This is a genomic window from Reyranella massiliensis 521, from assembly GCF_000312425.1.
GTDB lineage: Bacteria > Pseudomonadota > Alphaproteobacteria > Reyranellales > Reyranellaceae > Reyranella > Reyranella massiliensis.
Genome location: NZ_HE997181.1, coordinates 3,605,395 through 3,660,805, shown reverse-complemented (window position 1 = coordinate 3,660,805; position 55,411 = coordinate 3,605,395). Strand labels below are relative to the sequence as shown.

At 63.8% G+C, this 55,411-nt stretch carries 60 protein-coding genes, 2 tRNA genes and 1 pseudogene (1 of these 63 cut by a window edge); 43 read left to right on the top strand and 20 right to left on the bottom strand.

The genetic code is table 11. The features are described 5' to 3' along the window. On the bottom strand, window positions 1–578 hold the 5' portion of the coding sequence (locus BN60_RS17880; protein ID WP_020697488.1) for a GntR family transcriptional regulator. It extends 91 nt beyond the left edge of the window; only the first 578 of its 669 coding nucleotides appear in the window; the start codon lies at window positions 576–578; the stop codon falls past the left edge of the window. Window positions 579–677: 99 nt separating this feature from the next. On the opposite strand from BN60_RS17880, the gene BN60_RS17875 reads away from it, so the two are divergent. From BN60_RS17875 to BN60_RS17865, 3 genes are read left to right on the top strand one after another with little or no spacing between them, the layout of a single operon-like run. After that, window positions 678–1,736: a TauD/TfdA family dioxygenase gene (locus tag BN60_RS17875; RefSeq protein ID WP_020697487.1), complete on the top strand. Its 1,059-nt coding sequence runs from the start codon at window positions 678–680 to the stop codon at window positions 1,734–1,736. Window positions 1,737–1,781: 45 nt separating this feature from the next. Beyond that, window positions 1,782–2,750: a Bug family tripartite tricarboxylate transporter substrate binding protein gene (locus BN60_RS17870; RefSeq protein ID WP_020697486.1), complete on the top strand. Its 969-nt coding sequence runs from the start codon at window positions 1,782–1,784 to the stop codon at window positions 2,748–2,750. A 1-nt stretch (window position 2,751) separates the two neighbouring features. Further along, window positions 2,752–3,720 (top strand): Bug family tripartite tricarboxylate transporter substrate binding protein, encoded by a 969-nt coding sequence (locus tag BN60_RS17865; protein ID WP_020697485.1) that lies wholly within the window; start codon window positions 2,752–2,754, stop codon window positions 3,718–3,720. A gap of 41 nt (window positions 3,721–3,761) precedes the next feature. Here the strand turns inward: BN60_RS17865 and BN60_RS17860 are convergent, their stop codons facing one another. The 3 genes from BN60_RS17860 to dctP all read right to left on the bottom strand — a co-directional run bounded on the left by BN60_RS17860 (window position 3,762) and on the right by dctP (window position 6,784). Next, the gene (locus BN60_RS17860) at window positions 3,762–5,084 is read right to left on the bottom strand and encodes a TRAP transporter large permease (protein ID WP_043286054.1); all 1,323 of its coding nucleotides are present in this window, start codon (window positions 5,082–5,084) and stop codon (window positions 3,762–3,764) included. Window positions 5,085–5,097: 13 nt separating this feature from the next. Continuing rightward, the gene (locus BN60_RS17855; protein WP_020697483.1) at window positions 5,098–5,640 is read right to left on the bottom strand and encodes a TRAP transporter small permease subunit; all 543 of its coding nucleotides are present in this window, start codon (window positions 5,638–5,640) and stop codon (window positions 5,098–5,100) included. A 103-nt stretch (window positions 5,641–5,743) separates the two neighbouring features. Continuing rightward, complete coding sequence (dctP, locus tag BN60_RS17850) at window positions 5,744–6,784, bottom strand: TRAP transporter substrate-binding protein DctP (protein WP_020697482.1); 1,041 nt, start codon at window positions 6,782–6,784, stop codon at window positions 5,744–5,746. Window positions 6,785–7,265: 481 nt separating this feature from the next. Here dctP and fghA point away from each other — a divergent pair, with 481 nt between their 5' ends. Beyond that, entirely contained in the window at window positions 7,266–8,114 is an 849-nt protein-coding gene (fghA, locus tag BN60_RS17845; protein ID WP_020697481.1) for an S-formylglutathione hydrolase, read from the top strand. Between the two features lie 15 nt (window positions 8,115–8,129). Here the strand turns inward: fghA and BN60_RS29115 are convergent, their stop codons facing one another. The 3 genes from BN60_RS29115 to BN60_RS17830 all read right to left on the bottom strand — a co-directional run bounded on the left by BN60_RS29115 (window position 8,130) and on the right by BN60_RS17830 (window position 9,809). Then, the gene (locus BN60_RS29115; protein WP_020697480.1) at window positions 8,130–8,840 is read right to left on the bottom strand and encodes a C40 family peptidase; all 711 of its coding nucleotides are present in this window, start codon (window positions 8,838–8,840) and stop codon (window positions 8,130–8,132) included. 137 nt (window positions 8,841–8,977) lie between these two features. Beyond that, window positions 8,978–9,053, bottom strand: a tRNA-Ile gene (locus BN60_RS17835). Window positions 9,054–9,101: 48 nt separating this feature from the next. Continuing rightward, window positions 9,102–9,809, bottom strand: a complete 708-nt coding sequence (locus BN60_RS17830) for a response regulator (RefSeq protein WP_020697479.1) — start codon at window positions 9,807–9,809, stop codon at window positions 9,102–9,104. 119 nt (window positions 9,810–9,928) lie between these two features. On the opposite strand from BN60_RS17830, the gene BN60_RS17825 reads away from it, so the two are divergent. Together BN60_RS17825 and BN60_RS17820 are read left to right on the top strand one after the other, a co-directional pair. Then, the gene (locus tag BN60_RS17825) at window positions 9,929–11,839 is read left to right on the top strand and encodes an ATP-binding protein (RefSeq protein WP_020697478.1); all 1,911 of its coding nucleotides are present in this window, start codon (window positions 9,929–9,931) and stop codon (window positions 11,837–11,839) included. After that, on the top strand, window positions 11,836–12,162 hold the full coding sequence (locus BN60_RS17820) for an Hpt domain-containing protein (protein ID WP_177324842.1): 327 nt from the start codon (window positions 11,836–11,838) through the stop codon (window positions 12,160–12,162). Before BN60_RS17825 ends, BN60_RS17820 begins: the two co-directional genes overlap by 4 nt. Here the strand turns inward: BN60_RS17820 and BN60_RS29110 are convergent. Next, window positions 12,159–13,094 (bottom strand): PaaI family thioesterase, encoded by a 936-nt coding sequence (locus tag BN60_RS29110; protein WP_020697476.1) that lies wholly within the window; start codon window positions 13,092–13,094, stop codon window positions 12,159–12,161. The genes BN60_RS17820 and BN60_RS29110 overlap by 4 nt on opposite strands. A 94-nt stretch (window positions 13,095–13,188) precedes the next feature. Here BN60_RS29110 and BN60_RS17805 point away from each other — a divergent pair, with 94 nt between their 5' ends. From BN60_RS17805 to BN60_RS17795, 3 genes are read left to right on the top strand one after another with little or no spacing between them, the layout of a single operon-like run. Continuing rightward, window positions 13,189–13,977, top strand: a complete 789-nt coding sequence (locus tag BN60_RS17805; protein ID WP_020697475.1) for an enoyl-CoA hydratase — start codon at window positions 13,189–13,191, stop codon at window positions 13,975–13,977. Window positions 13,978–14,017: 40 nt separating this feature from the next. After that, entirely contained in the window at window positions 14,018–15,835 is a 1,818-nt protein-coding gene (locus BN60_RS17800; protein WP_020697474.1) for an acyclic terpene utilization AtuA family protein, read from the top strand. Next, complete coding sequence (locus tag BN60_RS17795; protein ID WP_020697473.1) at window positions 15,832–16,365, top strand: GNAT family N-acetyltransferase; 534 nt, start codon at window positions 15,832–15,834, stop codon at window positions 16,363–16,365. The genes BN60_RS17800 and BN60_RS17795 overlap by 4 nt, the downstream gene beginning before the upstream one ends. On the opposite strand, the gene BN60_RS17790 is transcribed toward BN60_RS17795, so the two are convergent. Beyond that, a complete protein-coding gene (locus BN60_RS17790) occupies window positions 16,289–17,002 on the bottom strand; it encodes an HXXEE domain-containing protein (protein WP_020697472.1) in 714 nt (237 codons plus the stop codon). The two genes, BN60_RS17795 and BN60_RS17790, sit on opposite strands and share 77 nt — an antisense overlap. Window positions 17,003–17,053: 51 nt before the next feature. Here BN60_RS17790 and BN60_RS17785 point away from each other — a divergent pair, with 51 nt between their 5' ends. From BN60_RS17785 to BN60_RS17725, 12 genes are all read left to right on the top strand, one after another. Next, window positions 17,054–18,433, top strand: a complete 1,380-nt coding sequence (locus BN60_RS17785; RefSeq protein WP_020697471.1) for an MmgE/PrpD family protein — start codon at window positions 17,054–17,056, stop codon at window positions 18,431–18,433. Between the two features lie 81 nt (window positions 18,434–18,514). Continuing rightward, window positions 18,515–19,210, top strand: a complete 696-nt coding sequence (locus BN60_RS29105; RefSeq protein ID WP_020697470.1) for a CerR family C-terminal domain-containing protein — start codon at window positions 18,515–18,517, stop codon at window positions 19,208–19,210. Continuing rightward, window positions 19,207–20,745, top strand: a complete 1,539-nt coding sequence (locus BN60_RS17775; protein WP_086002686.1) for an efflux transporter outer membrane subunit — start codon at window positions 19,207–19,209, stop codon at window positions 20,743–20,745. Before BN60_RS29105 ends, BN60_RS17775 begins: the two co-directional genes overlap by 4 nt. Window positions 20,746–20,789: 44 nt before the next feature. After that, window positions 20,790–21,932, top strand: coding sequence for an efflux RND transporter periplasmic adaptor subunit (locus BN60_RS17770; protein WP_020697468.1), 1,143 nt, complete (start codon window positions 20,790–20,792; stop codon window positions 21,930–21,932). A gap of 12 nt (window positions 21,933–21,944) precedes the next feature. After that, window positions 21,945–25,043 carry an efflux RND transporter permease subunit gene (locus BN60_RS17765; RefSeq protein ID WP_020697467.1) on the top strand — a complete coding sequence of 1,033 codons (3,099 nt, stop codon included), beginning with the start codon at window positions 21,945–21,947 and terminating at the stop codon, window positions 25,041–25,043. Between the two features lie 286 nt (window positions 25,044–25,329). After that, window positions 25,330–25,884: a dCTP deaminase gene (gene dcd, locus BN60_RS17755; RefSeq protein ID WP_020697465.1), complete on the top strand. Its 555-nt coding sequence runs from the start codon at window positions 25,330–25,332 to the stop codon at window positions 25,882–25,884. A gap of 12 nt (window positions 25,885–25,896) precedes the next feature. Continuing rightward, entirely contained in the window at window positions 25,897–27,180 is a 1,284-nt protein-coding gene (murA, locus tag BN60_RS17750; protein ID WP_020697464.1) for a UDP-N-acetylglucosamine 1-carboxyvinyltransferase, read from the top strand. Between the two features lie 4 nt (window positions 27,181–27,184). Next, complete coding sequence (locus tag BN60_RS17745; protein WP_020697463.1) at window positions 27,185–27,610, top strand: DUF2948 family protein; 426 nt, start codon at window positions 27,185–27,187, stop codon at window positions 27,608–27,610. Between the two features lie 60 nt (window positions 27,611–27,670). Further along, complete coding sequence (gene hisG, locus BN60_RS17740) at window positions 27,671–28,351, top strand: ATP phosphoribosyltransferase (RefSeq protein ID WP_020697462.1); 681 nt, start codon at window positions 27,671–27,673, stop codon at window positions 28,349–28,351. Further along, window positions 28,341–29,657 (top strand): histidinol dehydrogenase, encoded by a 1,317-nt coding sequence (gene hisD, locus BN60_RS17735; RefSeq protein ID WP_020697461.1) that lies wholly within the window; start codon window positions 28,341–28,343, stop codon window positions 29,655–29,657. The genes hisG and hisD overlap by 11 nt, the downstream gene beginning before the upstream one ends. Before the next feature lie 8 nt (window positions 29,658–29,665). Continuing rightward, entirely contained in the window at window positions 29,666–30,139 is a 474-nt protein-coding gene (locus BN60_RS17730) for a UPF0262 family protein (protein ID WP_020697460.1), read from the top strand. A 13-nt stretch (window positions 30,140–30,152) separates the two neighbouring features. Beyond that, entirely contained in the window at window positions 30,153–30,596 is a 444-nt protein-coding gene (locus tag BN60_RS17725) for an arsenate-mycothiol transferase ArsC (protein ID WP_020697459.1), read from the top strand. Between the two features lie 9 nt (window positions 30,597–30,605). Here the strand turns inward: BN60_RS17725 and BN60_RS17720 are convergent, their stop codons facing one another. The 3 genes from BN60_RS17720 to BN60_RS17710 all read right to left on the bottom strand — a co-directional run bounded on the left by BN60_RS17720 (window position 30,606) and on the right by BN60_RS17710 (window position 32,457). Beyond that, the gene (locus tag BN60_RS17720; RefSeq protein WP_020697458.1) at window positions 30,606–30,935 is read right to left on the bottom strand and encodes a hypothetical protein; all 330 of its coding nucleotides are present in this window, start codon (window positions 30,933–30,935) and stop codon (window positions 30,606–30,608) included. 164 nt (window positions 30,936–31,099) lie between these two features. Then, the gene (locus BN60_RS17715) at window positions 31,100–31,669 is read right to left on the bottom strand and encodes a hypothetical protein (protein WP_020697457.1); all 570 of its coding nucleotides are present in this window, start codon (window positions 31,667–31,669) and stop codon (window positions 31,100–31,102) included. Window positions 31,670–31,686: 17 nt separating this feature from the next. Beyond that, complete coding sequence (locus BN60_RS17710; protein ID WP_020697456.1) at window positions 31,687–32,457, bottom strand: hypothetical protein; 771 nt, start codon at window positions 32,455–32,457, stop codon at window positions 31,687–31,689. 186 nt (window positions 32,458–32,643) lie between these two features. Here BN60_RS17710 and infA point away from each other — a divergent pair, with 186 nt between their 5' ends. The 5 genes from infA (at window position 32,644) to BN60_RS17685 (ending at window position 34,974) form a co-directional block, all read left to right on the top strand. Further along, complete coding sequence (gene infA, locus BN60_RS17705; RefSeq protein ID WP_020697455.1) at window positions 32,644–32,862, top strand: translation initiation factor IF-1; 219 nt, start codon at window positions 32,644–32,646, stop codon at window positions 32,860–32,862. 3 nt (window positions 32,863–32,865) lie between these two features. Next, a complete protein-coding gene (locus tag BN60_RS17700) occupies window positions 32,866–33,447 on the top strand; it encodes a Maf family protein (RefSeq protein WP_020697454.1) in 582 nt (193 codons plus the stop codon). Next, window positions 33,444–34,628: a ribonuclease E/G gene (locus BN60_RS17695; RefSeq protein ID WP_020697453.1), complete on the top strand. Its 1,185-nt coding sequence runs from the start codon at window positions 33,444–33,446 to the stop codon at window positions 34,626–34,628. Before BN60_RS17700 ends, BN60_RS17695 begins: the two co-directional genes overlap by 4 nt. Beyond that, the gene (locus tag BN60_RS17690) at window positions 34,621–34,863 is read left to right on the top strand and encodes a DNA gyrase inhibitor YacG (RefSeq protein ID WP_020697452.1); all 243 of its coding nucleotides are present in this window, start codon (window positions 34,621–34,623) and stop codon (window positions 34,861–34,863) included. The genes BN60_RS17695 and BN60_RS17690 overlap by 8 nt, the downstream gene beginning before the upstream one ends. A 35-nt stretch (window positions 34,864–34,898) precedes the next feature. Next, window positions 34,899–34,974 (top strand) — tRNA-Phe (locus BN60_RS17685). A gap of 123 nt (window positions 34,975–35,097) precedes the next feature. On the opposite strand, the gene BN60_RS17680 is transcribed toward BN60_RS17685, so the two are convergent. Then, complete coding sequence (locus BN60_RS17680) at window positions 35,098–36,195, bottom strand: tyrosine-type recombinase/integrase (RefSeq protein ID WP_083856168.1); 1,098 nt, start codon at window positions 36,193–36,195, stop codon at window positions 35,098–35,100. After that, window positions 36,152–36,448, bottom strand: a complete 297-nt coding sequence (locus BN60_RS30505) for a hypothetical protein (protein ID WP_020697450.1) — start codon at window positions 36,446–36,448, stop codon at window positions 36,152–36,154. Before BN60_RS30505 ends, BN60_RS17680 begins: the two co-directional genes overlap by 44 nt. Window positions 36,449–36,483: 35 nt before the next feature. Here BN60_RS30505 and BN60_RS17670 point away from each other — a divergent pair, with 35 nt between their 5' ends. Continuing rightward, window positions 36,484–36,783, top strand: a complete 300-nt coding sequence (locus tag BN60_RS17670) for a hypothetical protein (protein WP_148283466.1) — start codon at window positions 36,484–36,486, stop codon at window positions 36,781–36,783. Between the two features lie 96 nt (window positions 36,784–36,879). Further along, on the top strand, window positions 36,880–37,185 hold the full coding sequence (locus tag BN60_RS17665) for a hypothetical protein (protein ID WP_020697448.1): 306 nt from the start codon (window positions 36,880–36,882) through the stop codon (window positions 37,183–37,185). A gap of 285 nt (window positions 37,186–37,470) precedes the next feature. Here BN60_RS17665 and BN60_RS17660 read toward each other — a convergent pair whose 3' ends face one another. From BN60_RS17660 to BN60_RS17645, 4 genes are read right to left on the bottom strand one after another with little or no spacing between them, the layout of a single operon-like run. Beyond that, window positions 37,471–37,839, bottom strand: coding sequence for a hypothetical protein (locus tag BN60_RS17660; protein ID WP_020697447.1), 369 nt, complete (start codon window positions 37,837–37,839; stop codon window positions 37,471–37,473). 52 nt (window positions 37,840–37,891) lie between these two features. Continuing rightward, a complete protein-coding gene (locus tag BN60_RS17655) occupies window positions 37,892–38,539 on the bottom strand; it encodes a hypothetical protein (RefSeq protein ID WP_020697446.1) in 648 nt (215 codons plus the stop codon). Window positions 38,540–38,590: 51 nt separating this feature from the next. Then, window positions 38,591–39,199, bottom strand: a complete 609-nt coding sequence (locus tag BN60_RS17650) for a hypothetical protein (RefSeq protein ID WP_020697445.1) — start codon at window positions 39,197–39,199, stop codon at window positions 38,591–38,593. A gap of 5 nt (window positions 39,200–39,204) precedes the next feature. Further along, window positions 39,205–39,897 carry a hypothetical protein gene (locus tag BN60_RS17645; protein ID WP_020697444.1) on the bottom strand — a complete coding sequence of 231 codons (693 nt, stop codon included), beginning with the start codon at window positions 39,895–39,897 and terminating at the stop codon, window positions 39,205–39,207. A gap of 783 nt (window positions 39,898–40,680) precedes the next feature. Between BN60_RS17645 and BN60_RS17640 the strand changes: the two genes are divergently transcribed. Continuing rightward, window positions 40,681–41,073, top strand: coding sequence for a hypothetical protein (locus BN60_RS17640; protein WP_020697443.1), 393 nt, complete (start codon window positions 40,681–40,683; stop codon window positions 41,071–41,073). Between the two features lie 137 nt (window positions 41,074–41,210). Further along, a complete protein-coding gene (locus BN60_RS17635) occupies window positions 41,211–41,615 on the top strand; it encodes a hypothetical protein (RefSeq protein ID WP_020697442.1) in 405 nt (134 codons plus the stop codon). Between the two features lie 89 nt (window positions 41,616–41,704). On the opposite strand, the gene BN60_RS17630 is transcribed toward BN60_RS17635, so the two are convergent. Continuing rightward, window positions 41,705–42,367, bottom strand: coding sequence for a S24 family peptidase (locus BN60_RS17630; RefSeq protein ID WP_020697441.1), 663 nt, complete (start codon window positions 42,365–42,367; stop codon window positions 41,705–41,707). 29 nt (window positions 42,368–42,396) lie between these two features. Between BN60_RS17630 and BN60_RS17625 the strand changes: the two genes are divergently transcribed. Together BN60_RS17625 and BN60_RS30500 are read left to right on the top strand one after the other, a co-directional pair. Next, on the top strand, window positions 42,397–42,675 hold the full coding sequence (locus BN60_RS17625; RefSeq protein ID WP_215905916.1) for a transcriptional regulator: 279 nt from the start codon (window positions 42,397–42,399) through the stop codon (window positions 42,673–42,675). Between the two features lie 91 nt (window positions 42,676–42,766). After that, window positions 42,767–43,051 (top strand): hypothetical protein, encoded by a 285-nt coding sequence (locus tag BN60_RS30500; RefSeq protein WP_148283464.1) that lies wholly within the window; start codon window positions 42,767–42,769, stop codon window positions 43,049–43,051. A 239-nt stretch (window positions 43,052–43,290) separates the two neighbouring features. Here BN60_RS30500 and BN60_RS17620 read toward each other — a convergent pair whose 3' ends face one another. Further along, complete coding sequence (locus tag BN60_RS17620) at window positions 43,291–43,566, bottom strand: hypothetical protein (protein ID WP_020697439.1); 276 nt, start codon at window positions 43,564–43,566, stop codon at window positions 43,291–43,293. A gap of 307 nt (window positions 43,567–43,873) precedes the next feature. On the opposite strand from BN60_RS17620, the gene BN60_RS17615 reads away from it, so the two are divergent. The 11 genes and pseudogenes from BN60_RS17615 to BN60_RS17550 form a co-directional block, all read left to right on the top strand. Beyond that, window positions 43,874–44,245, top strand: a complete 372-nt coding sequence (locus tag BN60_RS17615; RefSeq protein ID WP_020697438.1) for a hypothetical protein — start codon at window positions 43,874–43,876, stop codon at window positions 44,243–44,245. Between the two features lie 593 nt (window positions 44,246–44,838). Then, window positions 44,839–45,027 (top strand): hypothetical protein, encoded by a 189-nt coding sequence (locus BN60_RS17605; RefSeq protein ID WP_020697436.1) that lies wholly within the window; start codon window positions 44,839–44,841, stop codon window positions 45,025–45,027. After that, a complete protein-coding gene (locus BN60_RS29100; protein WP_020697435.1) occupies window positions 45,020–45,832 on the top strand; it encodes a hypothetical protein in 813 nt (270 codons plus the stop codon). The genes BN60_RS17605 and BN60_RS29100 overlap by 8 nt, the downstream gene beginning before the upstream one ends. Then, a complete protein-coding gene (locus BN60_RS17595; RefSeq protein ID WP_020697434.1) occupies window positions 45,832–47,292 on the top strand; it encodes an RAD55 family ATPase in 1,461 nt (486 codons plus the stop codon). The genes BN60_RS29100 and BN60_RS17595 overlap by 1 nt, the downstream gene beginning before the upstream one ends. Window positions 47,293–47,881: 589 nt before the next feature. Next, window positions 47,882–49,669: a DNA methyltransferase gene (locus BN60_RS17590; protein WP_020697433.1), complete on the top strand. Its 1,788-nt coding sequence runs from the start codon at window positions 47,882–47,884 to the stop codon at window positions 49,667–49,669. A gap of 855 nt (window positions 49,670–50,524) precedes the next feature. Further along, the gene (locus tag BN60_RS17570; protein WP_020697429.1) at window positions 50,525–50,902 is read left to right on the top strand and encodes a helix-turn-helix domain-containing protein; all 378 of its coding nucleotides are present in this window, start codon (window positions 50,525–50,527) and stop codon (window positions 50,900–50,902) included. A 641-nt stretch (window positions 50,903–51,543) separates the two neighbouring features. Beyond that, a complete protein-coding gene (locus tag BN60_RS17565; protein ID WP_020697426.1) occupies window positions 51,544–51,759 on the top strand; it encodes a phospholipase D-like domain-containing protein in 216 nt (71 codons plus the stop codon). A 33-nt stretch (window positions 51,760–51,792) separates the two neighbouring features. Continuing rightward, the gene (locus tag BN60_RS31490) at window positions 51,793–52,584 is read left to right on the top strand and encodes a hypothetical protein (protein ID WP_245539885.1); all 792 of its coding nucleotides are present in this window, start codon (window positions 51,793–51,795) and stop codon (window positions 52,582–52,584) included. Continuing rightward, entirely contained in the window at window positions 52,503–53,183 is a 681-nt protein-coding gene (locus BN60_RS29890; RefSeq protein ID WP_245539872.1) for a phage portal protein, read from the top strand. Before BN60_RS31490 ends, BN60_RS29890 begins: the two co-directional genes overlap by 82 nt. Beyond that, entirely contained in the window at window positions 53,170–54,216 is a 1,047-nt protein-coding gene (locus tag BN60_RS29095) for a collagen-like protein (protein ID WP_051150151.1), read from the top strand. The genes BN60_RS29890 and BN60_RS29095 overlap by 14 nt, the downstream gene beginning before the upstream one ends. A 57-nt stretch (window positions 54,217–54,273) precedes the next feature. Beyond that, window positions 54,274–55,411, top strand: a pseudogene (locus tag BN60_RS17550) (hypothetical protein); the annotation flags it as partial.

Sequence of the window (55,411 nt, the reverse complement as noted above, 5' to 3'; positions counted from 1 at the left end):
GAAAGGATCGCCTTTACGAGCTTGCTCCAGTTGGCGCTGGACTGCCGGCGGCGTTCAGGCGTGGAGAGGCTGAGGCGCGTGTATCGCGCGGTCTGACGGCCGAACGACAGGATAAGATCGGCAAGCCGGCGGCTGCCGGCGTGTCGAACGCAGAATTCGCTGATGGCCAAACTCGCCCGTGCATAAGCGTCGCCATCCTTGAGGGCGCGTTGCAGTGCCTCGAGCAGTCGCTCCAGCTCCGCCGTCTTGTCAGTGGGCAATGCTCCTGCCAGCCGATGGCATGCCAGTCCCATCAGGTGGGCGCGAATCTCGAAGATATCCTGCACTTCCTCGACGGAGAGGGCGGTCACCTGGGCGCCACGTTGCGGCAGGATCGTCACCAGCCCTTCGCGCTCTACCGCACGCAAAGCCTCCCGCACGGACGCCCGGCTGACGCCGAACGCGGCCGCCAGATCGACTTCCCGCAGCTTCTGCCCCGGCTTGAATTCGTTCTCGACGATGGCTTGACCAATTCGCACCGCGATCTGGGCGGGCAGGGTCGCATAGATGTCGTAGGTCTTCTGAGGAGGGCTCGCCATGGATTGGACTGCTTTATCGGGATTTTTTGCTTGCTTCCACTAACTCCATGTGGAATGTCCGACGTTAATAATGTCGACATTATACAGGAGGAAGTGACCATGAAGGAGTTCCAACTTGAGGAGGTCATTTCCCGCGCTGCGTGGCTGGGACGCGATATCCAAACTGGCGACGAGTGGATCTACCGGCTGAGCGACCTCGAGATCGCCGAGATCGATGCCGCGCTTCGCCATCTGCAATCGACCGGACAGCAGATTCCCGACGTTGGCAAAGAGCATTTCCCGCTCAAGCGCTTCGCGCGCACGCTTCGACTGTTGCAGACGGAGATCGAGAACGGGCTGGGCATCATGCTGATCCGCGGCCTGCCGCGCGACCGCTACAGTGCGGAGGAGATGGGGCTCATCTACTGGGGCATCGGCGCACATCTGGGCCGAGCGGTCGCGCAGAATGCCCAGGGCGACGTGCTGGGCCATGTTCGCGACCTCGGCCGCGACCAGTACAAGGACATGCATGCGCGCGGCTATCAGACCGCCTCTCTGTTGCCCTTCCATAACGATTCCTGCGACATCGTCGGCCTGTGCTGCCTGGAGACGGCCAAGAACGGGGGCCTTTCCGCGGTGGCCAGTTCCGTCTCGGTCTATAACGCGCTGCTGCGCTCGCGGCCCGACCTCGTCAAGGTGCTGACCCAACCCTTCTATGCGGATCGCCGCGGCGAGGAGTCGGAGGGCCAGAAGCCCTATTACGTCACGCCCATCTTCATCTGGCACAAAGGCCGGATGTTCAACCGTTTCAACCGTACCTTCATCGACTCGGCGCAGCGCTTCAATGAGGTGCCGCGTCTCACGCCGTTGCAGATCGAGGCGCTCGATGCGGTCGCGGAGCTCTGCAAGGACCCGACCTTCCGCCTCGACATGAAGCTGGAGCGCGGCGACATGCAGTTCGTGAACAACTACTGCGTGCTCCATTCGCGGACGGCCTACGAGGATCACCAGGAGGAAGAGCGGAAGCGGCACCTCCTGCGCCTGTGGCTGCGCACGCCGGCCTTCGAGGATTTTCCGTCGGCACTGCGCGACCGCTACCAGGATATGGACAAGTGGCGCGCAAACCCACGTGCTCCTTCTTACAATTTCGTCACGATGAAAGAGGTGACGACACACTGACCTGTCGTTGCTGTTGAACAAGACCAAGAAAATCCCGGAGGAAACATGCAACTGACGAGGCGCGCGCTGATCGCGGGCCTGGCGCTGCTGTTGTCATGCGGCAGCGCCATGGCTCAATACCCTGACAAGCCTGTGCGGCTGGTCGTACCGTTCCCACCCGGCGGCCCGACCGACGTTTTCGCCCGTGTGCTGTCGGCCGGACTGGCCGAGCAGCTTGGGCAGCAGGTCCTGATCGACAACAAGGCCGGTGCCGGCGGAACGGTCGGCACTGATCTCGTGGCAAAGGCGAAGCCGGACGGTTACACGCTGCTGTTCGGCACGGCCGCGACCCACGGCATCAACATCTCCCTCTACAAGACCCTGCCTTACGATCCCTTGAAGGACTTCGAGCTGATCGCGCTCACCGGGCTCGTGCCGATGGTCCTTCTGGTGCCACCGGATCAGCCGCGCGTGCTGAAGGAGCTGATCGCGAAGTTGAAGTCGGAACCGGGCAAGGCAACCTACGCCTCCTCGGGCAACGGCACGACCAATCACCTCGCGGGTGAACTCTTCAAGAGCCGCGCCGGCATCGACGCGGTGCACGTACCCTACCGTGGTTCGGGGCCGGCGCTGCAGGACCTCATGGGGGGCCGCGTCACCTTCATGTTCGATTCCTTCGGCACGTCGCTCGAACAGATCAAGGCCGGCAAGCTTTATGCCGTGGCGATCATGGCGGACAAGCGCAGCCAGGCGCGGCCCGACGTGCCGACCACGGCCGAAGCGGGCCTCCGCGATTTCGTCGGCGGGACATGGAACGTGGTCGCCGCGCCCGCCGGGACGCCCAAGGAGATCGTCGATCGGCTGAACGTGGCGATCAACAAGGCTCTTGCCAGCGAGACCGTGGCGGATCGATTGCGGCAACTTGGCATCGAGGCGGTCACGGATTCCACGCCGGCGAGCACGCGCGCGTTCGTTTCCGCCGAGATCGTGAAATGGCGCGAAGTCATACGCGCAGCTGGAGCGAAGGTCGACTGATATGCGTCTTGTGAAGGCAGCGATTGCCGGAAGTATCGCCCTGTTCCTGTGCGCTGGAACTGCTCTTGCCCAGTATCCCGAGAAGCCGTTGCGCCTGGTGGTGCCTTTCCCGCCCGGTGGTCCGACCGATCTCATCGCGCGTGTCGTGGCGGTCGGCATGGCGGCCGATCTCGGCCAGCAGGTGATCATCGACAACAAGGGCGGGGCCGGCGGCAATGTCGGCACGGACCTCGTGGCCAAGGCGAAACCGGACGGCTACACGCTGCTGTTCGGAACGGCGGCAACGCACGGCATCAACATCTCCCTCTACACCAGCCTGCCCTATCACCCCGTGAAGGATTTCGAGGCGATCGCGCTGGTCGGGCTTGCGCCCATGGCGCTGCTGGTGCCGCAAGGGCAGTCGCGCACGCTCAAGGAACTGATCTCCAAGTTGAAGGCAGAGCCCGGCAAGGGGAGCTATCCCTCCTCGGGCAACGGCACCACCAATCATTTGGCCGGCGAGCTGTTCAAGACTCGCGCCGAAGTCGATGTGCTGCATGTTCCCTACCGTGGCACGGGACCGGCCCTGCAGGATCTGCTGGCGGGTCGCCACGCCTTCATGTTCGGCACGCTGGGGCCGGTCATGGAGAACATCAGAGCAGGGCAGCTTGTGCCTCTCGGGCTCATGGCTGAGAAGCGCAGCGGCGTGCTGCCGGAGATTCCCACCATGAAAGAAGCTGGACTTCCCGACTTTGTCGGTGGCACCTGGAATGTCGTGGCCGCACCGGCCGGCACGCCCCGCGAGATCGTCGAGCGGCTGAACAAAGCCATCTACAAGGCGCTCGCCGATCAGAACCTGGCCGAACGACTGCAAGCCCTCAATGTAGAGGCGAGCGAGCCGCTCACACCGGCAGCCACGAAGGCCTTCATCGAAGCCGAGATTGTAAAGTGGCGCGAGGTCGTCGCTCTGGCGGGGGCCAAGGTCGACTAGGTGCGTATGTCAGTCGCCTTGCCTCAGCCGAGCCAGGATTCCTATGTCGAAACCCCGAAGAACAGGTTCGGGAAGTAGAGCGCGATGTCGGGTATCAGGATGATGATGAGCACGCCGACGAACGTGACGAGCACGTAGGGAATGACCGACCAGTAGATGTCGCTCATCGTGACGTCGGGTGGCGCCACCGCCTTGAGGTAGAAGAGGTTGAAGCCGAAGGGCGGCGTCATGTAGCCGATCTCCATCATGATGATGAAGATGACGCCGAACCAGATCGGGTCCCAGCCGAACGACTGTACGACAGGCAGGAACACCGGCAGCGTGATCAGCATGATGCCGACCGGATCCAGCACCATGCCGAGCAGCAGCAGCACAAGCAGCATGAAGGCGAGCGATCCCCACTTGCCGCCCGGGATGAGCGACATCAGGTGGTTCATGAGCTCGTTTGCGCCGAGCGTCGTGTAGGCCGTCGAGAAGGCGTGCGCGGCGAACAGGATCCACATGATGAGGGCCGTGAGTCGCAGCGTCTGCATCGCGGCGTCGGTCAGCACGGGGATCGACAGCTTGCGGTGGATCGCCGACGCGATCAGGGCGCCGAAGACGCCGATGGCGGCGGCCTCGGTGGGCGTCGCGAAGCCGCCGAAGATTGCGCCCAGTACCAGGAAGACGATCATCAGCGGCAGGAACACCGCCTTCAGCGTGCGGAGTTTCAGGGCCCAGTCGCCGCGCTCCTCGGGCGGGATTGTCGGCGCCAGAGAGGGCTGCAGCCACGCCCGCACGCCGATATAGATCGACACCAGGACGAACAGCAGGATGCCCGGCCCAATGCCGGACGCGAACAGGCGGCCGACCGACACTTCGGTCAGCAGCGCATAGAGGACCATAAGGATCGAAGGCGGAATGAGGATGCCCCAGCCACCGCCGCAATTGATGGCCCCCACGGCAAGGCGCTTGTCGTAGCCGCGCTCCAACATGCGCGGCAGCGCAATCGTTCCCATGGTCACGACCGCGGCGCCGCTGATGCCGCTCATGGCGGCGAAGATCGCGCAGATCGCAACCGTGCCGATCGCCAGGCCGCCGCGCATCCCACCGAACCAGACATGCATCATGCGGTAGAGGTCCTGTGCGACCCCGGATTTCTCCAGGAGCATGGCCATATAGACGTACATCGGGATGGCGATCAGCGTGAAGCTCATCATCGAGTCCCAGAACTTGGACGCGACGATGTAGAAGCCCACCGATCCCATCGTGAAGTACAGGAAGATCACGGAGATGCCGCCGAGCGTGAAGACCAGCGGCGTGCCGATGAACAGGAAGACCAGCAGAGAGCCGAAGAAGAGGAGCGTTACGAGTTCGACAGACAAGGTGGTCATCCGTTCAGTGGGAAGGTTCGTCGGTGGCTTGCTTGCCGAAGATGGCGGGATCGTTCTCGAGACCCATTACGGTGCGGATGTCCGAGGCGATCCTGACGAGGCCCTGGAGGAGGAGCAGGACTCCGGCGATCGGGATCGCGACCTTCGCCGGCCAGATCCAGGGGTTCCAGATGCTATTGGAAGTCTCGAGGCTCTCCGCCGACTCCCAAGCCATGTCGGCGCTCTGCCAGATCAGGACGCCGAGGAAGAGGAAGAAGAGGATCGAGGTCGCGAGGTCGACCTTCGCCTTGGTGGCACGCCGGAACCGGCCGTAGAGGATGTCGACGTTGACGTGCGCGCGCTCGACGAGGAGATAGCCGCCGCAGATCACCGCGTAGACGCCGAAGATCAACTGCGCAAACTCGGCCGTCCAGATCGCGGCACTCCCCACGATATAACGCATGATGACGTCCGCCATCAGCAGGAGGAACATCGGCGCGATCAGCCAAGCGGCCACGCGCGCAATCGCGATGTTGAGGCGGGTGATCGCCCCGGCGATCCTGGTCATTCGTCACCTTTGGCTGGCAGTTCGGGCGCGACGGCGCGGAAGTGCCGTCGTGCTGACAGACCGTTGATGTGCAGGGCAAGAAGCCCCGCAACCGGCAGGCCGCTCAGACGTACCCGAGATCGGTCATCAGCTTGGTGAGTGCCTGGGCACCCTTTGCCGAAATGTCGCCCTTGGCCGCTTCCTTCTTCAGGATCGCCGCCGATGCATCGGCGAATTTTTTCAGAACATCGTCGGGAAAGCGCAGGACCTCGACGTTCATTTTCGCCTTGCCGGTATTGAGGGCGATCGCCTCTTGCTGCAGGTACTCGACCGACCGCAGGAAGTAGCGCTCTTCGAGAAGCGACATGAACTGCAGCTTCAGGTCGGGCGGGAGCTTGTCGAGCGCGGCCGTGTTCACGATCCACGCGTCGTTTGTGATGCCGAGCGCCGGCTTCATGTGGAAGCGCGCGACCTCCCAGAACTTCATCGACAGGGCGCCGATCGCCGCCCCCCAGTGTGCGCCGTCGACCACGCCGGTCGAGATGGCCTGGTAGATTTCCGGCCCTGCGATCTGCTGTGGCGAGGCGCCTGCTGCGGCGAGATATTCGAGCATGGTTCCGGCCGACCGGATCTTGAGCGAGCCCAGGTCGGCCGCCGACTCGATCTTCTTCCGCAGCACCACTTCTGTCGGGTATGCCTTCTCACCCTTGATCAGTACGCCCTTGGGCCGCAGCTCGTCGTTCACCATCTTCTCGATTCCGAGGTTCTTGGTGAGCTGCATCATCTCCCAGGTTTCGCGCAGCGTGCCGGGTACGCCGTAGAAGATACCCATCGCCTGCGCTTCGCCCAGAATGTAGGCCGGCGAGATCGTCCCCATGGGAACAACGCCACGACGCACGACATTATAGATCTCACGGTCCTTGGCGATCTCGCCGGCGCCGAACAGTTCGAGTTTGAAGCGGCCGTCTGTACGGGTCTCGAGTTGCTTCGCGAGGACGCCGAGACTGTCGTTGAAGGAGCCAGATGCCTTGGGCCAGTGCGATTGCACCTTCCAGGTCACCTTCTGCTGCGCGAGCGCGCTTCCCATGATCGCAGGGGCTGCGATGGTGGTCGCAGAGCCGACGATGATCGAGCGGCGAAGTACAACTTTCCGAGAATCGGTCACGCTTCATTCCTCCATTGTTGTCTTTTCTTTGATTGAATCGTGATGACCTAGCGGGCCAATCATGGCGACAACATGACGATGTTGCCTGTGCGATTCGCGTCGGCGTTCGTCATTCTTCACATCTAAAGTTGAGAAGCCGTTCCGCAATGCCCGCATTGGAGGCGGCATTCGAAGGCGCGTGTACTTCACAAGCGCTGGAGATCGCGAGGCTCCGGATTCAATCGGGGCCGTCGTTGGTAACGTCAGCGATGCAGGGGCTCAACGCACGCCAGGACGCGATGGGCATCGCTCTTCGTCAATCGGCTCGCCTGCGGACCATGGGCCAACGACGACGCAGTCATCGGGCGAGTCGCTTTGGCTTTCATGTTCTTTCTAATGGCCGGCAACTGGGATATCCCGAATGCGGAGGAGCTGCCTCGCGTGCACTGACAAGTCTCGGCGCGCGAGAAACGCTCACGCGGTTTTGCCAACGGGAATGCAAATGGCCAATGTGACGACGCGAAGCGAGCAGGCATGTTTCGGTGGGACGATCGGGTTCTACAGCCACGCCTCGACGGAGATCGGCGGCGAGATGAAGTTCTCGGTCTTCGTGCCGCCGAATGCCCCGGCGCGTCCGCGTCCGGCGCTCTATTTCCTGGCAGGCCTCACCTGCACGGAAGAGACGTTCATGATCAAGGCGAACGCTTTGCGTCATGCCGCCGAACTCGGGCTCGTGCTCGTGACGCCGGACACCAGCCCGCGCGGCCTTGGCCTGCCGGGCGAGGACGACGATTGGGATTTCGGTACGGGGGCCGGCTTCTATCTCGACGCGGAAGCAGAGCCGTGGCGGCGGAACTATCGCATGTATTCCTATGTGACGCGGGAGCTTCCGGCGCTCGTCGAAGCCAGCTTCCCGGTCGATGCGGCGCGGCGCGGCGTTTTCGGCCATTCGATGGGCGGACATGGGGCGCTGGTGATCGCGCTCAGGAATCCGCAGGCCTATCTGTCGGCTTCGGCGTTCGCGCCGATCTGCAACCCCGTCGACGTACCGTGGGGCGAGAAGGCGTTCGGCAACTATCTCGGCGCGGATCGTTCGCGCTGGGCGGAGTGGGATGCCAGTGAGCTGCTGAAGCGGGGGAGCCGCTTTCCGAGTTCTCTTCTCGTCGATCAGGGGCTGGAGGACCAGTTTCTCGCGACGCAGCTTCGGCCCGATTCCCTCGAAGCGGCTGCGGCAAGCTCAGGCCAGGAGCTGGTCCTGCGGCGACACGAACGCTACGACCACTCGTACTGGTTCATCCAGAGCTTCATCGAGGACCATCTCAAATGGCACGCAGACAGACTCTGCGTGTGAGCGACTACACCGCCGCTACTGCGGCGACAGCCTCACCGCCGTCATGTAGCGCGTCCGGTAGTAGTCGGCGTCCAGGTTCGTCACCATGACGGGCGAGCCGCTATGGGTGGCGTGAACGAACTGGTTGTTGCCGGCATAGATTCCGATGTGGGTGAAGGTGCCGCGGTGGCCGAAGAGGACGAGGTCTCCCCGCTTGAGGTCGCCGCGTGCGACGGGCGTGCCCTGGCGCACCATGTCGTGCGGCATGCGCGGGATCCTGTGTCCGAAGACCGCGCCATAGAGGTAGTAGACAAAGCCGCTGCAGTCGAAGCCTGTCTTCGGCGAGGTGCCGCCATAGCGATAGGGCGTGCCCAGGTAGTTCATGGCGCGCGAAACCAGGCGGTCGCCCCACTCATGTCCGACGCCGGGCGCCGGGACTGAGGCAGCGGGAGGGACGGCATACGACGCCTTGGTCGCGGCGGGCGCTGCCTGGCCGAATCCGGAGAACGCAGCATTTTCCTGCTGCCATTTGGCATTGAGCTGGTCGGCCATTTGGTCGGTCGGATCGGCCTTGGCGACTGGCTTCATTTTGGACTTCGCAGGCGCCTTGACCTGGGCGCTTGCGGGAGACAGGACGCCGATCGCCCCGAACAGGGCCAGAGTGGCCAGAACCGTGACTGAGTAGACTGTCGTCTTGAGGATTGCTTGTACGTTTGAGGAGGTGCCGCGCCCGTTTCTCAAAGCCATGAACTCAATTCCCCTTCAAACCAGTGACAGGTGGCCGGTAGCCTGACCCCATACTGGCGGAGGGTGACGTTCCCGTCCAACAAATGTTGCAAATTTGCCACAATGGTCGCCGTCGGGAGGCCGGGGCAGCGGGTCGGTGGTAGGCCCGGCAGGATTCGAACCTGCGACATAACCGTTATGAGCGGCTCGTTCTAACCGCTGAACTACGGGCCCCCAGCGCCCCGGCGGGGCCGGGGCGGCCCTTTTAGCCCATTCCGGGGCTTATTCCATAGGCGGGACGAACATGTAGCCGGTGCCGCGCACGGTGCGGATGACTGTCGGCTTGTTCGGGGCCGGTTCGATCTTGCGGCGGATCCGGGTGATGCGCAGGTCGATCGCCCGGTCGAAGGGGTCGCGGCTGCGGTGGCTCGTGGTCTCGAGCAGCCAGTCGCGCGACAGTGGCCGGTTGGGGTTTTCGGCGAAGGTCTTCAGGATGTCGAACTCGCCGGAGGTCAGCGGGACGTCCTGGTTGGCCTCGTCGAAGAGGGCGCGTCGCGTCAGGTCGAGCGTGTGGCGGCCCATGCGAACCCGTTCGAGCCGTGCCGGTGTTGCCTTGTTGGCCGAGCGGCGCAACACGCTCTTGCATCGTGCAAGAAGTTCACGCGGCTCGTACGGCTTGGCGACATAGTCGTCGGCGCCGCTCTCCAGCCCCTGGACCTTGTCGCCCGAATCTCCCGACGCCGTCAGCATGATGATGCCGACCCGCGTGTTGCTTTCGCGCAGCCAGCGGGCCAGCGAAAAGCCGTCCTCCTGACCGGGCAGCTGCACGTCGAGCAGCACGAGGTCGGGCATGGCCCGCGAGATCTGGCGGCGCATCTGCGCGCCATTCTCCACGGCGATCACCTTGAGATCATGGTTCGTCAGATAGGTCTCGGCGGCCTTACGCTGAAATGCGTCGTCCTCGACCAGCAAAACCGACGGCTGCTGCATAATTGAATCCAAAATATACACTCACGAATGACGTCAAAATACCACGATTATTCAAGGAATTATAGCCGATTATTAATATTTTTGATAAGCTTGGAACCGCATCCCAGCCGCCGGAGCCCATGGCCTCATTCTTCTTTGCCCCGCGCCCGGCGGTCGAAACCGCCGCGTCGCCGGCGGGGGACGCCGATCTGGCCCATCAGGAAGCCTTCGTCCGGGCCGAGCTGATCCGGCGCCTATTCGATGGCTCGGCGCAGTCACGCTATTTTTCGCTCGTCCTGTGGCCGGTGATTGCGGCGATCTACTGGCGGGAGGCCGATCTCTGGCAGTTGGCTGGACCGTTTGCCGCCCATCTTGCCGTGACGGCCGCCTTCGACGTGTTGCGCCACAGGTTCAACCAGGTCCGGGCAAACGACGACGAAGTCGCGCGATGGGGGTGGTGGTTCGCGGGCCTTTCGTTCCTGGCTGGCGCCTGCTGGGGCTGGGCGGGGTTCCTGCTCGCCGTGCAGCCCTACGAATTGCCGCGCATGCTGCTGGGGCTGGTCCTGCTGGCCACCATCACGACGGCGGTGCCTATCCGGTCGGCCCATCCGCCGACCTACTACGCCTTTGCGGTCGCCACGACGGCGCCGCTGCTGCTCGTGCTGCTGATCTCGGCCGATCCGTTCTACCAGCTCGTCGGCATCGCCGGCGGCGCCTATGTCGGCCACCTGATGGCCTATGTCCGCGATGTGCACCGCTGGCAGTACGACAACATCGCGCTCGCCTACCAGAAGGAGGAACTCGCCCGCCGCCTGCAGGTCGCCTACGACGAGGCACGCACCGCGCGCGATGCCGCCCTCGTTGCGCAACGCGAGGCGGAGGAGGCCAACCAGGCGAAGTCGACCTTCCTCGCCATGGTCAGCCACGAGGTCCGCACGCCCATGAACGGCGTGCTGGGAATGATCGACGTGCTGGAACGCACGCAGCTCTCGGCGGAGCAGCTTGGAGCGCTGAGTACGGTGCGCTACTCGGCGTCCTCGCTGCTCAGGATCATCGACGACATTCTCGACTTCTCGAAGATCGAGGCAGGCCGTCTCGATCTCGAACGGCTCGAGCTTTCCACGGGCGAGCTGATCGAAGGGGCTGTCGAAACGCTGGCGCCGCAAGCCGCTGCCAAAGGACTGGTGCTCTCGGCTTCTGTTTCGGCCGGCGTGCCCGAGCGCGTGGTCGGCGATCCGGTTCGCCTGCGGCAGATCCTGTTCAATCTGCTGGGCAACGCCATCAAGTTCACCGAAAAGGGTTCCGTACGGCTCGTGCTGGAGCCGGGGCCGGCCAGCGACGATCCGGACGCGGTGACGCTCTGCATGCGCGTCTCCGATACGGGCATCGGGTTGACGCCTGACCAGCAGAGCCGCTTGTTCCAGCCCTTCGTGCAGGCCGACAGTTCGACGACGCGGCGCTTCGGCGGCACCGGCCTCGGCCTGTCCATCGTGCGGCGCCTGGCCGAAGCGATGCAGGGGACCGTCGACTTGCAAAGCCAGGCCGGTGTCGGCTCGACCTTTACGGTGACGGTACGCCTGGAAGCGGCGTCGGCTGCAGCTTCGGCCATTCCGTTGCCCTCGCAAGCACTGCCGCCGCCCACGGCTGGCCGATTCGATGGTCGCGTCCTGGTGGTCGACGACAATGCCGTCAACCGCAAGATCCTCGCCCGGCAGCTCGACCTGGCGGGAGCCGTGACCGATGTCGCGGCCAGTGGCGAAGAGGCGTTGCGGCTCTGGCGCTGGGGCAGCTACGCGCTCGTGCTGGCCGACCTGCAGATGCCGTCCATGGATGGCTTCGATCTGGCGCGGCGCATCCGCGCTGTCGAGGCCGGCGAAGGGCGAGGCCGCACGCCCATCCTCGCGATGACGGCGAGCACGCTCGAAGACGAGGAGCGGCGCAGCCGCGCAGCCGGCATGGACGGCTTCATTACCAAGCCCATGAGTATCGACCAGCTGCGCGCCACGCTCGACCTATGGCTTGCGCCCGCGGCGGCGGACCGAGCGGCATGACCGAAGCCTACGACCGCGCGAGGCTGGCCGAGCTGTTCGGCGACGATCCCGGCGTGCTGGCCGAGGTCGAGCGCGACTTCCTCGATACCGCGCGCGGCGCCGAACGCGAGATGCGGGGTACCGACGATCTCGGCGCGATCGCCAGGGCGGCCCACCGGCTGAAGGGGGCTTCCGGCATGATCGGGGCAGCGGGGCTTGGCCGGATTGCCGAGGCCGTCGAGTGCGCAGCCAAAGCCTGCGATCTGCCCGGCGTGCGCCGGCTGCACGACCGGATCAGTTTGGAAGTGCAGCGGGTCGCAGACCAGGTACGCGCGCTAAGCTAGCTGCGCGGACGCAGCAGCATTGTCGCCGAGTAGGAAAGCAGCGCCCGGCCGTTCTGTTCGAGCAGGCCGCGCAGGAAGGCGATCGACTTGCCGCGGCGCGGGATTTCCACGCGCGTGGTGATCGGTGTCGTCGGATCGCCCGCCGACAGGAATTCGGCGGCGAAGGAAACCGTCGACGGCGCCATGCCGGTGATCAGCGAAGCGGCGCGGGTGATGGCGGTGTCGGCGAAGCTCATCATGTAGCCACCGTGCAATGCGCCGCCGGAGTTGCACATGTGCAGGCTGGTCGGCTGGACCAGCGAAACGTCATCCCCGTCCTGCCGCACATAGACCGGACCGATGCCGCGCGAATAGGCGCTGGCCTTGTCGAACAGCTCGAAGCCCGCGGGCATGACCTGCTCGACCGACTTGGCCTCGATGTGGCGCGGTGCGTTCTCATCCTTGCGTGCCATCGCCTTGGCGCGCGCCACGTGGCGGCACACGCCCGACCACAGGGCCACGGTCCGGCCTTCCTGCGTGATGCGGCCGCGGGCGAAGGCAAGGCGTCCCGTCACCTGCAGGGGCTCGCCGCGCGCCTCCAGTGGTGGGCCGATCTTGGCGGCGTCGACGAACTCGCAGGCGATGCTCACCGTCAGCGCGAAGGAGCTGTTGGTGCCACCGTCAGCAGCGCGGCCGGCAACGAGGCAGAGCGCATAGTCGGCAAGGGTGAGAAGCACGCCGCCATGGACGCCGCCGGCGTAGTTCGCATGCGCGGCATGGGTCGGCAGTACGCAATGCACGGCATCGGCCGCACGTGCATCGGCGCCGATGTGAAAGAAGAACGGGCCGACGCGATCCTCGAACGGGTCGGGCGGCACGAAGACCGAGTAGCGGGAGAGGTCGAGGCCCCAGCTGGCGAGATCGGGGACGGTGTAAGTGGCGGTGTCGGGCACGGGCTGGGACCTAGGCTGTTGGCTCTTGTGGTGAGTTCTTGCGGGGCTCTAATAGGAGAATCAACCCCATCTGGAAAGCCACGGAGCGAAACTCATGTCGTCAGTCGCGCACAAGGTCGAGATCAGACGGGAGAAGTGCGAGACGGGCTTCGTGGCTCATGTCGTGTTCGACAATTCGCGGCGCCTGAATGTCGTCAATCCGGCGGGGCTGCGGGACCTCATCGCGGCCTTCCACACGCTCTCGCAGGAAGCCGAGCTGCGCGCCGTCGTCTTTTCCGGCGCAGGCGGCAAGGCCTTCATCGGCGGCGCCGACATCAACCATATGGCCGGCATGAAGACCTCGGAAGACGGCCGCGCCTTCATCACCCTGATCCACAAACTCTGCCAGGCGATCCGCGACTGCCCGGTGCCGGTGATCTGCAAGCTCGAAGGCTACACTTTGGGCGGCGGTCTCGAAGTGGCGGCGGCCTGCGACATCCGCATTTCGACGGACACGGCGCATTTTGGCATGCCCGAGGTCAAGGTCGGCATTCCGTCGGTGGTCGAGGCTGCGCTCCTGCCGCGCCTGATCGGCTGGGGTCGCACCTCGTGGCTGCTGCTCACCGGCGAGAACATCGACGCCGCCAAGGCCGAAGCCTGGGGCCTGGTCGAGATCGTGGTGCCGGCGGCGAAGATCGACGCGGCCATCGAGCATTGCGTGCACTCGATTGCACAGGAGGCGACGCCGCTCGCGGTGCGGGCGCAGAAGCGTCTGATGCGGCGCTGGGAACGGCTGCCGCTCGACGAGGCGGTGCAGGCCGGTATCGATGCCTTTGCCCAGTCGGTCGCCGAGGGCGAGCATATCGAGCGCATGGGCGCGTTCATCAATCGCAAGAAGAAGTAACGACAGCAGTCGATCGGCAACCGGAGGAATGAGGGCGAACATGGCGCAGAAGAAAACCGTTCGTGTCGGCTGTCATTCCGGCTTCTGGGGCGATACGGAAACGGCTGCGGTGCAGCTCGTACGGCACGGCAATGTCGATTATCTGGTCAGCGACTATCTCGCCGAAGTCACCATGTCGATCATGGCGGCCCAGAAGCTGCGCAATCCGCAGGCGGGCTATGCCACCGATTTCGTGACGGCCGTGATGGCGCCGCTGGCGCGCGAGATTGCCGAGAAGAAAATCAGGGTCGTGACCAATGCCGGCGGCGTGAACCCGCAGGCCTGTCGCGATGCCGTGCTGAAAGCCTGCGAGGCGGCGGGCGTGAAGCTCAAGGTCGCCATCGTGACCGGCGACGATATCCTGCCGAGGATCGAGGAGTTCCGCGCGGCCGGCGTGCGCGAGATGGACACCGGCGCGGAGCTGCCGGCGAAGATCGTCAGCATGAACGCCTATCTCGGTGGCTTCCCGATCGCCCGCGCGCTCGACGAGGGCGCCGACGTCGTGATCACCGGCCGTTGCGTCGATTCGGCGGTGACCTTGGGAGCCCTGATCCATGCCTTCGGCTGGGGCATGGACGATCACGACCGGCTGGCGGCCGGCACGCTGTGCGGCCACATCATCGAATGTGGTGCGCAGTGCAACGGCGGCAACTTCACCGATTGGCGGCTGGTGCCGGACTACGACAACATGGGCTTCCCGGTGGCCGAGGTCGAGGCCGACGGCACCTTCGTGTTGGGCAAGCCCGAGAACACGGGCGGCCTGATCTCGACGGCGACGGTCGCCGAACAGATGCTCTACGAGATCGGCGATCCGCGCGCCTACATCGTGCCCGACGTGGTATGCGACTTCACGGGTGCGACATACGAACAGGTCGGCAAGGATCGTGTGCGCGTCGCCGGCGCCAGGGGCCGGCCGGCGACCGATACTTACAAAGTTTCGACGACCTGGCCGGACGGCTTCAAGTTCAGCTCGATCTTCATGCTGGGCGGGCGCGAGGCCGCGGCCAAAGGGCGGCACAGCGCCGAGTCGATCATCAAGAAGACGCGCCGCCTGTTCGCCGAGAAGAACATGGCCGACTACCGCGATGTCAGCATCGAGGTGATCGGCAGCGAAGCGACCTACGGGCCGCATTCGCGCACCGCCGATGCGCGCGAGGTCGTGGTGAAGATCGCCGCCAAGCACGACCAGAAGGAAGCGCTGTCGCTGCTCGGCCGCGAGATCGCGCCGATGTCGACCGGCGGTGTCGTCGGCATGGCGGGCAGCTTCGGTGCGGGCCGCGTCTCGCCGTCGCCGGTGATCCGCATGTTCTCCTGCCTGGTGCCGAAGTCGATGGTGCCGGTGACGGTCGAGGTCGATGGCCGTGCCATCCCGATGCAGGAGGGAGCCCGCAGCGGTGGCTTCGCCGCCGCCTCTCTTCCGGCCGAGCGTCCGCCGGCGCCGGCGTTGCCAGCGGGCGATACGGCGACGGTCCCACTGATCGCGCTGGCCTATGGCCGTTCGGGCGACAAGGGCGACAACGCCAATATCGGCATCTTCGCTCGCAAGCCCGAATACGAACCCATCCTCGACTCCGAGGTAACGGAGGAGGCGGTGGCGAAGTACTTCGCCCATCGCATCAACGGCGAGGTGACGCGCTGGCGGCTGCCCGGCATCAAGGGCTTCAACTTCCTGCTGCGCCAGGCGCTGGGCGGCGGCGGCATGGCCTCGCTGAAGGCCGATCCATTGGCCAAGGCCTTCGCGCAGATGCTGCTCGACATGCCGGTGCGTGTGCCGGCCGATGTCGCGCGCGAGGTTGGAGCGGCGCAGAAGGCCGCGTGACGGATTTCGAGCTCACGACCTCCCGCCTCATCCTGCGCGATTTCACATTGGCAGATGAGGTGGCGTTCATCGCCTATCGCGCCGATCCGGCGGAAGGGCGGGAGCTGGTCGAGCGTTTCGCGGCATGGCGTCGAGCCGAGCCCAGGCTCAATTTCCAGGTCGCCATCTGCCGGCGCGATGCGGCCTCGACTTTGATCGGCTGTTGCGGCCTGCGTCGCGAAGGCTTTGCGGCCGGCGTCGCGGAATTCGGCCTCGAACTCGCGCCCGCGTGGCAAGGCCGCTATCGCTACGCCATCGAGGTCACCGAAGCGATGCTCGGCCATGGATTCAAGACGTTCGGCCTTCAGGAGATCGTGAGCAACACGACCGAGGCCAACGAGCGCGTCCATCGTCTCGCCCGCTGGTATGACGCCACCCTCGCCTCGTGGGGCGAAGGCAAGGTTCTCTGGCGCTTCAGCCGTGCATCATGGCGCGAGGCGATGCGCGCTGGCCGACCAGGAAGACGATCGCTCCAGCGAACATCGGGTTGATCACCTGGATCGTGTCCAGGACGACGATGCCGATCAGCCCGGCGATATAGGCCTTCACCGACAGCAGCAGAATGGCGTGCAGGATCACACCCGCCAGGACGGTGGCGAACACGGTCGACCAACCAAGCCGGTAGCGCACAAGCGCCACCCGGAATGCCCAGAGCGACAGCGGCAGGAACACGACGATCGCGGTCAGAACTCCGGGATTATAGGCGCCGTTGATCAGGCACGGCACGGCGTGGCCGAAGAAATTGACGAACGGAATAGAGAAGTAGCTGAGCGCCAGCGCAGGCCAACGTCGCCCCAGCAGTGCTGCCGCCGGCCCTGCCAGCCATACCGCAGCGACATTCACCGATGTGATGTAGGAGAGCGGCACCGGACAGGTCTCGGCATCCGGAAAGCCCAGCGTCGCGCACGTGAAGCCACGGAACGCATAGTGGGCGCCCTCGGCGTCGATGCCGTGTTCCTCGAACTGGTGGAGCAGATAAGCGAGGGTGCCGGCCCAGGTGAGCCAGACCAGATCCTGCCAGCGTGAAACGCTTCGGTCGCTGCGCAGGATGTCGGTGGTGAGGAGAAGTGCGAGCAGCAGAGCGGCGCCCAAACCCATGTAGGGCCAGACATGGTCGAAGGCGAACATCGCGGGAGCCCAACGTTGCGGCCGCGGGCGCGTCGATGGGAGAATGCCGGCATGCCCGATACAAGAACCGCTGCCGCAGCCCTCGACCCCACCGCTCTCGAACGCTTCGGCATCTACGCCGCGTCGGTATCGAAGGCCGACCTTTCCGCCGACGTCATTCATGCCGCGAAGCGCTGCGTGATCGACTGGTACGCTACGACCTTGCCGGGCGCGATCGAAGCGCCGGCGACGATGCTGGAGAAGGCATTGGCCGACGAACTCGATCGCGGCGCGGCGACGTTGATGCTGGGCCGCAGGGCGGCGGTGCGCACGGCTGCCCTGATCAACGGCACGGCCTCGCATACCGTCGAGTTCGACGACATCTACGCACCTGCGATCTATCACCCGGGTAGCCCGACGATCGCCGCGGCGCTCGCTGTCGGGCAGGCGCGCGGCGCATCGGGCGATGCCTTCCTGCGGGCGGTGATCGCAGGCTACGAAGTCTCGACCCGCATCGGCGCCGCCATGGGCCGCGCGCATTACAAATACTGGCACAACACCGGCACGATCGGGCCGTTCGGCGCCGCGGCGGCAGTGGGTCTCCTTGTCGGACTCGATGGACGCCAGCACGGCCATGCGCTCGCGACCGTTGCGACTTTCGCTGCGGGCCTGCAGCAGGCTTTCCGCGGCGATTCGCTGTCGAAGCCACTGCATGCTGGACATGCTGCCGATGCGGGAGTGTTGGCCGCGCTCTCGGCCGAGCATGGATTGCTGGGGGCACCGGCAATTCTCGACGCGGCGGGCGGCATGGGCGAGGCCATGAGCAATGTGCCGGACTGGGCGGCCGCAGTTGCGGATCTTGGCCGCAGTTACAACGTCAAGCGTATCACCGTGAAGAACCACGGCTGCTGCGGCCATGCGTTTGCGGCCATCGACGGCGCGCTGGCGTTGCAGGCACAGCATAAGTTTGCTGCGGTCGACATCGTCTCGATCGACGTCGGCGGCTACTCGGCGACCGTCGATGTAACGGGCAACTATCTTCACGGCACGCCGGCTGCGGCGAAGTTCAGCCTGCCGTTTCTTGTCGCGAGTGCGCTGGTGCATGGCAGCATTCGGCTGGACGCCTACACACCGCAGCGTCTCGGCGATGCGACGGTCGATGGCCTGATGAAACGGATCAAGGTGGCGCTCGATCCCGAAGTCGACGCGCTGTTCCCGCGCCAGCGGGCGGCCCGCCTCAAGGTCCAGCTCGTCGATGGACGTGTGCTCGACCATTTCCAGCCGCATCGAGTCGGTGATCCCGACCTGCCCTTGTCGGACGAACAGCTCGACACCAAGTTCAACGAGCTGGCGATCCCGGTGATCGGCGAGGCGAGCGCGGCGAGGCTGCTGGCTCGCTTGTGGTCCCTAGAGGGGGAGGCCGGCCTCGCTTTTACACAAACTCTGCGTTGACCTTGCAGAAACTATATCGATTGACATAGTCGATCGATAGATATTTTATTCGCGCCCTCCGCTTCCGCACAGCAAGGGCACATGTCTCTCGTCACGACTCGCCAGCGTCCCAAGACCCAGACGAGGGGCGAAGACACGCGTCGGCGCATCCTTGCGGCGGCGCTCGATATCTTCGCGGCGGAAGGTTACGAGGGCGCCAGCACGCGCCACCTCGCCGAGCGGGCCGGCGTGAACCTGCCGGCCATTCAGTATTATTTCGGTAGCAAGGAAGGCCTCTACCGCGCGGTCATCGGCGACATCGTCGACCAGACCGAGGCTCACATGGCGCCACTGGCCCCGAAGGTGAGTGCGGCCATCGCGGACCAGAACACTCAGCCGGCAGAACTTCTCGAACTCCTTTGCGAAATGCTGGAATCGTTCGTGGTCCTCGTGACCTCCGGGCCTCAGATCGAAAGCAAACGCCTCCTGTTTGCGCGAGCCGAGGTCGAGCGCACGGCGGGCCTCGATGCCCTTCACGAAAGCGGCATGCGGCACATGTTCCAGCCTTGCCTTGGCCTGGTCGGCCGCCTGTTCGGCAAGCCGACGGACGATCCCGAGATGGTGTTCCGGACCCTGGCGTTGATCGGCCAGCTGCTCATGTTCTGTCATGACAGCACGGCCCGGATGCTCAAGACGCCCGAACTGGACGAAGCGAGCGTACGCACCATTCAGCGACTCCTTCGCGAGCACACGCAGGCCATCTTCCGTACGAATCTGTCAGGAGTAAAAAGCGTATGACCGGTTGGCGACACCCGATGGCCATGGCGGCGGCTGCCGCGTTGTTGACCGGCTGCACGTCGGGCCCCGACTTTTCGCGGCCGGACAAACCGGCGGCCGAAAGCTACACGCCGGAGTCGCTGGCACCGCGGACTTCGTCGGCGCCTACCGATGGCGGATCGGCGCAGAGTTTCGTGCAGAGCATGGACATTCCCGGCCAGTGGTGGGCTCTGTACCACTCGACCGAACTCAACGCTCTGATCGAAGAGGCGCTGCGCGCCAACCCCGATCTCGATGCCGCCCAGGCGGCGTTGCGGCAGGCGCGGGAGAATTTCTTTGCGGCGCAAGGCGGCCTGTTCCCGAGCCTGAGCGGCAATGCGGGCGGCCAGCAGCAGCAGGCCACGGGCTTTCAGCAAGGACTGGGCTCCGGCACCCAGATCTACGGCGTGACGACGGCCTCGCTGAACGTCTCCTACTCGGTCGACGTCTTCGGCGGCGTTCGGCGGCAGGTCGAGTCGCAGGAGGCGCTGGCCGAGGTCGCGCGCTATCAGCTCGAAGCGACCTACCTCACCCTGACCTCGAATGTCGTCACCGCTGCGATCAACATCGCGTCCTTGAACGCCCAGATTGGTGCGACCCAGGATATCATCCGCATCCAGAGCGACTCGCTGGGCGTCGTGCGCCGGCAGTTCGATCTCGGCGGCGCCTCGCGTGCCGACGTGCTGGCTCAGGAAGCGGCGCTCGCCCAGACCCAGGCCACGCTGCCGCCGCTGCAGAAGCAGATCGCCATCCAACGCAATCAGTTGATGACGCTGCTCGGCCGCACGCCGAACCAGTATCGCGGCGAGACTTTCGACCTCGCCAAGCTGAAGCTGCCAACCGAGCTGCCGGTGAGCCTGCCGTCGCAGCTCGTCGATCAGCGGCCCGACGTCCGCGTCGCCGAAGCGCAGCTTCATTCGGCGAGCGCCAATATCGGCGTCGCGACCGCCAACCAGCTCCCGCAGTTCAACATCACGGCGCTGCTGGGCATGGCTTCGGGCGGGCTTTCCACAGCCTTCATGCCCGGCACCGGCGTCTGGTCGCTCGCGGGCAGCGTCGCGCAGACCTTGTTCGACGGTGGTACCCTGGAGCACCGCAAGCGGGCGGCAGTCGCGGCCTACGACAGGGCGGCCGCACAGTATCGCAGCGTCGTTCTGCTGGCCTTCCAGGACGTGGCCAACGCGCTGCGCGCCCTGCAGACCGACGCCGACGCTCTGAAGGCGCAGGCGGCGGCCGAGAACACGGCAGCGGCCAGCCTGCAGCTCGCGCAGCAGCAGTTCGAGTTGGGCGCCGTCAACTATCTCATCCTGCTCAACGCCCAGACGACTTACCAGAACGCCCGCATCAACCGCCTGCGTGCCCAGGCGGCGCGCTACAGCGACACGGCGGCCCTGTTCCAGGCGCTGGGTGGTGGCTGGTGGAACCGCAGCGACGTCGATCCCAAGTCGATGGGCAAGCCCGATCGATTCAACTTGCCGCCGGTGCAGGACATCAAGCTCCCGCGGGCCGGTCACTGAGTATTCAGCGGCCCGTTTGGTCGGGCCGCAACGGAGTAAAAGCGATGATCAAGCGTATGCTCATCATGTTGATTCTGGTCGGCGTCGTGCTGGGCGGAGTCTTCGGCTTCAAGTTCTTCGTCGACGGCAAGGTCGCGGCGTTCATGGCGGGCATGGGTAACATGCCGCAGACCGTGTCGACGACCAAAGTCACCTCGACGGACTGGCAGACAGAGTTGCAGGCCGTCGGCAGCCTGCGCGCGTCCAACGGCGCGGAACTGTCGCTGCAGCTTGCCGGGACCGTCGAGGAAATCGACTTCCAGTCCGGCGATACTGTCGAGAAGGGCAAGGTCCTGCTGCGCCTGCGCAGCGACGACGATGTCGCCAAGCTCAAGGCGCTGGAGGCGCAGGCCGAACTCGCGCAGATCACCTACGATCGCGACCTGCGGCAGTTCAAGGCGCAGGCCGTCAGCCAGCAAGTGGTCGACACCGACGCCGCCAACCTCAAGAACGCCCAGGCATTGGCAGGCCAGCAGCGCGCTATTGTCGATCAGAAGACATTGAAAGCGCCGTTCGCTGGTCAGCTCGGCATCCGTCAGATCGATCTCGGCCAGTATCTCTCGCCCGGGACCCCGGTCGTTACGCTCCAGGCCCTGTCGCCGATCTATATCGACTTCCTGCTGCCGCAGCAGCAGGTGGCGCAGGTCAAGGTTGGCCAGAAGGTGACGGCCCGGATCGATGCTTTTCCCAACCGGACATACGAAGGTGAGATCTTCGCGATCAATCCCAAGATCGAGATCGGCACGCGCAACGTGATCGTGCGGGCCACCGTCGAAAATGAAGATCACAGCCTGTTGCCCGGCATGTTCGCCAAGGTCGACATCGCGATCGGAGCGCCCCGCAAGGAGATGACGCTGCCGCAGACGGCGATCGTCTACAATGCCTACGGCAATCTGGTCTATGTCGTCGACGAGAGCGGCAAGGGCCCACCGGGCGCGGACGGCAAGCCGATGCTCACCGTCCAGCAGGTCTTCGTCGAGACCGGCGCCACGCGCGGCGATCAGGTCGCGATCCTCAAGGGCGTCAAGGACGGCGACACGATCGTCAGCAGCGGCCAGATGAAGTTGCGCAACGGCGCACCCATCGTCGTCAACAATGCCGTTGTTCCAAAGGACGACGTCAAGACCCCGCGCTCGATCGAGCCGTAAGAGGCGACCATCATGAAGAGCTTTACCGATATCTTCATCCGTCGGCCGGTGCTGGCGACGGTGGTCAGCCTGCTGATCCTCGTGCTCGGCATCAGGTCGCTCGGCTCGATGCAGGTGCTGCAGTACCCGCAGACGCAGAACGCCGTCGTCACCGTGACGACGACCTACTATGGCGCTGCGCCGGATATCATGGCGGGGTTCATCACCACGCCGCTCGAGCAGGCGATCGCCCAGGCCAACGGCATCGACTACATGACGTCGACCAGCGTCAGCGGCCTGTCGACCATCACCATCAACCTGCGCCTGAACTACGACGGCAACCGGGCGATGACCGAGATCAGCGCCAAGATCAACTCGGTGATCAACCAGCTGCCACCCGGCACGCTGCAGCCTGTGCTGACGCTGAAGGTCGGCCAGACCATCGACGCGATGTATCTCGGCTTCAAGAGTGACGTGCTGGCGGCCAATCAGATCACCGACTACCTGGTGCGCGTCGTGCAGCCGCGTCTGCAGGCCGTCGAGGGTGTGCAGACGGCCGAGATCCTGGGCGCCAAGAACTTCGCGTTGCGCGCCTGGCTCGATCCACAGAAGCTTGCAGCGTACAACCTGACCGCGGTCGATGTCGCCAACGCGCTGAACAACAACGACTACATCGCCGGCGTCGGCGCGACCAAGGGCCAGATGGTCCAGATCACGTTGAACGCCTCGACCAACCTGATCGACTTGAAGGGATTCAAGGATCTGGTGCTGAAGCAGCAGGGCGGCGCCATCGTGCGGCTCTCCGACGTCGCCAATGTCGTACTGGGCTCCGACGACTACGAATCGTCGGTGAGCTTCGACGGTCAGAAGGCGGTCTATATCGGCATCCAGGTGGCACCCTCGGCCAACCTGCTCAATGTGGCGAAGGGCGTTCGCACCATCTTCCCCGATCTCGTGTCGCAGTTCCCGCAGGGGCTGGTCGGCCAGATCGTCTACGATTCGACGGAGTTCGTGACCAGCTCGATCAACGAGGTCGTCCATACCCTCGTCGAAGCGCTGCTCATCGTGACCTTCGTGGTCTTTATCTTCCTGGGGTCGCCACGGTCGGTTTTCATCCCGACGGTCGCGATTCCCCTGTCGCTGGTCGGCACCTTCGCGATGATGCTGGCCTTCGGCTTCTCCATCAATCTCCTCACCCTTCTCGCCCTGGTGTTGGCGATCGGCCTAGTGGTCGACGACGCCATCATCGTGGTCGAGAACGTCAACCGTCATCTCGAAGCGGGGATGAAGCCGATCCCGGCTTCGATCCTGGCGGCGCGCGAACTCGGCGGGCCGATCATCGCCATGACCGTGGTGCTGGTGGCCGTCTATGTGCCGATCGGTTTCCAGGGCGGCCTGACCGGCGCGCTGTTCACCGAGTTCGCCTTCACGCTCGTCGGTGCGGTAACCGTGTCGGCCATCGTGGCGCTGACGCTTTCGCCGATGATGTGCTCGCGCATGCTGAAGCCGCATGTGCCGGGCGATCGCGGTTGGGAGGCGCGGCTGATCGCCAGGATCGACCGCACCTTCGACTGGTTCCATCGCCGCTACGTGAAGTGGCTGCACGGTAGTCTGAACTACGTGCCGGTGACGGCGACCTTCGCCTTCATCATGCTGGGCAGCATCTACTTCCTCTATTCGGCGACCAAGAGCGAACTCGCCCCGCAGGAGGACATGGGCATCGTGCTCACGATCTCCACGGCATCGCCGACAGCGACGATCGACCAGCGCCTGATGTACTCGCGGCAGGTCTACGACATCTTCAAGAGCCACCCCGAGACGCAGAGCGTCTTTCAGATCGACGTTCCCGGCCAGTCGATCGCCGGCATGGCCCTGAAGCCCTGGGATCAGCGGACCACGACGTCCAACCAACTGCAGCCGATCATCCAGCAGCAGACGGCGGCCATTGCAGGATCGCAGGTCGTGGCCTTCCAGCTGCCGCCGCTGCCGGGCAGCACCGGCCTGCCGGTGCAGTTCGTGATCAAGTCCACGGGCTCCTTCACCGCCTTGAACGAAGTTGCCCAGGCCTTCCTGACGGAAGCGCAGAAGAGCGGCCGCTTCATGTTCCTGAACACCGATCTCAAGATCGACCAGCCGCTGGCCACCGTGGTGATCGATCGCGACAAGACCTCGCAGCTCGGCCTCAAGATGAACGACGTCGGTGGCGCGCTAGGCTCGATGCTGGGCGGTGGCTACGTCAACTACTTCGCGCTGGACGGCCGCTCCTACAAGGTCATCCCGCAGGTGGAACGCCTGTCGCGCACTCAGGTCGAGCAAGTGCTCGACTATCATATCACTGCGGCCGACGGCACTTCGGTGCCGCTATCGACCGTGGCCAAGATCGAGACCAAGGCGATTCCCGAATCGTATAACCACTTCCAGCAGCTCAACAGCGCCACCATCCAGGGCGTGGTCTTCCCGGGTGTGTCGCAGTCCGAAGCCATGGACTATCTCAAGGACCTGGCGGCGCGCACCCTGCCGCAAGGCTACACTGTCGACTATGGCGGGCTGTCGCGGCAGTACATCCAGGAGTCGGGCGGTTTCGTCGTCACCTTCGCCTTCGCCCTGATCATCATCTACCTGTCGCTGGCGGCGCTGTTCGAGAGCTTCCGCGACCCGATGATCATCCTGATCTCGGTGCCGATGTCGATCGCCGGTGCGCTGTTCTTCCTGATGGTCCTCAGCACCATGAACGTGCCGGGCGCGACGTTGAACATCTACACGCAGGTCGGCCTCGTCACCCTGATGGGCTTGATCAGCAAGCACGGCATCCTGATCGTCGAGGTCGCCAACGAGCAGCAGCAGGCCGGCAAGTCCAAGCGCGAGGCCGTCGAAATCGCCGCCGGCATCCGTCTGCGGCCGATCCTGATGACCACCGCGGCGATGGTGCTGGGCGTCATCCCGCTGGTCATGGCGGCAGGTGCCGGTGCCGTGTCGCGCTTCTCGATGGGCCTGGTGATCTCGACAGGCATTGCCATCGGCACGCTTTTCACCCTGTTCGTGGTGCCGGCCGTCTATGTCCTACTGGCTGCAGACCACCACAAGAAGCCGGAGGAAGAAGACGGGCTGGCCGCGGTACCGTCGGGGGACTGAATCGGGATTCGTTCCTGGAGTAGGGGGCGTCGTGATGGTGTATCCTGCCAGCCATGACGCCCCCCGCCAAACCCGCCCCGCAGAAGGGCGGCCCGCAAACCGATGACCGTGCCGAGCGGCTTGCAGCCGCCCTGCGCGAGAACCTGAAGCGGCGCAAGGCGCAGGCCCGGTCCCAGAGGGCCCGGGAGGATGCGCCGGCGGACGGGGTTCGACCGGGCGATACCGCCCAGACCGGCGGCAAGACCACTGGTTGAGCCGCCCCCTCCCTCGTTTAGAAGCGCCCCCCATGAGCATTTTGTCCGATCGCTGGATCCGCCGCATGGCGCTGGAAAAGGGTATGATCGAGCCCTTCGTCGACGCCCAGAAGCGCGAAGGCGTAATCTCCTACGGCCTTTCCTCCTACGGCTACGACGCCCGGGTCGGCACCGACTTCAAGATCTTCACCAATGTCGACTCGGCGGTGGTGGATCCCAAGAACTTCGCGGCCAACTCCTTCGTCGACCGCAATACCGATGTCTGCATTATCCCGCCCAACTCCTTCGCGCTGGCGCGCACGGTGGAGTATTTTCGCATCCCCCGTGATGTGCTGGTGATCTGCGTCGGCAAGTCGACCTATGCGCGTTGCGGCATCATCGTGAATGTCACCCCGCTCGAGCCGGAGTGGGAGGGCCACGTGACCCTTGAATTCTCCAACACCACGCCGCTGCCCGCCAAGATCTACGCCAACGAGGGCGCCTGCCAGTTCCTGTTCCTGCAGGGCAACGAACCGTGCGACGTCTCCTACCGCGACAAGGCCGGCAAGTATCAGGGCCAGCGCGGCGTCACCCTGCCGAAGATCTGAGCGGAGACGATCGTGGACCGTATCCGAATCAGAGGTGGTCGCCAGCTCAAGGGCGAGATCCGCATCTCCGGCTCCAAGAATGCCTCGCTGCCGCTGATGGTGGCGGCGCTGCTGACCGACCGGAAGCTCACCCTGCGTAACGTGCCGCGGCTGGCCGACATCTCGACCATGCTCCAGCTGCTGCAGCAGCATGGCGTGACCGTCGACGCGGCGCCCGGCGAGAACGGTCATGCCCATGGCACGACGCTCACCCTGCAGGCCGGCAAGATCACGTCGACCACCGCGCCCTATGACATCGTGCGCAAGATGCGCGCCTCGGTGCTGGTGCTGGGGCCGCTGCTCGCCCGCGAAGGCCAGGCCAGGGTCTCGCTGCCTGGCGGCTGCGCCATCGGTGCCCGCCCGGTCGATCTACACATTGCCGGGCTGAAGGCGATGGGGGCGGAGATCGATATCGACGGGGGCTACATGGTCGCGCGGGCCCCCAAGGGCCTCAAAGGGGCACGCTACACCTTTCCGAAAGTGTCGGTCGGCGCGACCGAGAACCTGATGATGGCGGCGGCGCTCGCCAAGGGCACGACCGTGCTCGACAATGCCGCGCGCGAGCCGGAGATTGCCGATCTCGCCGAATGCCTGATCGCCATGGGCGTGCCGGTCGCGGGCGCGGGCACCGAGACGCTCACCATCGAGGGCGTATCGGCACTCAAAGACGCGACCCACAGCGTCATTTCCGATCGGATCGAAACGGGCACCTATGCAATGGCCGTGGCCATGACCGCCGGCGACGTCGAGCTGATCGGCGGACGCCTCGACCTGATCGAGAGCGCTGTGCAGACCCTGCGGTCGGCCGGCGTCACCCTGGAACAGACGGAGAGGGGGCTGCGCGTGCACCGGACCAACGGTGCCTTGCACGGCGTCGACGTCATGACCGAGCCGTTCCCCGGATTCCCGACGGACCTGCAGGCGCAGATGATGGCGCTGATGACCCGGGCCGAGGGTGCCTCGATGATCACCGAGACGGTGTTCGAGAGTCGCTTCATGCACGTGCCTGAGCTGTCGCGGATGGGTGCCAACGTCACCATTCACCATGAATCGGCATTGGTGCGAGGTGTACCGAAGCTGCGGGGCGCCGAGGTGATGGCGACCGACCTGCGCGCCTCGGTGTCACTCGCCATTGCCGCGCTGGCGGCGGAAGGCGACACGACCCTGCACCGCGTCTATCATCTGGATCGCGGCTACGAGCGCCTGGAAGAGAAGCTCAGCGCCTGCGGGGCGGACATCGAACGTCTGAAGGGCTGAGGACATGTCCGGAAAACTAAGGCTCTCGGCAGTCGACAGCGAGGACCTCGCCGTGATCTCCGCGGCGATCCAGGACGCGCTGGTGGCGGTGCGCGACTGTGCGTACATGAAGGAGGAAAAGCGGTTCGTTCTCCTGCTGAACCGTTTCCGCTGGGAGGCCGATCCGTCGGTCGACGCCGCCTACTTCCGCACCCATTCCGCCCTGGTTTTCAACGAAGTGACGGCGGTGCGGCATCATGAAATCCCCCTCGCAGAACCCGACCGGATGCTGGAACTGCTGGCCGTCGCGCAAGAAAATGACCATTCAGTAACCCTGCGCTTTGCCGCGGGGCGGGCCATCCGGCTGGAAATCGGCCGGCTCGCGTGCCATTTGGGGGATGTCGGGGAGCCTTGGCCCACCCCGTGGAAGCCCGCCCATCCGGTCGAATAGCCTTTGCGCAAAAGCTGGGGCCGCCCGGCCAGGGGCGGGCATTCGTTACTGGAGCGATACGTGTCGAGCGAGGCGAACGAGAAACTGATCCTAGCGCTGCCCAAGGGCCGCATCCTGAAGGAGGCGGCCCCGTTGTTTGCGCGCGCCGGTATCCAGCCGGAAGCGGCCTTCGCCGATCCGGAGGCGCGCCAGCTGCGCTTCACGACCAACCATCCCGACCTCGATATCATTCGCGTCCGCTCTTTCGACGTCTCGACCTTCGTGGCCTTCGGTGCGGCCCATCTCGGCATTGCCGGCGCCGACGTGCTGATGGAGTTCGACTATCCCGAAATCTACGCGCCGATCGACCTCGGCATCGGCAGGTGCCGTCTGGCCGTCGCCGAGCCGGTCGAGATGGCGGGTAAGGACGATCCGCGGCGCTGGAGTCATGTCCGCATCGCCACCAAGTATCCCGAGGTGACGCGCCGACACTTCGCGGCGCGCGGCGTACAGGCCGAATGCGTCAAGCTCTCCGGCGCGATGGAGCTGGCGCCGTCTCTGGGCCTCAGTCATCGCATCGTAGATCTCGTCGACAGCGGCCGGACGCTCAAGGAGAACGGGCTGGTCGAGATCGAGCATATCGCCGACGTCACCTCGCGCTTTATCGTCAACCGCGCCGCGCTGAAGACACGGCCGGAGCGGGTCGGCCACTGGATCGATCGCTTCCGCGACGTCGCCAACGGAGTGGCCAGTGCCGCTTGATAGGGGGCCGCTCAGGCTCGACGCCGCGGCACCCGGTTTCGAGAAGGCGTTTTCGGCCTTCCTTGGACGTAACCGGGACACCGACGAGAATGTCGACAAGATTGCCGCCGAGATCGTGGCCGACGTGCGTGCCCGCGGCGATGCTGCCGTCGTCGAGTATACGCGCAAGTTCGACTGGCCGGAGTTCGATGCCGCAAAGCTGCGCATCACGGACGCCGAGCGCGACGAAGCGGCGGCGCAGGTGCCCGCGGCGCAGCGCGAGGCGCTCACTTTCGCGGCCAAACGCATCGAAGCGTTCCATCGCACCCTGCTGCCCAAGGACGTCGAGTTCACAGACAGCACCGGCACGCGGCTGGGCGCGCGCTATCGCCCCGTCGATGCCGCCGGCGTCTACGTGCCGGGGGGGACGGCGGCCTACCCCTCGTCGGTGCTGATGAACATCGTGCCGGCCAAGGTTGCGGGCGTATCGCGCATCGTCATGGTCGTGCCCACGCCGGGCGGTGTGCTCAATCCGCTGGTCATGCTCGCGGCGAAGATCGCCGGCGCCGACGAGCTCTGGCGTATCGGCGGCGCACAGGCCGTGGCTGCGCTGGCTTACGGCACGCAATCGATCAAGCCGGTCGACAAGATCACCGGGCCCGGGAACGCCTATGTCGCGGCCGCCAAGCGCCGTGTCTTCGGCCAGGTCGGCATCGACCTGATTGCGGGACCGTCGGAAATCCTGGTCGTGGCCGATGGCCAGAACGATCCGGCCTGGATCGCCGCCGATCTGCTGTCGCAGGCCGAGCACGATGCGTCTTCGCAGTCGGTGCTGATCACTGACGACAAGGCCTTCGCCGATGATGTGGTGCGGGCGGTCGAATCTGCGTTGAAGATGCTGTCGCGGGCGGAGATCGCCCGGGCGAGCTGGCAAGGCAACGGCGCCATCATCCTCGTGCCCGATATTGCGGCCTGTTCGCCGATCGTCGACGCGATCGCGGCGGAGCATGTCGAGCTCGCGATGGAAGCCGCCGCTGCCGACGCGCTGGCCGAGAAGATCCGTCATGCCGGCGCGATCTTCCTTGGCCGCCACACGCCGGAAGCTATCGGCGACTATGTCGCCGGCACCAACCATGTGCTGCCGACCTCGCGGGCGGCACGTTTCTCGGGCGGCCTCGGCGTGGCGGATTTCCTGAAGCGGACCTCGCTCGTGGCCTGCACGCCGGAGTCGCTGGCTGCGCTGGGACCGTCGGCGCTGGCGCTTGCCGAAGCCGAAGGGCTCGGTGCGCACGGCCGTTCCGTCTCCATCCGCCTCAATCGTCGCTAGGCCCGCAGATGACGAAGGCGCGCCGCATCGTCGACATTGTCCTGGACGAGGAGTCCGTCGCCCGCCGCTCTCCCGAGGTCGAGCACGAACGTGCCGTCGCCCTGTTCGATCTCCTGGAGGAGAACGATTTCCGCCTGGTCAGCGGAGAGCAGGGGCCGTACCGGCTGCGCATCGGAATCTTCGAGCAACGCCTGGTGTTCGACGTGCGCAACGGCGAGGACGTGAAGCTGCGCGACATCATTCTGTCGCTGACGCCCTTCCGCAAGGTCGTGAAGGACTACTTCCTGATCTGCGAAAGCTATTACGCGGCCATCAAGAAGCTTGGCCCTTCGCAGATCGAGGCGCTCGATATGGGGCGGCGCGGCCTGCACAACGAGGGATCCGAGCTGCTGCGCGAGCGTCTCGCCGGCAAGATCGAAGTCGATCACGACACCGCCCGTCGGCTGTTCACGCTGATCTGCGCTCTGCACATCAAATCGTGAACGCTGAACGGCGATGACCGGACTGCCTTCCAGCCTGCTCTTCGCCTGTAGCGAAAATTCCGTACGGTCGCCCATGGCCGAGGCTCTGGCCAAGCGGCTCTACGGCCGGTCGATCTATGTCGATTCGGTCGGCGTGCGGGCGAGCAATGTCGACGGCTTCGCGGTTTCGGTGCTCGACGAAATGGGCATCGACGTACATCGCCACCACGCCAAGACCTTCGACGATATCGATCCGGCGTCCTTCGAGCTGATCATCACCCTGTCGCCCGAAGCCCATCATCAGGCACTGGAGTTCACGCGCGGCACGGCGACCGAGGTCGAGTACTGGCCGATGCCCGATCCCAGTGCGGTGGAAGGCAGTCGCGAGGTGCGGCTCGACGCCTACCGCCGCACGCGCGATCAGGTCTTCGGCAGGATTAAAGTGCGCTTTGGCGCTCCTATCGCCCCGACAGTCTGACGATCAGGCTCATCGCTGCGTTACGTGGCCCGCCCGGTCGAGTGTCAGCTCGTAATAGGCCTGGTTCTTGAAGGCCTGCGCGTGCCACCCGCCGTCGGGCATGCGCTCCAGCATCGTGACGCCGCCATAGCCGGCGTCGTGGATCTGCTGCCGGACAATCGCTTCTTCGGCCGTAGGGGTCCAGTTCGGGCCCATCGCCGTCGGCAACGGACGGTCGGAAGAGCCCACCTTGTCAGGTACAGGCGCCGTGCCGTCCAACTCACGCTGTTGCGCCATGGTCGTGCCGGCCGACAGGATCGCGGCGCCGACCAGCGTGATTGCAAGCATTCTGTAGTTCATGATTGCTTCTCCTCGACGCGAGCGGCAGCAACATCGCTGCACTCTCGTGCGAGGAGATTTCCGGTCCGAATTGTGCGCGAAATGCGGCTGGCGCATTCCCGCCAATGCAACCGAGCCTGCGCCTGGGCGCAGGCCGCTGTAAGGACTTTGTCAGTGCCGAGGCGTCAGTTCGCGCCGGCGTACCAGGCGCTGCGATGCGAGGTGCGTCGCGGCGACGGCAGATTGATGATGTCCATGAACACCGAGACAGCGCCGTCGGCGCCGGCGAGATCGCCTTCGAGCACGTCGACGTCGAAGGTGAGCTTGTCGCCTTCGAGCTTGGGCGCGCGCAGGGTGAGCACGGCGTCGACGACGCTGGCCTTCGCCTTGTTCAGCACGGACACGGTCGCGTTCGGGGGATCCTTGGCGAAGCTGTCCGGTGCGTTGTTGCCCCACTCTTCGATCACGTGAGCGGTGAGCGCATGGCCTGCCGCGCGTACCGGCCGGTCGGCGAAGACGATGGCGTTGGGCGAGATGCCATCGAGGATCAGTTGCTTGCCCTGGAGCTTGGCGCTGCGGGCGTTGAGCACGATCATCGACGGAACGACATGCGGCTTGTCGGCTTTGCCGACTGTCTTGGCCTTGCCCTGTGTCGTTGGTGTTGCGGCAGTCGGCGTCTGGGCGGACGACGATACCGAGATGCCGGCCAGCAGGACGGCAGCGAACAGGGCAGCCGTGAGGCGAAGGGAATTCATGATCGTCTCCTTTCGTCTCAGTAGCAGGGGAGCAGCGGAGGCGCGCCGCAGGTCGGTGCGTTGTAGCGCTGCTGATAGCGGGGATCGATGTCCGGCGGCGGCGGTGCGCCCGGATTGTTCGAGGCGGGCGGTCCCGACTGGTAGACCGGGCTGTTGGGCGAGGCGTTGGACCAGCCCGAGAGCGTGCTGGTGTCGGTCGGGCTGCCGATCGCCGGCGTAATCTCGCCGGTGGTCTGCGTCTGGCCGTAGTACTGCGCGCCGTGCGAGCCGATGCCGAACCAGATCGTGTCGATGAACACCGAAGCCGGGCCGTCGGCATTGCCGAGGCTGCCTTCCAGCACCTGGACGTCGAAGGTGAGCTTGTCGCCGTCGAGCTTGGCGGTGTTGAGGGTGACAACCAGGTCGGAGACCGTCGAGCCATCCTTGCTGAAGACCGAGACCGTGGCGTTCGGCGGGTCCTTGGCGAAGCTGCCGGTACGCCAGATCTCGGCCATGTCGGGCGTCACCATGTGGCCGACCGATCGGACGGGCCGGCTGGTGAACAGCGTGGCGGTCGGCAGAACCCCGTCGAGAACCAGCTTCTGCCCGTCGAGCTTGGCGCCACGCGAGTTGATCACGATCAGCGCCGAAGAATACTGTCGCGCCGAGGGCGTGCCGATCTTCTTCTGCGCAGGATGCGTGATGGCATTGGATGCCGGTTTGGCCGGTGTTGCCGGGGCTTGAGCCCACGCCAATGCCGGTACCAGGAGGAGGGCGGCCAGAAGGCCGTACTTACGCGAGCTCTTCATTCGTGCTGGTCCTTCCTTCCCCGGGCGTTCGCAGCGGCAACTTGTATAGGGGAGGGCAGGGCCTGTGAGAAGACTTTGAATGGCTTGGCGAAGAGACCCGTCTGTCCACTCCGCTGTAGTTGACTTAAAGGCGCCTGGAGCCCATTTTCCGGCCGCTTTCTCCACATTCACCCCGCCGGAGGCCGGATGGCCAAAGAAGATCTGATCGAATTCACGGGTGTCGTGGCCGAGTTGCTGCCCAATGCCATGTTTAGGGTGAAGCTCGACAACGACCATACGATCCTGGCCCACACGTCGGGCAAGATGCGCAAGAACCGCATCCGCGTGCTGGCGGGCGACCGTGTTACCGTCGAGATGACGCCCTATGACCTGACCAAGGGCCGCATCACTTTCCGCTTCAAATAGGCGTTGCGCGCTTCGCCGCTTCCTCCGCTCGTCCTCGCCTCCGCCTCGCCGCGCCGGCTCGACCTGTTGCGACAGGTCGGACGAGAGCCTGCCGAGATCGATCCCGCCGACATCGACGAGAGCCCGCTGGCCCGCGAACTGCCGCGCGCCTATGCGCTGCGCATGGCAACGGCCAAGCTCGCTGCCGTCGCGCCGCGCCATCGCCATGCCGTCGTCTTGGCGGCAGACAGCGTGGTCGTCTGCGGCCGGCGCATCCTGCCCAAGGCCGAGACGGTGGCGGAGGCGCGTACTTGCCTTGACCTGCTCTCGGGCCGTCGGCATCGCGTGCTGGGCGGACTTGCCGTCGCCAGTCCCGACGGCCGGGTGAGATCGCGGCTGGTTGAGACCGTGGTGCGCTTCAAGCGCCTGGAGGCCGCCGAGATCGATGCCTATCTCGAAAGCGGTGAATGGCAGGGCAAGGCCGGTGGCTATGCCATCCAGGGCCGCGCAGCTTCCTTCGTGGCCTTTCTTTCGGGTTCCTACAGCAACGTGGTGGGCCTGCCGTTGTTCGAGACTGAGCAGCTCCTGAAGGCCGCCGCATCGTGAGCGTGGTCGACCGCCTGATCTGCCATGTCCTGCCCAAGGCCTATCTGATGGCGCTGGTCGCCGATGGCCGGCTGGCCGAACTGCAGATCGTCCGCCGCGACAAGCCCTCGCGCGTCGAGAACGTCTTCCTCGGCCGGCTCGAACGGGTGATGCCTGATCTCGATGCCGCCTTCGTCGATATCGGCATTGGCCGCTCCGGCTTCCTGCGGGCTGAGGATCGTGCCGGCATCGACGGCTGGCCGCTGCCCGGCGCGCCGGTGCTCGTGCAGGTGCGTAACGATGGCGAAGGCGACAAGGGCCCGCGCCTGTCGATGAACATCGCCGTCACCGGCCGCTACCTCGTCTATCATCCCGTGGGGGCGGGGGTGAATTTCTCGCGACGCATCGAGGGCGAGTCCGAGCGCGACCGGCTGCGCGGACATGTCGAAGACCTGCTGGACGGCGGCATCGTGCTGCGCACCGCGGCTGCCGGCGCGGCTCCCGACGTGCTGAAGGCCGATGCAGCACGGCTTACGGAGCGCTGGGAAAGGATCCGCCGCCTGGCGCTGGACCTCGAACCGCCGGCCGACTTTTCCGCCCGCATGCCCAGCGAACGCGATCCCGTCGCCCGCATGTTGCGCGACCATGGCTCCACGCTCGAGGAGGTGATCCTCGACGACCGGGCCATGGCCCGCAGCCTGCAGGACGAAATGGACCGCCTGGGCGAGAAGATCCGCGTGCGCTGGCACAACGGCTCGATGCCCGCCTTCGAGATCGACGACGTCGCCGGGCAGATCGATACGGCGCTGGCCGACCGCATCGTGCTGGAGAGCGGCGTCGAGCTGCTCTTCGAGCCCGGCGAGACGCTGTGCGCCATCGACGTCGACAGCGCCGCCGCCGCCGGCCGGCAGGGCCGTGCGCCGCGCCGGCCGGTCGAGATCAACCTCGAGGCGGCGCCGACGATTGCCCAGCAGCTTCGCTTGCGGAATATCGCTGGCGCGGTGGTGATCGACTTCGTCAACATGCGAAGTGCCTACGATCGCGACAAGGTGCAGGCGAGCCTGGCGGAAGTCCTGGCCGAAGATCCGGTGCCGACCCAGATCTACGGCTTTACCCGCCTCGGCCACTTCGAGTTGACCCGCGCACGACGTGGTCCGACGCTGGCGGCTCAGCTCGAGGCGCTGGAGAAGAGTGATGACTGATCGTTCGGGCCCGCCGCTGCGCGCGGTGCGCATCGCCACCAAATGTCCCATCTGCGCGAAGCCTGCAGACGAGAAGTACCAGCCGTTCTGTACGAAGCGTTGCGCGGATATCGATCTCGGCCGCTGGCTCAAGGAAAGTTATCGCGTCGAGACGGAGGAGGGGCCCGGGGAAGAGGAGCCGGGCCGCGGAACGTCGGAGGAAGGTCTCGGTCGACCGTCTGGACAGCGGCGCTAACGCGTCCTATAAGCCCGCCGCCAGCGAAATGGCGCGCCCAGGTAGCTCAGTTGGTAGAGCATGCGACTGAAAATCGCAGTGTCGGTGGTTCGATTCCGCCCCTGGGCACCATTGCTTCAAATGCAAGCGGGCCAACGTTTTAGGCCTCTCTCGCGAGCAACTTCTTGGATCACCAAAACGCGTTTTTTCCAAGATTGATCGCAGGTTTTTTCCAAAATCTCGTTCTGTTCCTGTTCACTGGCGTTTGCTGAGGGCCTTGAACACGCGTGCCGCGCCTTTCCTTCGCGCGGCTTCAATCGTGTACGGCCGCGCGCTTGCCGGGTTCGTATGGCCGAGCGCGCCGGCGATATCGTTCTCGCTGAAGCCCATATCCGCAGCCTTCCTGCCGAGACTCTTGCGCAGGCCGTGGAAGGTGAGGCCGGGCCGGATCTTTCCTTCCTTCACCAGGGCGCGCTTCACGCGATCGAACGATGAGTCGAGCCCATCTTCGGTGTACTTCTTGCCGATGCGATTGAGCACGAGCGTGCCGTCTGGCTTGCGATTGTCGCGCTTGGCCGCTCGTCCCATCTGGAATTCATCAGGCTCGTTCAGGATCGCCGTCAGGCGCTTGGCCTCGAAGATGCTCAGCTCCGAGCCGTTCTTGTTGATCATGTCCATGTCGATCGTGCCGTCCCGGCGTGCGACCTTGGGCACCCGCACGACATCGGCCTTTCGCAGCCCGCCGTAGTAGGCGAGCGCCACGGCCTTGCGGAGGCCGCTGCCGCCGAACTTCAGCGAGCGGGTTGCCTTCATGAACGCCTCGACCTCGGCCGGCCGCCAGGACTTGTTCGCAACGCCCTTGTTCTTCGGCCGGCGGATCTTGGGGATGCCCTTGGCGGCGTTCACTGTGGTGATCCCGCGCGGCATGCCCCAGCCCAGCACCACCGACAGCACGGCCACGACCATGTTGGCCAGCCAGCGCCCCCGTGCATCGAACACCGCGTCGCGTGTCTTCAGCACCCAAGGCTGGTCGATGTTGGGAAGCGGCTTCGCATCGAAGGTGCGCAGCGCATCCATGGCGCGCAGGTAGCTCTTCTTGGTCGGCTCTTCGAGCTGCAGGTACTCCGGCGACGTCCTGTAGAGGGTGAACAGGCCGCCAAGGCTGCCGGGCTTGGGATCGGGCGGCAGGGCGCGCGCAGCAATCTCGGATTCGAGCCCTTTGACCTCCAGGAGAAACGCTTCCTGCTGGGTGTCGGGATCGGCCATGATCCGCTTGCCGGTAGCGCGATGGTAGCGATAGATCGCCCCGTTAGCGCGGACGAGCTTGATTCCGCCTATTTTTATGAAGGTCATTCCGTAGCCGATCCCAGTCGTCTTCCACCGGAGCCTGCGTGGGCCGGCCGAGGCGGTCAACGGGCAGGCCCCGTTTCCAGGCCTTGAGGTCGTCCAGGTCGTAGAATCGCTCCTGGCCGATGTAGCGGGGTGCGCAATAGGGCGACACCTCGCGGTCGAACCGCTCGTCGCCGATCTGGCCACACCAGCGCATGGCGTTGCGGCGCGTGAGTAGTCCACAGTCGCTCAACGAGATGATCTCTCGTGCCGCCATTACAGCGACCTCCGGTTTGGGCTAAAGCCGTCGTCATGACCCAGTCGCCGCAATCCGTTCCTACAGCCCGCCGTGACTTGAGCCAGCGCATCGAGCGTCTGCTTGATCTGCATCGGGCCGACCCCGTTCAGGGCCTTACCGGCTATCAGGTGGACAAGCTCCTCGATGCCATGGACCACCTTCAGGGCGGGCACTTCTCGGACTGCGAATGGATGGTGCTGAACGCCGAGCGCAGAGACCTGTTCGAGCCCCGGAATTACATGCGGCGCGGCGGCCCTATCGATGTCGGCACGCTGGCTGCGCGGCTCAAGCTGGTGCTTGCCAACGAAGGCTGAGGCCGCGAGCTGTGCCGGAGCAGAGGCCCTGCACAAAGGCAGCTCGGTAGCGGGCGCGGCTTCTCCTCGCCGACGTCCTGTGGCATCCATTTCGGCATGAGCACAGCGATCGAAACCGAGGGCCCGCCGCGCGAACTCCACGAACTCACGCGCCGGTTTGGAAGGTTTCTGAACGCCGTCGACGGCCATAAGCGCCCGCTGAACCGGCGCGAGAGCTTCCACCTTCAGAGCTTCCTTGGATGCCTGAAGGAAGGGCTGTGGGAGGAGGCCGACGCCTCTCTGAGGCGCGCAGAGCAGCTTGCGCCGATACCGGCCCGCTTTGCGGACCTGCCGTCCACGAACGACGTCATGGAGACGGCGGAACTGCGCGTGCAGCTCGCTCACATCATCGGCAGAGCGTAGAGCGACTCCCAAAGGTGCGCGCCCGCCAGATTTGTGAGTTGTGGGTGGGAAATCTGGCGGACGGCGGGGGTGGGTGCCCGCGCCGGAACGGCCTAAGCCGTCACGCGCAATGAAACGATAGGACTTCCGTTCGATGGCGAGCAATGCAAATTGCATCCGATACGAACCATAGCCGCGTTGCGACGCATAGCGGTGCGAAGCATTCGCATTCTTAACGGCGACGAAGGGAGCGGTGGCGCTGGTCATGGTGGGAGGGGGCGCCCGGTTGCCCGAGCGCCCGTGTCGCTAGTTCAGCTTCTGGAGCACGCGGAGCACTTCCCGCAGCTCATCAGCGTGGGTGACTCTGATTTCCGTCTGGTCCAGCAAGTAGGCGATCTTGCAAACAGCGTCGTCGACGGTCCGCGCCGGGGACGCCAGGAACGCGGTGCGCGCAGTATCGTAGGCGTCGCTGCAAGTCGCCATGTGCTTCTCGGCTTCCTGCTCGGCCTTGTCGTCGCCAGCCCGCATCGCAGCGTCGCAGGCTTTCGATGCATCAGCGATGTCTTTCCATCGATCCTGGCAAGCATTCCAAAGCTCGCGGACCGACTTGCTGGGGCCCGCTTTCGGCGGTCGACGATTGCTCAGGACCTGAGTAGAGACGAGTGTATCCGGCATGATGATCTCCAATGGGGTTGGTTGAGCGCGGATGTCCGAGCGCTCGACGTGATCAGCTCTTGTTGCGGAACTCTTCGAACAGCGACCGCAGTTCGTCGCCATCGACAGAACCGTCCCGGCGCTCTGCGGCTTTCATCAGCCACCAAGGACAGCCGGCAGGCTCAGTGCAGCCAGCAAATGTCTCGCCCCAGAAATCACCAGAACGCAGGTTGGCCGTATCCTGCAGCATGGAACGCGCTGCGGCGTGCTGTTCGCCGAGCGTGGCGTCCTCCGCTGCTGTCTCGAGCAGATACGCGCGGGCGCTCACACACGATGGCCCGGACGATCTTGCCGTCGAGGCAAAGTCCTCGAGGATGAAGAGCGCCGAGCACAATGCATCGGAGCGGGAACAGCGCCCACCGCCCTCCAACTCCCATGCTTCGCCGTCTGTGGTCCTGATAGCGACCTTGAGCAGTGAAATCGCGTAGACCGCATCGGCCACTGTGTAGTCGCCAACCACGGATGCCAGTGCCTTGGCGGACACGGGCATAGATTCCATTTCTCCTTCGTCGCCAAGCGTCGGCTTGATTGCCTGGAGAATGCGCTCCACCAGCTCAGTCGGATTGCTGAACTTCGGCATAGCCGAACGCTTCTTGGCGCAGCGCTTCGCCGGCGCGGGCTGAGAGGCGAGGGTTTCGGGCTGAATCAGTGTATCGGGCATGTGTAGCTCCAAATGGGGGGGTGAGCGTGGGCGACCGAGCGCCCGATGTGATCAGTTGGACTGTGGACGGGGAGTGCCGAACAGATTGCGCAGCTCGTCGTAGTCGACGTCACCGTCTTTCGGTTGTGCACGGTGAAGCCAACTCGGAACGCCAGATTTGGTCTCCAACCCGCCGAATGTCTCGCGACTAAATCGGCCACTGCTTTGTGTCATGGTGTCATTTCTGGTGCGCCGCAACGCGTCTACCGGGTGTGGTAGGGCCCAGGCATCATCTGCGGCCGCCTGCTCCAGCAGGTACAGGCGACCCGTGATACAGAGCGGGCCTGATGCCTCAGCCAGACAAGCGAACTCCTCCAACAGCCATGACACGTGGCACAGCGTATTGAACCGAGGGCATTCGTCTCCCTCGTCGGTCAGCGCAGGCCATACAGCCAAGGCCCCGTGGAAGAGCGGCAGGACCATAGCGGCGTCCGCAACGGTGTAGGTACCGATCAATGGAAGCAGGGCCTTCACCGCTTTTGGTTTTGAAACGATGTCTCCCTTGTCGTCGGTTGCCGACTGCACGGCGTCGACCATGCAATTCACGAGCTCCGTCGGGCTCATCGGGAACGGCTGCACCGAAGTCCCGCTGAAGTCGCCGCTGAAAAATGTATCGGGCATGGCGACTACTCCGTGCGGCCGAGGACTGCGCGAAGATCCTTGATCAGACCAAGGATGACGCAGTTCTTGATGGTGTCCTCGTGTTCAAGATCTTCGATCTCTGCCACGAGTTCGAGCTTGAGCAGAACGCCGAGTAGCGACGTCGCCGGCGCAGCAATGAACCTGTCCTGAGCAGCGTGGTAAGCGTCGATTTCGGGGCTTTCGTCGGCCGTATGCTCGGGAGCATTCACGGCAGCCTCCGCCGCACGATACTCGCGATAGCGCTGAGCGACGGGATCATCGCTCAGGTCAGCGAGCCCTGTCGGCGTCTTGCCGGAAAGCTGCGTGATCACCCCGGCGGCTTTGCGCATGGTTCCGAGGCGATCCTCGACGCCATTGAGGAGGACGTAGAGGCGATCTGACGCCGTCAGAAGGGACTTGTCTCCTCGCGCCTCGGCATGGACCGCGTGGCTGGAGATATCCTCCATGATCTCCCACACCATGCCGAAGACGGTGCTGGCCTGATGTGCATCGCGGTCGATCTCACCGGCCTTCCACCAGACTTCGCTTCGCAGATCGTCGGGGAGCGTCGCCGGCTGACGGCCGACTTTCCGGGCTGATCGCTTGCCCTTCCCGGCGGCCTTGGCGCACGGCGTGCCGCCGGCCGGCGTGATCGGCTGTGTCTGGCTGAACTGATCGGGTGTGAATGTGTCGGGCATTTGACTGATCCCCTCGGTTAAAAACTGGTTCGGCGGCAGCGTGGCGTTCAACGACGCTAGTGCGGTGGTAAGGCTGTCCGTGCCATCTCTCACTCCCGTCTTGATGAGAGGGATAATACCAATTGGTATTAATCAGTCAATACCAATAGGTATCTGCTTTAATGTTAGTTTCGCCCATGCGGTGGTGGCACGGGGAATTTCTGCCGCTATAGGTTGATCTGCAGGAGAGAGAAATGGCGAAGACACAAGGTTTGGTGATTATTGCACTTCTTGGCTTTGTGGCCTCTCCGTCCATGGCCCAGTCCAGCTACGGGAGCGGATCAGGCCGAAGCGGGGGATACCCGACCTACGGTACGGGCAGCAATCCGAGCAGCAATTCGGTAGGCGGCTATACTACGCGCGATGGAAACTACGTGAGCCCTCATCAACGGACGAATCCGAACGGCACGCAGTACGACAACTACGGCAGCCGCGGAAATACCAACCCCTACAGTGGGCAGACTGGCAAGAGATCGCCGAAATGGTAAGAGGGTGCTTCCTCTAGTCCCAATGCGAATCTTACCGCATGCGGTGGTGGCAATCTTTACTTGCGGTCCTATGGGTTGTGCCTAACGGTCTCGCGTTTCGTCGCGCGGCTGGGCCGATATCCCTATGAGGGGAAGTAGCGCAGTGCGGCTGGCGAAGTCCGGAATACTGGCGACATCTCTGGTAATAACGCTAAGCGGATGCGAGAAAATTGAAGATTGGTACTACGAAGGCACACAGATCGGAGTCGCGAGATGTATGGCCAAGGCCGCTACTCCCTTGGTAGGCGAGAAGCAGGCGCTACGCTTTTGCCTACTTAAGCATGAGCGGGAAATCCCTGCGAACAGCATCTCTGGTCGAGGCTTCTTCAATGCCTACTATTCCAACGGCGTCAATTTGGGCATTGGTTTCTATGCAGATATCGTGGGCGTTTCGTCAGCCTACATCGTTACAAGCTTTTCCTATGCGGTGAAGGCCAAGGGAGCAGAACAGGCGGCATTTTCCGGCGACAGTGGGTTGACGCTTCACATCGACGAAACGGTGCGCGTGTCTCTGCCCCCTTCGGCATTTGGCCGATCTCAGCCAAAGGTTGGAGACGACGTTGAGTGGCACATTGTGTCAGCTAAAGGGATCCGCCTCGTTGATCGCTGAGTCTTAAGCTACTCGCCGCTGTCCTGCGTTCTTCGATCGTGGGAATGCGGAGCTGTGGGCTCGGGAGGTCTCTGAGGCAGTGGCCCCGTTGTCGCGTGAAATGGAACTGAGCGCAGAAAGGGAGCTAGCGCCTGAGCGTGCAGGGAGAGGCGACTGATCTTTTGAGTTGCCGCTTCGAAGACGGCTCCAAGGTCTTTCCCGACCAACGGCACAGCCTTTGGATTGCCGCTGTCGTCAACGGGGATCATCTGAAGGCCATCCTCGCTCTTGTTCAAACCGAATTGAACGGCCACGTGAACAGCACTGTTTCGATCGTCGATGAGCCTTCCGATCTCGGTAAGGACCCACTCAATCTCCTCGCGCATGGGCTCGGTTTTGTCCTTGTAAACTTCCCGAGTAACGGCGCGGAGGCAGGATCGCTGCTGGGAATCGCTATAAATGGCGTGCCAAGCTGCCCATCCGCGATGGGGCGAATGTGTCGCTACCAGATAGGCGAACAATTGCCCGAGGTGCTCGTGCAGTCGCGCCCAAGCTACGACTAGTTGTCCAACGCTCTCGGCATGTTGAATGTACGCCTCATCCATCCAAGAGGGAGCGCCGAAGGTCCGATTTGAGGAATCTCTGTTTGCCATCACATGGCGCGCGGCTTCACCCACTCGATGTAGGCAAAGCTTTCGACGGGCTGATCCTGAAGAGCAGGGGTCAACGGATTGAGGCTGAGAAGGTGGAAGCGTCCCTTCTTCGTGCCCGGTAGGAGCTTTTTCACGTAGAGCGCGCCGGACGAGGTGTAAACGATCACCGGGCGAACGGGCAGCGCTTTGGCGCTGGCCGGTGGCGAACGACGATGGCGGAAAAATAGAATATCGCCGGGATCGAAATAGGGTCGCATTGAATCGCCCCGAACGACCGCAGCGCCCCCGGTCTCCCAGCCATATCCAGGCGGAGCGTCCGTCTCGTCGATGGGGCCATCCTCATTGATGATGTGTATTTCATCGCCGGCGCCGACATAGTGCCGAATCGGTGTCTGTTGGGACTTGCGCTCAGCAGGCGCGGGAAGGCGTTCGATTTTCCCCTTCTTAGGGCCTTTATTGAGCCGCAGCCAATCAAGGTTCACCTCCAAAGCCTGAGCAAGCTCTACAACAAAGCGAGGCATCACGTTGCCGCGGCTCTCGATGTGGTGGATCGCCACTTGCGTCGTCTTCTGTCGACGAAGTGCGGTCACCCGCGCGGCCAAGTCCTTCTGAGACCAGCCGCGGGCGACTCTCTCGTCTCTGACGCGATCTCCGAGGGTCATACCGAATGGTATTGCAAGGAAGAATACCATTGGGTATTGACGGTGGAATACCAATGGGTATTTACTGCACACCCATGAGTATCGACGCCCTTCATCGAGCAATCGATTCAGCCGGGAGCCAGCGAGCGCTGGCCGAGAAGATCGGCAAGAAGCAAGGCCAGATCGGCAACTGGATTCATCGAGACAAGAAAGTCCCCGCGGAGGTCTGCGCGGCCATCGAACAGGCGACCGACGGCAGGGTCACGCGCTACGAGCTGCGTCCTGACGTGTTCGGGGAGACGCCCCCCAAGCACGGGAAGGCCGCATGAGGTGCGTACTCGCGATCCTTCTTTTCGTTGCCGCATGTTTTTGGACGATCAGCAGCGCGGTCCAGATTTGGCGCTTCATTGGAGGCTGCCAATGAGCACCCCTTCAGATCGTCTCGTACCCGAGGTCACGGAAGAGTTCATTGATTGCCTCAACGAGAATTTCCGCTACTGGACCCCGGAGGAGATTGAGGCTGATCTGAAGGAATACCGGACGTGGAAGGCGGCTCAATCTGCGGCTCAGACGGCGGCCGAAACAAGCCATTCCGCAGAACCTCAATACGCATTCGGGCGTGCCGCAGCGCTTCCCCGTGGAGAGCGGGCCACCCCTGGGTCGCAGTCTTCTCCAAAGAAGAAAGGGCATGGTCGCAAATGTTGACGACACCTTGCTCGCCGATTGCGCCCTTCTGCAACAGCACGGTGAAGAGTCTGTGGAGCAAGTGGGTTGCCGCAATTCCTTCGCCTGCCGCGACGATCAGCATGTTCCGTTCGTCTTCAGTCAACCCTGCCTCCATCGGTTGTGTCGCAATGCCGATGATGGCGGCGCGGGGCCGGGGCGTCGAGCTTCGGTCCCCGCGTGCCCTACGGCGTACGCCGCAAGCACCAATTGGCAATGGCTCACTGCGGCTCCCGCCTGAGACCCTCCCAACCCTCGATCTGACCGGCCAAGATCTCTCGAGCGATCTCGAAGGCCGGGTGAGGGAAGGTGCCTGCCGCGAGCAGTTCGAGAGAACTGAGGGCGCCCATGACGATGCGCTTGGTGTCCTTGCTCTTCAGGATGCCCCGACGTTCCATGACAAGCAGGGCCTCGATGACGAGGAGCCATCCGCAGATGCCCACTGCGGAGTCGATGGCGACCCGATCCCCGTCAGTGCTCTTCTTCCGCTTCGGCACGGCTTCTCCTCCCCAATAATGGAACTGGCGGCCGGCCGGCCTCCGACGACCGACCGCCAGCTTTCACGATGGCCTCAGTGGCGAGGGAGCCTGACCATTCGTGAACCTGATGATTTCTTGATCGGACGCCCCTCCCTCCCCAGTCCGATCAAAGGCAGCGGCCTCAACCCCAACGGCCGCTGCCGCCCTTCGCTGTTCGATCATGTCCGCTACCACACGACGCACGATCGAGCCGATCTGTTCGAAGCCTTCGGTGTCTCTCCTGGGATGTCGGTTCCTGTTCACGGGACCGAACATAGGAGCAGGCATGTCCAAGAGGTTGGACCAGGAGTCCAAGCACGTGGAATCTAGCGCGCAAATCCCCGAGCTGATGTTTCGGGCCTGCCCGCCCGAACGCCACGACAACAGAAAGTCGTGGATCTCCCGCGTTGCGCGGACCCTTTCGTGGAAACACCGACGGGTGAAGGCGCTGTTCTATTGCGAAGCTCGCGTCGTGACCGCCGACGAATGGCGGACCCTCAACCAGCGCCTGGACGCGCTCAAGGCCGCAGAACGACGGCACGAGGAACAAGCTCATGAACTACGCGAGGCTTATCGAATGGCGCGGGAAGACCGCGCTGTGGCTGGCGGAAGTGCTGTCGCGCTGGTCCACGAGCCTGAGAGCGACAGCGACGCGTGACCTGCCGCAAGCGGTGCGGCCGGACGATCTCCTGAACCGCGGTGGCGCGGCGCGAAAGGACTGACGATGCAGTACTTCGATCCGAGTGAGCAGGGCGAACCCAGCAAGTGCAATGCAGTCGCACCGAGGCCTCTGCCTAAGAAGCGCGAGATCGTGAGTTCCGAGCGGTCCGGCCAATGGGAACCCCTCGGCGCCGTGACCCGCCGGATCATGGAGCGCTTGCTCGCAGATCAGGACGGTGCGCCGCATGGATAAGCGCTTTTTATATGGAGATTTCGTGCACTTGAAAGAGCGCTGCCGCCAGTGTTGGCATCGGCTTCTCGAACCGACGTTGTGCGAACGCCTCGTTGTCCCCAGCTTTCGGGTTATCCTGACACGCCCACCGAATTCGCGATGGCGTGTCGATGGTCATTCGCATTTATGGAGTTGTGGAGCGTCACACTTCCCAACCGAACGCTGTCTTCCCTTATGGCGGAGGCGAGGTGTCCGTAAGGCCCTCGGCCTGCAATCGGTTTCAGGTGTGAACCTCCGCCGCCAGACCTCGGTCCCGAGCTTGGCGGTTTCCGTGTCCCTCCGACGGAAAGAACAAGAAAATGCAGCGCTTTGATGCAAGCGAGTATGGCGTACCGGGCGAAATCATCGAGGTCGTAATCCGCTTCAAGGTAAAGAAGCCGGAGATTCCGAGCACCGATCGGCAGCTCGACCAATGGCAGCCGTTGGGCTCTGTGGTTCGCCGCGTCGTCGCCCGCTTGGGTGAACGGGACGGAGACGCCAATGGCTAGAATCCGCTCTATCCATCCTGGCTTCTTCACCGACGAAGCGATGGTGACGCTGTCGCCCCAGGCACAGGTCTTCCTTATGGGCATCTGGACCGAATGCGACGATCAAGGCGTATTCGAGTGGAAGCCGATCACCCTCAAAATGCGCCTGCTGCCCGCGGCCAACGTCGATACAGGGGCGCTGCTTTCCGAGCTTGAGGCGGCTAATGCCATCAAGAAGGTGGAAGTCGGCGGCGTTCACTACGGCTTGGTTCGGAACTTCAGGAAGTATCAGCGCCCCAAGAAGCCGAACTCGGTCCATCCTATGTCGGATGAGTTCCGAACTTACGTTGGTTTAAAGAAGCCGAGTGGGGAACCGGAACCAGATGAAGGGGGCGATGGTTCCGAACTTTCCACGCAGATGGAGGGGAGAGAAGGAGGAGGGAAGGAGGAAATCGAAGCTAACGCTTCGAATCTAGGCGACGAGCCGCCCGATCAGTCACCCGAATTGGCGGCATTTCAGTGCTGGAACGCCGCTGCAAAGCGTAATCCACGCTGGCCTGAAGCGACAAAACTGACGGATCAACGACGATCCGCCCTGAAAGCTCGACTGCGGGAAAGCGGCGGTCTGGAGGGTTTCCAAGCCGTGGTGGGCAAGGCAGAGGCTTCGCGCTTCATCCGGGACGAGATGACCTCGTGGACGCTGGACTGGTTCATCAAATCCGCGAACTTCACGAAGGTCCGGGAGGGCAACTACGACGATGATCGGCGAAGCATTGGGGCAAGAGCGCCTGCTCCGCGCGCTGACGGGTGGAGTGCCCAGCCGTGATGTTGGCCGATGCAATCGACGCCATTGGGCCGCTGTCGCCCGAGATGCTGGCTATGCTGGAGGCCCGCGGCTTCGACGCCGAGGCGTTCCTGAAGCTGAACCTGGGCGTCGGTGAATCGAAGCAGCGTGCGGGCACACTCGCCATTCCGTTCCATGACGGCCGGAACATCGTGAGCGTCAAGTTTCGGGGCGTGAGTGTCGGGGCTGGCGGGTTCGGACAGGCAACGCAGGTCGGACCGGGCGGGATCTTCTACAACCTGAACAGCCTGCGCGATCCCGAGCTGGTGAACGAGCCGCTGATCGTGGCCGAGGGCGAGCCGGGGTGCTGGGCGGCTTTGCTGGCGGGCTTTTCGCGCTCCATCGGCATCCCCATCGCCTCGGCCGACGGCCGGCGGCAGCCCTATGTCGAGCAGAGCGAGCCGCTTTGGAAGGACATCGGGGAGATCATCCTCTGCACCTACGACGACGATGCTGGAAACGCCCTGCGCGAGGATATCGCTGCAGCGTTCGGTAAGAGCCGCTGCAAGTGGGTGCGCTATCCCAAGGGCTGCTCTGATCTGCCTGGGGCCCTGCGAGAGTATGGCGTCCGCGGCGTCCAGGAGGCGATCCGGCGGGCGCAGTGGCTTGCCGTGCCGGACATCTATGCCATGGCCGAACTCCCGGAGCCGCCTTCCAACCCAGCCGTCGGCACGGGCATTGTGGGGCTGGACGATCACTTCCGCCTGCGTCGTGGTGACCTGACGATCGTCACGGGCATTCCGGGGCACGGCAAGACATCGTTCGTCAACGAAGCGGTCTGCCGCCTGGCGCAGCGTCATGGTTGGCGGGCGATCTTCGGTTCGTTCGAGCAGCGGCCGGTTCCCGATCATCGGCGCGCACTGCGCACCTTCCATGCCCAGAAGCTCGAGAAGATGATGTCGCCGGCCGAGCGCGAGGCAGCCGATGCCTTCATTCACAAACACTTCCGCTTTCTCGTGCCGGACGACGATACGGACGCCAACCTGGAATGGCTTCTGGAGACGATGGCGGCGGCGGTTCATCGCTTCGACCCGCACGTGATCATCATCGACCCCTGGAACGAGCTTGAGCACGTTCGCCCGAAGGAGATGACGCAGATCGAGTACACAGGCTGGGCAATCAAGGCGCTGAAGCGCTTTGCCAAGAGCAAGCGGGTCCACATCATTGTCGTGGCACACCCGGCCAAAATGATGCGCAACAAACAGGACGGCAAATACCCGTGTCCGACGCTCTACGACATTGCCGACTCAGCCCACTGGTACAACAAGCCTGACCTCGGCGTCGTGATCTGGCGCGAGGGCGCCGATCCCAGCCTGCCCACCAGCATCATCGTGGCAAAGTCTCGGTACCACAGCGAGATAGGCCGGCCAGGGACTGTTAAGGGCCAATGGAACGAAAGCAATGGCCGCTACACGATCGTAGATGATGGAGCGATGACGTGAAGGTGGCGGCATGCTGATTTCACCTGCCGCCACCCGACTCGGTTATCTAAGCGGGAGCTTCAGGACCAACCTGAACCGCCAACCGCCGATCGAAAGCACGATCTTGGCTGTCACGGTTTTCCTTTCCAGTAGCCCAACAGGGCGGCTGCACACTGCAGCCATGAAGGAGGGCCCACGGTGCTGCCGCTCGAATTCCCTGTCAAATCGGAGGGACAGTTGAGGAAGGTTTGGACCGATGCCGACTCAGCCCTTTTGGAGCGTGCCTGCTCCTCAGGAAAGATGGATGATGGCTTCCCGGCTACGGATGGAAGGCTGGCGCGGGAGCTGGGGTGCTGCCGGCGTACGATCATCCGGCAGAGACAGGCGAGGCAGATAGGGGCGGTGGCTGGACCAAGCGGCGGTGGCAAGACGAGTGCGCTGCAGCGAGCATTATCTAGGGCGAGCGAATTTGTATCTGACGTATCTAGGTAGTCTAGTCGTTGGGTAGTTCGCGTTCGTTCACACATAGTATGGTTGCAGGGCAACGTACTACTCTACTGCGCAGATGACAGCACTTATCCCCCGTGCATACTTCGAGAGTGGGGGAGCTATGACCAAAAAGAACAAACTCTATTTTGGTGACAATCTCGAAGTTCTGCGTGACCACATCAAGGCTGAGACCGTCGATCTCGTCTATTTGGATCCGCCGTTCAACTCGAATGCCAGCTACAATGTGCTGTTCAAAGAGCGCGGTGGAGCCCCAACGCAGTCGCAAGCCGAAGCATTCTGCGATACCTGGACGTGGGGACCGTCGGCCGAGCGTGCATTCGACGACGTAATTGCAGCCAATGAAGATGTCTCGCTTGTGATGCGCGGACTGCGAAGCTGGCTTCGCGAGTCGGCGATAATGGCCTACATCACCATGATGGCTGCTCGGCTTATCGAGTTGCGTCGAGCACTCAAGCCGACTGGTTCGCTTTACCTACACTGCGATCCGACAGCGAGTCACTATCTCAAGCTTGTTCTGGATGCAGTTTTCGGTCCGAAGAACTTTCGTAGCGAGATCATATGGAAGCGTTCAAGTGCGCACAGTGACACAAAACAAGGTCGCAAGCTGCACGGACACATACACGATGTAATCCTCTTCTATACGAAGAGCGACGAGTGGACTTGGAACAATGTCTACACGCCGTACGATGAAGCGTATGTCGAACGTGACTATCGTCTCTTGGATGAGAATGGGCGGCGCTTTAGGCGAGGCGATTTGACGGCAGCCAAGCCAGGTGGTGACGTCGAGTACGATTGGCGAGTCAAGAAATTGCTGGGCGCGCGCGAGCGATGGGCCGCTGACACGGACGACGAATACCTCAGGCCTAGATCCGGCTGGGAATATAAGGCGGTTAGACCTTACAAGCGCCGCTTCTGGGCCTATTCAAAAGCGAACATGAAGCAGTTCGCGAAGGAAGGGCGACTGCGCCACACATTCGAAGGCATGCCCGAATACAAGCGTTACTTAGATGAGATGCCGGGTGTGCCGCTCCAAGACCTTTGGACGGATGTTACGCCTATAATAGCTGGAACACAGGAGCGGCTCGGCTACCCGACACAGAAGCCACTAGCGCTTCTGGAACGGATTATCTCGGCATCGTCGAATCCAGGCGATCTCATACTGGACCCATTCTGCGGATGCGGAACCACCATCCACGCCGCGCACAAAAGCGGGCGCCAATGGCTCGGGATTGATGTAACACACTACGCAGTCACACTTATTGAGCAGCGTCTCAAAGATCATGACAGGAGCGCAGCCTTTACGGTACATGGCCGTCCCGCATCCCTAGCGGATGCCAGGGCGTTGGCACAGCGTGACAAGCATCAATTCCAATGGTGGGCTGCCTGGTTTGTCGGGGCGCAAAGCTACCGTGAAGAAAAGCGCGGGCCGGACCGCGGTATCGATGGCAGCGCACTATTTGCAAACGGTCCATACGGTCACGGCCGCATCATCATTTCTGTCAAAGGTGGTGAAAATGTCGGCGTCGCAATGGTCCGTGAACTCCGTGCCGTGATCGAGCGTGAGGAGGCTGAGATGGGCATTCTGATCACGCTCGCGGAACCGACCCAGTCAATGATTGCAGAAGCGACCGCAGCCGGATTTGTTAAGAAGTCTGCACATGGTCGGCTTCCAAGACTGCAGATTGTGACGGCGGCCGATCTCTTTGCTGGACGTCTTCCGCATCTGCCACCATTGCCGGAGCCACTTACCGGGGTGAGGCCGCGGGCCGCGACGCGTCGCAAACACGATCCTAAGCAGCTTCAACTTTTGCTTTCTTTTACGGGCAACAGAACGCTGAAGAACAAGGAAGGGTTTGTTGATCCGAGGTATATGCAGTTCGGAAGTTAGCTTGCTATGGCTGTCATGGGTGTGCTGATGGCGGCTGCGGCGTTTCTCTTGGCCGCTATTGCTAGTCCCGCGATTGCCCAGTGCGCTACCGACGACGACATCAAGAAGCAGATGATCCAAGAGTCGATCGCGGGCTATCGCGGAGCGTGCCCGTGCCCCGATTTTCGGAAGAGCAACGGCGCCCGATGTGGTGGGAGCAGTGCATATAGCCGGGCCGGAGGGAAAGGGGTCCTTTGTTACCCAGCTGACATAACGCCAGCGATGTTGAATGCGTACCGGCAGCGGAAGGGAATCTAAGAGCAATTTCTGCTCCCAAGGATTCAATACGTTACTCTTGTCGCTGGCTTCTCGCTTGAACTGAGGCAGCGTCTTGAGGCGTGCCGTCATCGAGAGGGCCGCCTTTCCGTCGTAGCTCGGCGAGAACGTTCTGGTACTTGGCAACGGCATCCTGAGCGTCACGGGGCTGGAGGCTCGCTGCAAGGACGGCCGCTACGTTGCATTGGATCTCGTGGAACTTCTCCGGAAACACTTCGACACCTCCCAGATTCATTTTCCGGAATGTTTGCAGGGTGGGAAGTTTCCGTCGAGCGTTGCGCCGTAGCAGCGGCCGCAGAGAGGAATCCAAGCGAGCAGTGGGCGGATGAGGCGCGGGGGTACATGGCCATGGCTGCGCAACGGCTCGGAATTGGCGCCTTGGAGATCGACAGTCGAAAGGAAAGTAACGACAAGGCATCGAAGCGAGCTGCTAACACATTGAGCAGCTGGAGAATTGACGCGCAATGAAGGCTTGCACTCGCTGCGCCAATTCCCTCAATAGGAAGTGAGCTTCTGTTTGGCTGATCTTGAGGTACTGTTGTGGCTTCGCATCCAGTTGATGTTCTCGTCGGCAACCGCATCAGGCAGCGCCGCGCTCTGCTGGGGATGAGTCAGACGGCTCTAGGCAAGGCGGTCGGTCTCACGTTCCAGCAGATTCAGAAGTACGAGCGCGGTGCCAATCGGGCGAGCGCCAGCAAGCTGTACGAGTTTGCGACCGTTCTGGATGTGCCGGTCTCCTTCTTCTTCGAAAGCGCGGTTGAAGCTGAAACAACTTCGAAGCGCGGGCGTCGAATGGAAACGATCGACGAAGGAGTCTCCACCAAGCGGGAGACCCTGGAGCTGGTCCGCGCGTTCTACAAGATTCGCAAGGCCAACGTCCGGCGCGAGATCCTCGATCTGATCAAAGCTGTTGGGTGATTGGACTCGTGCTCAATTCAGCATTTGGCGCAGTGCTTTGGCTGCGGGCGCCGCGATAGAGAGTGCCGCCAAGTATGCAGAAATGCAGCTATTGTGACGGAGAAGCGCTTCCTAGATGCGTCTAGTGATGCGCCGAGACACAGAACGCAGCAGGCGTGGCTCCTCTAATGCACTTCAGTGGGTTGGCACTGGAGCGCTCGTAGGCTGGATGGCTGCTTCCTCCTTCGCGTACGAGCATCGGTCTTACGGGCTGGATCTGAATCCGTATGTCGTCATGGCCTTCGGCCTGTTTGGCGGCGCCGGCGTTGCGTGGATGTTCTGGCTCCGTGAGAGGGACCGCTCGTAGGTCCACCAAGTCACACCTTGAAACCCCAAGTCACTCCTTCCCCTAAATAGCCGGAGCTTCCAATTCTCCGGCGAGGGCTGATGACTAGGAGGAAGACGCGACGGGCTGGGACGTCTGCAGACAACGATAGCTTCTGCAGGCTCTGCAAGTTCGGTCCGCGCGACGGTGTTGCCTTGTTCAACACGCCAGGCAATGGCGGCTGGGCATGCGCGAAGCATCTCAAGTTTGTCAGCCGCAAGCCGATCGATGCGCGAGGGCAGGCGACCATCGATGCCCTGGCGGGCGGAGCGATCCGGTGAGCGACCGCTACGGCGGGCGTCCGATCCGGTCCTCCCTCGATCGCCACATTGGGACCAGCGCGACGTCACCGGAGGTCATCGAGGCCTTGGTGCGCCAGGCACGGCAGGTCGGCGTCATCGTGTTCCTGAAAGCGGAGCTCGACGAGATGCCGGACATCGCGCGGCACTTCATCGAAGGCGAACACAATAGGATCTGCGAGAAGCAGCGGTAATCCGACGGTCCCCTCCGTCGATGGGAGCAAGCAGTGGCAAAAGCCAAGAAGTCCAAGAAGATCAGGAAGCGCTTCGGTCGTGACGCCCTCGATTGGCAGGAAGCGCACAGTCCGACGGTCGAGATCGCCGTCGACGATCCCGAGGCCACCCGGAAGACCAGGCGGAACCTTACCAGGGTGCGCCAGTCCGAAGCGTGGCGGCACAACCGTCTCACGGGGATGCAGCGGGAAGCCGAGAAGGAGATGGAGTTCGCCTGGCGCCAGCGCACCGCCGGGCTCGGCGCAGCGATGTCGAACTATGGGTTCAAGCGAGGTGGTGGCCGGCCGGATAACGCCAGCATCGACGCGTCCTGGGGTGAATGGGTGGGACTCCAACGTCGGCGTCGCCGCGCTCTATGCGTCCGGCGGAACGGCGGTCAACGACCGCATCGCCCTTGGCCGCGACCGCGTGAAGATCGCGATCGCGCAGGGTGGCAACGCGAAGTCCGGCGCATTCCACATCGTGGTCGCCGACTGATCCGGGTGGGCGGCCGAAAGGTCGCCCAATCATTCATCTCCGCTCAATCGAAAGGCCCGGCAATGAACCGACCCGATGTCGATACTTGGTACGTCCTTGCCGACGGCACCAAGGCGCACCCCGCCGATGTCTCTGCCGACGAGGCTGGGGTCCTCAAGCACAGCAGCGGTGTGCCGGTGGCGCTGCGCGAGAATGGCCTGCCGCTCAGCAGCTTACGCGCGACCAGATCACGGAACTGCGGGAAACTTGGAACCTGCAAACTCAGGGTGAGAACGCCGGTGGCACGCCCATCCTGGCATGGGGACTGAAGGCAAAGGCCGTCACCGGTGACGCCAAGGACAACGAACTCGCGGCCCTGCTGAAGATCTCGCAGGAGGAAGTGGCGCTCGCGTTCCAGATGCCGCTCCAGGTCCTCGGCCTCGGTGGCACGCCCTTTGCCTCGACCGAAGCTCTGATGTCGTCGTGGAAGTCGCGCGGTCTCGGATTCGCGCTGAACCACATCGAGGAAGCCTTCGGCTTGCTGTTCGGTCTCGGGGGTGTCCCGGACGAGTATCTCGAATTCAACACGAACGCCCTCATGCGCAGCTCGTTCAAGGAGCGCATCGAGGCGCTTGCTGCCGGCGTCATCGGCGGCATCCTGAGCTCCGATGAAGCCCGGAACGAAGAAGACCTGCCGGTGGTGCCGGGCGGTCACGGCGCAATGCCGCGGGTACAGCAGCAGGTTGTCCCGCTGAGCTACGGCTCGAGCCTGCAGCCGCCGGATCCGAATGCGAAGCCGGCAGTCACGGCACCCCAGACCCCCACGGATGAGGACGAAGATGACGACAGCGAGCGAAACGTCGTCGCCGTCTCGGCCCGCGATCTCCTCGCCACCGCGGACGAAATCGACCGCCGTGCCGTTGCCTGACGCCCTGCGCGAAGCCCTCGGCCAGGTCATCGCCGACCAGCGCCGGGAATGGCGTCGGGAGCGCGAGGTCATCGAGGCGCAGAGCCGGCAGCTGCAGGCCGACGCCCAGCGGACGATCGCCGAGCTGCGGGCCCAGATCGTGGAGTTGCAGGCCGAGTTGCGCGCCAAGGTCGATGCACGATTGGCGGAACTCAGGGACGGCACGCCGGGGGAGCGTGGTGAGCCAGGTCCTGTGGGCCCTCAGGGTGAGATGGGTCCCGCGGGCCCGCAGGGTGAGCGTGGGCTGCGGGGTGAGCAAGGCGAAGCCGGCCCGCAAGGTGAACGGGGCGAGCAGGGTCCACAGGGCGTGGCTGGTGACCGTGGTCCAGCCGGCGAGGCTGGCCCTCAAGGCGAACGCGGCGGGGTCGGCCCCGCCGGGCCTCAGGGCGAGCGAGGCGAGATCGGCCCCCAAGGCGAAAGAGGTGATGTTGGCCCGGCCGGGATTCAGGGACCAGTTGGCGAGCGCGGCGAGCAGGGACCAGCTGGCGAGCGCGGCGTCGAAGGTGCGCCCGGAAAGCTGCCGCCCGTCGGCTCTTGGGAAGATCACGTCCACCGCGAGGCAGACGTCGTCACTCATGCCGGTGCCGTGTATCAGGCCCTGCGAGACACCGGGAAGGCGCCGCCACATGACGACTGGCGCTGCATCGTGCCGGCCGCCCTTGATGGCCGCTCGATCAATCTGCGCTCGACCTGGTCGGCCGACGAGACCTATGCCCGACTCGATGTCGTGACCCTCGACGGCGGCGCCTTCGTGGCACGGCGTGATGATCCCGGTCCATGTCCGGGTGAGGGCTGGATGTTGCTGGTAATGCGCGGCAAGGCGGGCAAGCCGGGAATCCCGGGTCCTCGAGGAGAGCGTGGCGCTCGCGGCGAGCCCGGGCCGGCCGTGACAGGAATCGCTATCGACGAAACCGGCATGGTCACGCTGAGCAATGCCGACGGCAGCGCAGTCGAGCACGACTTCGCGCCGGTTCTCTCCAGGTTGATGCGGTAGCCATGGCTGCATATCCAATCCACGGCGGCCGATTGGGTCGAAAAGCTGCTGGACGGGTTGGGGCAGGGCAAGCTCGCCGTCGAGGATTTCGGCAAGGCCGGCATCGCGATCGCCAAGCGCATGGTGGCCGAGTTCCTGGCGCTGGCGCTTATCCGACCCATGATGGGGTCGCTTGTTTCCAGCATGAGTTCCCTTGGCCTGGTCAGCCCGTCGACGGCCTCCAGCCTCGGCTATGGTTCGGCGGCGACAGGCGCCGGCGGTGGCCTGGGCGGCATTGGTGGCGGTAGCGGCCTGTCGTCGTTCGGCAGCATGGGCAACAGCTCCATGTTCGGCTTCCTCAATCGGCCGATCTTCAACAGCGGCTACGGCGCCTACAACACGGCATCAGATGTCGCCTCTTTGACCAACACTGCGATGCCTCAGGGCATGTCGCCCAGCGGCATGGGCTTCCTGGGTGGCACAACGTGGGGCCAGGGCCTCGGCGCGCTGGGCGGCATCGGCATGGGCGCTTTCCAGCTCGCCAATGCCAAGGGCAACACCGGCAAGACCATCGGCGGCATCGCCTCGATGGTCGGCGGCGCGGTCTCGCTGATTCCCGGTATCGGTCAGATCGCCGGTCCCGTGATCGGCCTGCTCGGCGGGCTGTTCGGCGGCCTGTTCGGTGGCGAGGAGTACAAGTGGGACCCCATGGCCGGCGCCAACACGCGCTTCACCCCGGGGGTGAAGAAGCCCACGATTCACAGCACCGAGATCAATGGCGGCGAGTCCATCGGTGGCCGCTACGCCCGCACCTGGGGGGTCATCGACGAACTGCTGCGGGCAACCGGCGGCACCATCGATCCGGCGCGCGCCTGGTCCGGCGACATCTGGAACAACCAGCGCGACGGCTATTCCTCGGTCGCGCTGATCGGGCCGAACGGCGAGAGCCGCTTCCTGGCCGGCGGCGAGGGCGACCGCTCGCAGGATCTCGACACCCTGATCGCGTCGGTGTTCTCGGCAATCCGCTGGAGCCCTGGCCGTTCAATGCGGGGGCGTCGCCGCTGGAGCTCGCCGCGCATCGCGGCAAAGCCTACCTGCTGGTGGCGGAGCCGCTGGATGTCGAGCGCGGCATCGAGCTCGGCATCTTCGGGCCGCTGGGCGAGATGCCGTTCCCCGAAGGTGGCAACTGGGGCTGGCGCGGTCTGCGGTCGACGCT

Coding starts and splice junctions, on each gene's coding strand:
- BN60_RS17875 (WP_020697487.1), top strand. CDS start 678: ATGAAGGAGTTCCAACTTGAGGAGGTCATTTCCCGCGCTGCGTGGCTG.
- BN60_RS17870 (WP_020697486.1), top strand. CDS start 1,782: ATGCAACTGACGAGGCGCGCGCTGATCGCGGGCCTGGCGCTGCTGTTG.
- BN60_RS17865 (WP_020697485.1), top strand. CDS start 2,752: ATGCGTCTTGTGAAGGCAGCGATTGCCGGAAGTATCGCCCTGTTCCTG.
- BN60_RS17855 (WP_020697483.1), bottom strand. CDS start 5,640: ATGACCAGGATCGCCGGGGCGATCACCCGCCTCAACATCGCGATTGCG.
- fghA (WP_020697481.1), top strand. CDS start 7,266: ATGGCCAATGTGACGACGCGAAGCGAGCAGGCATGTTTCGGTGGGACG.
- BN60_RS29115 (WP_020697480.1), bottom strand. CDS start 8,840: ATGGCTTTGAGAAACGGGCGCGGCACCTCCTCAAACGTACAAGCAATC.
- BN60_RS17830 (WP_020697479.1), bottom strand. CDS start 9,809: ATGCAGCAGCCGTCGGTTTTGCTGGTCGAGGACGACGCATTTCAGCGT.
- BN60_RS17825 (WP_020697478.1), top strand. CDS start 9,929: ATGGCCTCATTCTTCTTTGCCCCGCGCCCGGCGGTCGAAACCGCCGCG.
- BN60_RS17820 (WP_177324842.1), top strand. CDS start 11,836: ATGACCGAAGCCTACGACCGCGCGAGGCTGGCCGAGCTGTTCGGCGAC.
- BN60_RS17805 (WP_020697475.1), top strand. CDS start 13,189: ATGTCGTCAGTCGCGCACAAGGTCGAGATCAGACGGGAGAAGTGCGAG.
- BN60_RS17800 (WP_020697474.1), top strand. CDS start 14,018: ATGGCGCAGAAGAAAACCGTTCGTGTCGGCTGTCATTCCGGCTTCTGG.
- BN60_RS17790 (WP_020697472.1), bottom strand. CDS start 17,002: ATGTTCGCCTTCGACCATGTCTGGCCCTACATGGGTTTGGGCGCCGCT.
- BN60_RS17785 (WP_020697471.1), top strand. CDS start 17,054: ATGCCCGATACAAGAACCGCTGCCGCAGCCCTCGACCCCACCGCTCTC.
- BN60_RS29105 (WP_020697470.1), top strand. CDS start 18,515: ATGTCTCTCGTCACGACTCGCCAGCGTCCCAAGACCCAGACGAGGGGC.
- BN60_RS17775 (WP_086002686.1), top strand. CDS start 19,207: ATGACCGGTTGGCGACACCCGATGGCCATGGCGGCGGCTGCCGCGTTG.
- BN60_RS17770 (WP_020697468.1), top strand. CDS start 20,790: ATGATCAAGCGTATGCTCATCATGTTGATTCTGGTCGGCGTCGTGCTG.
- BN60_RS17765 (WP_020697467.1), top strand. CDS start 21,945: ATGAAGAGCTTTACCGATATCTTCATCCGTCGGCCGGTGCTGGCGACG.
- dcd (WP_020697465.1), top strand. CDS start 25,330: ATGAGCATTTTGTCCGATCGCTGGATCCGCCGCATGGCGCTGGAAAAG.
- BN60_RS17745 (WP_020697463.1), top strand. CDS start 27,185: ATGTCCGGAAAACTAAGGCTCTCGGCAGTCGACAGCGAGGACCTCGCC.
- BN60_RS17730 (WP_020697460.1), top strand. CDS start 29,666: ATGACGAAGGCGCGCCGCATCGTCGACATTGTCCTGGACGAGGAGTCC.
- BN60_RS17725 (WP_020697459.1), top strand. CDS start 30,153: ATGACCGGACTGCCTTCCAGCCTGCTCTTCGCCTGTAGCGAAAATTCC.
- BN60_RS17720 (WP_020697458.1), bottom strand. CDS start 30,935: ATGAACTACAGAATGCTTGCAATCACGCTGGTCGGCGCCGCGATCCTG.
- BN60_RS17715 (WP_020697457.1), bottom strand. CDS start 31,669: ATGAATTCCCTTCGCCTCACGGCTGCCCTGTTCGCTGCCGTCCTGCTG.
- BN60_RS17710 (WP_020697456.1), bottom strand. CDS start 32,457: ATGAAGAGCTCGCGTAAGTACGGCCTTCTGGCCGCCCTCCTCCTGGTA.
- infA (WP_020697455.1), top strand. CDS start 32,644: ATGGCCAAAGAAGATCTGATCGAATTCACGGGTGTCGTGGCCGAGTTG.
- BN60_RS17690 (WP_020697452.1), top strand. CDS start 34,621: ATGACTGATCGTTCGGGCCCGCCGCTGCGCGCGGTGCGCATCGCCACC.
- BN60_RS17680 (WP_083856168.1), bottom strand. CDS start 36,195: ATGACCTTCATAAAAATAGGCGGAATCAAGCTCGTCCGCGCTAACGGG.
- BN60_RS30505 (WP_020697450.1), bottom strand. CDS start 36,448: ATGGCGGCACGAGAGATCATCTCGTTGAGCGACTGTGGACTACTCACG.
- BN60_RS17670 (WP_148283466.1), top strand. CDS start 36,484: ATGACCCAGTCGCCGCAATCCGTTCCTACAGCCCGCCGTGACTTGAGC.
- BN60_RS17665 (WP_020697448.1), top strand. CDS start 36,880: ATGAGCACAGCGATCGAAACCGAGGGCCCGCCGCGCGAACTCCACGAA.
- BN60_RS17660 (WP_020697447.1), bottom strand. CDS start 37,839: ATGCCGGATACACTCGTCTCTACTCAGGTCCTGAGCAATCGTCGACCG.
- BN60_RS17655 (WP_020697446.1), bottom strand. CDS start 38,539: ATGCCCGATACACTGATTCAGCCCGAAACCCTCGCCTCTCAGCCCGCG.
- BN60_RS17650 (WP_020697445.1), bottom strand. CDS start 39,199: ATGCCCGATACATTTTTCAGCGGCGACTTCAGCGGGACTTCGGTGCAG.
- BN60_RS17645 (WP_020697444.1), bottom strand. CDS start 39,897: ATGCCCGACACATTCACACCCGATCAGTTCAGCCAGACACAGCCGATC.
- BN60_RS17640 (WP_020697443.1), top strand. CDS start 40,681: ATGGCCAAGGCCGCTACTCCCTTGGTAGGCGAGAAGCAGGCGCTACGC.
- BN60_RS17630 (WP_020697441.1), bottom strand. CDS start 42,367: ATGACCCTCGGAGATCGCGTCAGAGACGAGAGAGTCGCCCGCGGCTGG.
- BN60_RS30500 (WP_148283464.1), top strand. CDS start 42,767: ATGAGCACCCCTTCAGATCGTCTCGTACCCGAGGTCACGGAAGAGTTC.
- BN60_RS17615 (WP_020697438.1), top strand. CDS start 43,874: ATGTCCAAGAGGTTGGACCAGGAGTCCAAGCACGTGGAATCTAGCGCG.
- BN60_RS17605 (WP_020697436.1), top strand. CDS start 44,839: ATGCAGCGCTTTGATGCAAGCGAGTATGGCGTACCGGGCGAAATCATC.
- BN60_RS29100 (WP_020697435.1), top strand. CDS start 45,020: ATGGCTAGAATCCGCTCTATCCATCCTGGCTTCTTCACCGACGAAGCG.
- BN60_RS17595 (WP_020697434.1), top strand. CDS start 45,832: ATGTTGGCCGATGCAATCGACGCCATTGGGCCGCTGTCGCCCGAGATG.
- BN60_RS17590 (WP_020697433.1), top strand. CDS start 47,882: ATGACCAAAAAGAACAAACTCTATTTTGGTGACAATCTCGAAGTTCTG.